Annotated in this window: 37 protein-coding genes and 1 pseudogene; 20 read left to right on the forward strand and 18 right to left on the reverse strand. The window is 70.2% G+C overall.

The window, feature by feature from the left end:
* The first annotated feature begins 388 nt into the window (after window positions 1-388).
* From DSY14_RS08820 to DSY14_RS08830, 3 genes are all read left to right on the forward strand, one after another.
* Window positions 389-2,575 (forward strand): hypothetical protein, encoded by a 2,187-nt coding sequence (locus tag DSY14_RS08820; RefSeq protein ID WP_211715998.1) that lies wholly within the window; start codon window positions 389-391, stop codon window positions 2,573-2,575.
* A gap of 86 nt (window positions 2,576-2,661) precedes the next feature.
* Window positions 2,662-3,918, forward strand: a complete 1,257-nt coding sequence (locus DSY14_RS08825) for a Mur ligase family protein (RefSeq protein WP_211715999.1) — start codon at window positions 2,662-2,664, stop codon at window positions 3,916-3,918.
* 10 nt (window positions 3,919-3,928) lie between these two features.
* Window positions 3,929-4,642, forward strand: coding sequence for a type 1 glutamine amidotransferase (locus tag DSY14_RS08830; protein ID WP_211716000.1), 714 nt, complete (start codon window positions 3,929-3,931; stop codon window positions 4,640-4,642).
* A 190-nt stretch (window positions 4,643-4,832) separates the two neighbouring features.
* Here the strand turns inward: DSY14_RS08830 and DSY14_RS08835 are convergent.
* Window positions 4,833-5,409: pseudogene (locus DSY14_RS08835) on the reverse strand (IS30 family transposase); the annotation flags it as partial.
* 227 nt (window positions 5,410-5,636) lie between these two features.
* Between DSY14_RS08835 and DSY14_RS08840 the strand changes: the two are divergent.
* Window positions 5,637-6,551 carry an NADP-dependent oxidoreductase gene (locus DSY14_RS08840; RefSeq protein WP_211716032.1) on the forward strand — a complete coding sequence of 305 codons (915 nt, stop codon included), beginning with the start codon at window positions 5,637-5,639 and terminating at the stop codon, window positions 6,549-6,551.
* A 76-nt stretch (window positions 6,552-6,627) separates the two neighbouring features.
* Here the strand turns inward: DSY14_RS08840 and DSY14_RS08845 are convergent, their stop codons facing one another.
* Complete coding sequence (locus tag DSY14_RS08845) at window positions 6,628-6,792, reverse strand: hypothetical protein (RefSeq protein ID WP_211716001.1); 165 nt, start codon at window positions 6,790-6,792, stop codon at window positions 6,628-6,630.
* Window positions 6,793-7,069: 277 nt separating this feature from the next.
* Here DSY14_RS08845 and DSY14_RS08850 point away from each other — a divergent pair, with 277 nt between their 5' ends.
* Window positions 7,070-7,726, forward strand: a complete 657-nt coding sequence (locus tag DSY14_RS08850; RefSeq protein ID WP_211716002.1) for a DUF4352 domain-containing protein — start codon at window positions 7,070-7,072, stop codon at window positions 7,724-7,726.
* A 4-nt stretch (window positions 7,727-7,730) separates the two neighbouring features.
* Here the strand turns inward: DSY14_RS08850 and DSY14_RS08855 are convergent, their stop codons facing one another.
* Both DSY14_RS08855 and DSY14_RS08860 read right to left on the reverse strand, forming a co-directional pair.
* A complete protein-coding gene (locus DSY14_RS08855; protein WP_211716003.1) occupies window positions 7,731-8,747 on the reverse strand; it encodes a folate-binding protein YgfZ in 1,017 nt (338 codons plus the stop codon).
* A gap of 346 nt (window positions 8,748-9,093) precedes the next feature.
* Entirely contained in the window at window positions 9,094-9,657 is a 564-nt protein-coding gene (locus DSY14_RS08860; protein ID WP_211716004.1) for an FABP family protein, read from the reverse strand.
* Window positions 9,658-9,855: 198 nt separating this feature from the next.
* Here DSY14_RS08860 and DSY14_RS08865 point away from each other — a divergent pair, with 198 nt between their 5' ends.
* Together DSY14_RS08865 and DSY14_RS08870 are read left to right on the forward strand one after the other, a co-directional pair.
* Window positions 9,856-10,638 carry a GIDE domain-containing protein gene (locus DSY14_RS08865; RefSeq protein ID WP_211716005.1) on the forward strand — a complete coding sequence of 261 codons (783 nt, stop codon included), beginning with the start codon at window positions 9,856-9,858 and terminating at the stop codon, window positions 10,636-10,638.
* A 5-nt stretch (window positions 10,639-10,643) separates the two neighbouring features.
* The gene (locus tag DSY14_RS08870; protein ID WP_211716006.1) at window positions 10,644-11,006 is read left to right on the forward strand and encodes a DsrE family protein; all 363 of its coding nucleotides are present in this window, start codon (window positions 10,644-10,646) and stop codon (window positions 11,004-11,006) included.
* 85 nt (window positions 11,007-11,091) lie between these two features.
* On the opposite strand, the gene DSY14_RS08875 is transcribed toward DSY14_RS08870, so the two are convergent.
* Window positions 11,092-11,838 (reverse strand): phosphoglyceromutase, encoded by a 747-nt coding sequence (locus DSY14_RS08875; RefSeq protein WP_211716007.1) that lies wholly within the window; start codon window positions 11,836-11,838, stop codon window positions 11,092-11,094.
* Between the two features lie 493 nt (window positions 11,839-12,331).
* Here DSY14_RS08875 and DSY14_RS08880 point away from each other — a divergent pair, with 493 nt between their 5' ends.
* Together DSY14_RS08880 and DSY14_RS08885 are read left to right on the forward strand one after the other, a co-directional pair.
* On the forward strand, window positions 12,332-12,490 hold the full coding sequence (locus tag DSY14_RS08880; RefSeq protein WP_307851171.1) for a hypothetical protein: 159 nt from the start codon (window positions 12,332-12,334) through the stop codon (window positions 12,488-12,490).
* Window positions 12,491-12,601: 111 nt separating this feature from the next.
* Window positions 12,602-12,796, forward strand: a complete 195-nt coding sequence (locus DSY14_RS08885) for a hypothetical protein (RefSeq protein WP_211716008.1) — start codon at window positions 12,602-12,604, stop codon at window positions 12,794-12,796.
* Window positions 12,797-12,851: 55 nt separating this feature from the next.
* On the opposite strand, the gene rfbA is transcribed toward DSY14_RS08885, so the two are convergent.
* Window positions 12,852-13,739 (reverse strand): glucose-1-phosphate thymidylyltransferase RfbA, encoded by an 888-nt coding sequence (rfbA, locus tag DSY14_RS08890; protein ID WP_211716009.1) that lies wholly within the window; start codon window positions 13,737-13,739, stop codon window positions 12,852-12,854.
* Window positions 13,740-14,374: 635 nt separating this feature from the next.
* On the opposite strand from rfbA, the gene DSY14_RS08895 reads away from it, so the two are divergent.
* Window positions 14,375-17,752, forward strand: a complete 3,378-nt coding sequence (locus DSY14_RS08895; protein ID WP_211716010.1) for a type 2 lanthipeptide synthetase LanM family protein — start codon at window positions 14,375-14,377, stop codon at window positions 17,750-17,752.
* A 31-nt stretch (window positions 17,753-17,783) separates the two neighbouring features.
* The gene (locus tag DSY14_RS08900; protein ID WP_211716011.1) at window positions 17,784-18,005 is read left to right on the forward strand and encodes a mersacidin/lichenicidin family type 2 lantibiotic; all 222 of its coding nucleotides are present in this window, start codon (window positions 17,784-17,786) and stop codon (window positions 18,003-18,005) included.
* Between the two features lie 251 nt (window positions 18,006-18,256).
* Here the strand turns inward: DSY14_RS08900 and DSY14_RS08905 are convergent, their stop codons facing one another.
* The 4 genes from DSY14_RS08905 to DSY14_RS08920 form a co-directional block, all read right to left on the reverse strand.
* The gene (locus DSY14_RS08905; RefSeq protein ID WP_211716012.1) at window positions 18,257-19,531 is read right to left on the reverse strand and encodes an activator-dependent family glycosyltransferase; all 1,275 of its coding nucleotides are present in this window, start codon (window positions 19,529-19,531) and stop codon (window positions 18,257-18,259) included.
* Between the two features lie 39 nt (window positions 19,532-19,570).
* Window positions 19,571-20,824: an LLM class flavin-dependent oxidoreductase gene (locus DSY14_RS08910; protein ID WP_211716013.1), complete on the reverse strand. Its 1,254-nt coding sequence runs from the start codon at window positions 20,822-20,824 to the stop codon at window positions 19,571-19,573.
* Window positions 20,821-21,534 (reverse strand): AfsR/SARP family transcriptional regulator, encoded by a 714-nt coding sequence (locus tag DSY14_RS08915; RefSeq protein ID WP_211716014.1) that lies wholly within the window; start codon window positions 21,532-21,534, stop codon window positions 20,821-20,823. Before DSY14_RS08915 ends, DSY14_RS08910 begins: the two co-directional genes overlap by 4 nt.
* Before the next feature lie 98 nt (window positions 21,535-21,632).
* A complete protein-coding gene (locus DSY14_RS08920) occupies window positions 21,633-23,450 on the reverse strand; it encodes an ABC transporter ATP-binding protein (RefSeq protein WP_211716015.1) in 1,818 nt (605 codons plus the stop codon).
* 1,390 nt (window positions 23,451-24,840) lie between these two features.
* Here DSY14_RS08920 and DSY14_RS08925 point away from each other — a divergent pair.
* The 5 genes from DSY14_RS08925 to DSY14_RS08945 all read left to right on the forward strand — a co-directional run bounded on the left by DSY14_RS08925 (window position 24,841) and on the right by DSY14_RS08945 (window position 32,674).
* Window positions 24,841-25,842, forward strand: coding sequence for an ABC transporter ATP-binding protein (locus tag DSY14_RS08925; RefSeq protein ID WP_211716016.1), 1,002 nt, complete (start codon window positions 24,841-24,843; stop codon window positions 25,840-25,842).
* Window positions 25,832-26,731: an ABC transporter permease gene (locus DSY14_RS08930; RefSeq protein WP_211716017.1), complete on the forward strand. Its 900-nt coding sequence runs from the start codon at window positions 25,832-25,834 to the stop codon at window positions 26,729-26,731. The genes DSY14_RS08925 and DSY14_RS08930 overlap by 11 nt, the downstream gene beginning before the upstream one ends.
* A 106-nt stretch (window positions 26,732-26,837) precedes the next feature.
* Window positions 26,838-29,003 carry a peptidase domain-containing ABC transporter gene (locus DSY14_RS08935; RefSeq protein ID WP_283091600.1) on the forward strand — a complete coding sequence of 722 codons (2,166 nt, stop codon included), beginning with the start codon at window positions 26,838-26,840 and terminating at the stop codon, window positions 29,001-29,003.
* A gap of 45 nt (window positions 29,004-29,048) precedes the next feature.
* On the forward strand, window positions 29,049-32,312 hold the full coding sequence (locus DSY14_RS08940) for a type 2 lanthipeptide synthetase LanM family protein (RefSeq protein WP_211716019.1): 3,264 nt from the start codon (window positions 29,049-29,051) through the stop codon (window positions 32,310-32,312).
* Window positions 32,313-32,437: 125 nt separating this feature from the next.
* A complete protein-coding gene (locus DSY14_RS08945; RefSeq protein WP_211716020.1) occupies window positions 32,438-32,674 on the forward strand; it encodes a mersacidin/lichenicidin family type 2 lantibiotic in 237 nt (78 codons plus the stop codon).
* Between the two features lie 551 nt (window positions 32,675-33,225).
* Here DSY14_RS08945 and DSY14_RS08950 read toward each other — a convergent pair.
* The 4 genes from DSY14_RS08950 to DSY14_RS08965 all read right to left on the reverse strand — a co-directional run bounded on the left by DSY14_RS08950 (window position 33,226) and on the right by DSY14_RS08965 (window position 37,343).
* Window positions 33,226-33,753 carry a YbjN domain-containing protein gene (locus DSY14_RS08950; protein WP_211716021.1) on the reverse strand — a complete coding sequence of 176 codons (528 nt, stop codon included), beginning with the start codon at window positions 33,751-33,753 and terminating at the stop codon, window positions 33,226-33,228.
* Between the two features lie 32 nt (window positions 33,754-33,785).
* Window positions 33,786-35,090: a D-inositol-3-phosphate glycosyltransferase gene (mshA, locus tag DSY14_RS08955; protein WP_211716022.1), complete on the reverse strand. Its 1,305-nt coding sequence runs from the start codon at window positions 35,088-35,090 to the stop codon at window positions 33,786-33,788.
* Between the two features lie 108 nt (window positions 35,091-35,198).
* Entirely contained in the window at window positions 35,199-36,188 is a 990-nt protein-coding gene (locus tag DSY14_RS08960; RefSeq protein ID WP_211716023.1) for an esterase family protein, read from the reverse strand.
* 186 nt (window positions 36,189-36,374) lie between these two features.
* Window positions 36,375-37,343, reverse strand: coding sequence for a DUF523 and DUF1722 domain-containing protein (locus DSY14_RS08965; protein ID WP_211716024.1), 969 nt, complete (start codon window positions 37,341-37,343; stop codon window positions 36,375-36,377).
* Between the two features lie 86 nt (window positions 37,344-37,429).
* Here DSY14_RS08965 and DSY14_RS08970 point away from each other — a divergent pair, with 86 nt between their 5' ends.
* Complete coding sequence (locus DSY14_RS08970) at window positions 37,430-38,749, forward strand: deoxyribodipyrimidine photo-lyase (protein ID WP_211716025.1); 1,320 nt, start codon at window positions 37,430-37,432, stop codon at window positions 38,747-38,749.
* Between the two features lie 196 nt (window positions 38,750-38,945).
* Here the strand turns inward: DSY14_RS08970 and DSY14_RS29585 are convergent, their stop codons facing one another.
* Genes DSY14_RS29585 through DSY14_RS08980 form a run of 3 tightly spaced genes read right to left on the reverse strand, consistent with a single transcriptional unit; the run spans window position 38,946 to window position 40,104 of the window.
* Window positions 38,946-39,053 (reverse strand): zinc-ribbon domain-containing protein, encoded by a 108-nt coding sequence (locus DSY14_RS29585; RefSeq protein WP_374223993.1) that lies wholly within the window; start codon window positions 39,051-39,053, stop codon window positions 38,946-38,948.
* Window positions 39,054-39,090: 37 nt separating this feature from the next.
* Window positions 39,091-39,522 (reverse strand): hypothetical protein, encoded by a 432-nt coding sequence (locus DSY14_RS08975; protein ID WP_211716026.1) that lies wholly within the window; start codon window positions 39,520-39,522, stop codon window positions 39,091-39,093.
* A 57-nt stretch (window positions 39,523-39,579) separates the two neighbouring features.
* Window positions 39,580-40,104, reverse strand: a complete 525-nt coding sequence (locus DSY14_RS08980; RefSeq protein WP_211716027.1) for an O-acetyl-ADP-ribose deacetylase — start codon at window positions 40,102-40,104, stop codon at window positions 39,580-39,582.
* A 191-nt stretch (window positions 40,105-40,295) separates the two neighbouring features.
* Here DSY14_RS08980 and DSY14_RS08985 point away from each other — a divergent pair, with 191 nt between their 5' ends.
* The 3 genes from DSY14_RS08985 (at window position 40,296) to DSY14_RS08995 (ending at window position 42,080) form a co-directional block, all read left to right on the forward strand.
* Window positions 40,296-40,658, forward strand: coding sequence for a BlaI/MecI/CopY family transcriptional regulator (locus tag DSY14_RS08985; protein ID WP_211716028.1), 363 nt, complete (start codon window positions 40,296-40,298; stop codon window positions 40,656-40,658).
* Between the two features lie 5 nt (window positions 40,659-40,663).
* Complete coding sequence (locus tag DSY14_RS08990) at window positions 40,664-41,608, forward strand: M56 family metallopeptidase (protein ID WP_211716029.1); 945 nt, start codon at window positions 40,664-40,666, stop codon at window positions 41,606-41,608.
* Between the two features lie 169 nt (window positions 41,609-41,777).
* On the forward strand, window positions 41,778-42,080 hold the full coding sequence (locus DSY14_RS08995; protein ID WP_211716030.1) for a DUF2516 family protein: 303 nt from the start codon (window positions 41,778-41,780) through the stop codon (window positions 42,078-42,080).
* Between the two features lie 107 nt (window positions 42,081-42,187).
* On the opposite strand, the gene DSY14_RS09000 is transcribed toward DSY14_RS08995, so the two are convergent.
* Window positions 42,188-44,586: hypothetical protein (locus tag DSY14_RS09000; RefSeq protein WP_249187557.1), on the reverse strand; the 2,399-nt coding region annotated here is incomplete at its 5' end.

The following is a 44,586-nucleotide window of genomic DNA, read 5'->3' on the forward strand; positions in this document are numbered from 1 at the left end:
GTTCGACTCGGTTTCGGGGGGTGACTCCTCGAAGTCGCAGGTGTACCGCTGTGTCACGGGTGGTCGCCATCGGCCATCACCCTTTCTCATGCCCTCAGGAGAGGGCCCAAACGTGGGCCTCACCGACGACGTGTGGCGGAGCCGGTTCTCCACAGGTGGGGAAGTGGGACTGGAAAGCGGTGGGCCGCCCTGCTTCACTGATGGTCACGGCCACACGACCGGAGGCCCTGCGCACTCTCCGTGTTCGACCACCGGGTATGGCCGCCCTTGGTACGTACACGGGGGCTCCGGTGCGCCGGAACCCGCGCTTCGACCGCTCTGTGGCCGAAGCCCCCACATGAACGATTCCCCGGCGGGCCCTCTCTACCGTCGGTCAGGAGGTGTTCGGATGGTGTCCACAGCACGGTCGTCGGCGAACGCGCCCCGCGGTGAGGCGGGACGCACCTACCTCGGGTGGCGGCACAGGATCCTCCTCCCGCCGCCCGGTCCCGCCCCCCGACGGCCCGCGCCCGCGGGCGCGCGGATCGTGTCCGAGGAGTGGATCGCCGGGCAGCGCGACAGCGAGGCGCAGACCAACCGTCCGCTCTACTTCGCCCTGGTCGGCCTCGGACTCGTGGCGGCGCTGTGCCCGCTGCTGTGGTGGGGTCGGGTCCTTCCGGGCAGCCTCGCCCTGGGCGGGGTGTTCGCCTGCATGGCCATCGCCGCCCCGGTCGCCGTCGCGCTCCTCCAGAGCCGCCAGGTGATCGCCCGGCGGCTGGAACGCGCCGAGGAGCGGCTCGCCACCGAGCGCGACGAGCGCGAGCGGGTCCTGCACGACCGGCAGCGTCGACACGCCGGACGGTACACCGAGTGGCAGGCGGCCGCCCGCGCCTACGAGGCCCAGCCGCGCTGGTACGGGATGACGGTGCCCGCGGGAACCTCCTCGGTGGTCGTGGTCGGCGGGACGGACACCGGCTGGTCCGCGCTGCTCACCACCATCGGCATCTCCCGGTTGCGGGAGGGCGGCGACCTCACCGTCGTCGACCTCACCGGCCACGCTGTGTCCCGGGAGCTCGTTCGACTCGCGCGTCGCTGCGCGGTGGAGCCACGACGGTGGGTGCTTCCGGCCGACCTCCCGCGGATGACCCTGGGAACCGGTCTCGACGCCGGCCAGCGCGCCCGCGTCCTGTCCGCCGTGGCCGCGGCCTCCGGCCGGGGCGAGGACGTCGACGCGGACGAGACGCTTCTGCTGCGTCTGCTGGAGGTCCTCGGCCGGGACGTGGACATCGCCCGACTCATCGGTGGCCTGCGGGCCCTGCTGACCCCCGCGGACGACGACGCCGAGGACGATCCGGCACTGGCCCGGCTCACGCAGAGAGAACGCGCACGGGTACGGGACCGCTGTGCGGGCGACCCCGAGGTCCGCGAACGGGCCTGGGCGCTGGAACAGCGGCTCAGCCCGTTCGAGGCGGTCGGCACGCGTGCCGACGACGCCGACTACGCCCAGGTCAAGATCATCTCCACGGACCGCGCGTCGGGGGCCGCGGCGGCTCGGGTGTACGGCACCTACGCGGTGGCCGCGCTCAGCGAACTCCTGGAGGCGCGCGAGGTCGCCCCCGCCGCCCGGGGGAGACGCAGACCTCCGCGGGTGCGTCCCGACCGAATCCGCACCGTGGTGATCTGTGGGGCCGAGGCCCTTCCCGAGGGAGAACTCGACCAGGTCCTGGAGTCCGCGGAGGACGGCGGGATCGAGGTGGTGCTGATGTTCCGCCACGCGGTACCCGACGCGCTCCGGTACCTCTCCTCCACCACCTGTCTGCCGGTGGTGATGCGCCAGCCCACGCGGGACGACGGACTCGCGAGTGTCATCGCCGAGGTGGTGGGCGGCGCCGAGGGCGAGAGGGAGGACCTGAGGATCCACCGGCTCACCGAGGTGATCGGTGCGGCCGTCGGCGACGCGGTCACCGCACCCGACGGCGACGGTGCGGACGGCTCCGACGACGAACTCCTCTTCCCCTCCCCGCACACCGAGTCGGGAGCGCTCATGCGCAACGCGGCCGCCTCGATCGCCCCGCTGGACCTGGTCCGACATGTGAGATCCACCACGACCTGGGGGAGGGCCACCGCCGAGGCGGCCGAACTCGACACACCGGTCTCGGTGGAGGGCGACGAGGAGACCATGGTGGGGATCTGCGGCATGGACGCGGAGTCGCTCCGCGAACTGCCGCCCACGGCCGCTCTCGTCCTGACCTCAGAGGGGCCTGTCCTCACGGACACCAACCCGGGTATCCTCACCCTGTCCACCGCCACCCTCGCCACGGCCGAAGACCACCGGAACTCCGGTGCCGGTGGGGGCGTCGGCCAGGACGGGAGAGCCGAGGCCGCCATCCCGACGGCGGCGCAGCGGCCCTCCCCGAACGGCGGGCCGCCGGTCGCACCTCCGACCGACGACGCGCGGAACGGCACATCGGTGGGGGGTACCGGGACACGGGACCTTCGGGAAACGACCGCACCGGTGGTCGACGAGCGGCCCGACCCGACTCGGGTCCCGCCCAACCTCGGGCCGCCGCCCGAGCGTTTGGACTGGCGGGTCTGAGCATCGGTGGACACTAGGCTTGGCCCGACACATCGCCCGCCGCCGGAGCGCGTGCACGCGGGTGATCTAGCGATCGTGGAGATTTGATGAGCGAGCTTCCCTTGCGCGCCCAGTTGGCCTCGGTACTGGGCAGGAGTGCGGCGAGCCTGTCCAGGGCCACCGGACGCGGAGACGGCTCCGTCATCGGCGGACGCGTCGCCCTCAAGGTGGAACCCGACCTGCTCGCCAAGCTCTCCCAGGGCCGTCGACTGGCCCTGGTCAGCGCCACCAACGGCAAGACGACCACGACCCGCCTCATCGCGCAGGCCCTGCGCGAGTTCGGCGACGTGGCCACCAACGAGTACGGCGCGAACATGCCCACCGGGCACATCACCGCGCTCTCCGACAACAAGTCGGCGGTCAACGGTGTGCTGGAGGTGGACGAGAAGTACCTGCCGCAGGTCCTCAAGGCCACCAACCCCTCCTTCGTCGTGCTGATGAACCTCAGCCGCGACCAGATGGACCGCGCCTCGGAGATCAACCTGCTCGCGAAGAAGTGGCGCACCGCCCTGGCGCAGAGCAACACCCACGTCATCGCCAACGCCGACGACCCGCTCGTCGCCTGGGCCGGCCTGGGCGCTCCCAACGCCACCTGGGTGTCGGCCGGTCAGCGCTGGAAGGAGGACTCCTGGTGCTGTCCCGAGTGCGGGGGTCACCTCAAGCGCGACGTGGACCCGTACTGGCAGTGCCCCGAGTGCGGCCTGGCCCGCCCGGAGACCACCTGGAGCGTGGACAACGAGACCGACACGCTGGTCGCCCCCGGCGGTCAGCAGATCAAGCTCCGTCTCAACCTGCCCGGTGACGCCAACCGCGCCAACGCCGCGATCGCCGCCGCCACCGTCGCCGGATACGGCATCCACCCCGAACGCACCGTCGAGCGCCTGCGCGAGATCACCTCGGTCGCCGGGCGCTACACCTCCGTGGTCACCATGGGCGTGGAGGTCCGGTTGCTGCTCGCCAAGAACCCGGCCGGTTGGCTGGAGTCCTTCGCGGTGCTCGACCCGCCCCGTGTGCCGGTGATCCTGGCGGTCAACGCCCAGATCCCCGACGGTAAGGACACCTCCTGGCTCTGGGACGTGGACTACCGGGTCCTGCGCGGGCGCCGGGTCTTCATCATGGGTGAGCGTCGCACCGACCTCGCCCTGCGTCTGGAGACCGACGAGGTCCCCTTCGAGGTCGCCGACCGGGTGGACGAGGTGCTGGCCAAGCTCAAGGCCGAGCGTCCCGACATCACCAAGGTCGACGTCATCGCCAACTACACCGCCTTCCAGCAGATCCGCACGGCGTACGGCCGCGTCCAGTAGGAGACTCCCCATGTCGAACACCAGCAGCGCACTGCGGATCGTGTGGATCTACCCCGACCTGCTCAGCACCTACGGGGACCAGGGCAACGTCCTCATCCTCAAGCGCCGCGCGGAACTGCGCGGCATCCCCACCGAGATCGTGCACGTCCACTCCAGTGACGCGGTGCCGGAGCAGGGTGACATCTACCTGCTCGGCGGCGGCGAGGACCGGCCGCAGATCCTGGCCGCGGACCGGCTGCGCGCCGACGGTGGTCTGGCCCGTGCCGCGGCGCGCGGCGCCTGTGTCTTCGCGGTCTGCGCGGGCTACCAGATCATCGGTGAGAGCTACGGCGACGACGAGGCCAACCCGCTCCCGGGCGTGGGCATCATCGACATTCGCAGTGGTCGCGGTCAGACCCGCGCGGTGGGCGAGATCGTCGCCGACGTGGACCCGACCCTGGGCGTGGGACGGATCACCGGCTTCGAGAACCACCAGGGCCGTACCGCGATCGGACCGCAGGCCCGGCCGCTGTCCACCACGGTCAAGGGCATCGGTAACGACGACCGCACCGAGGGCGCCTACCAGGGCCAGGTGCTCGGCACCTACCTGCACGGGCCGGCGCTGCCGCGCAACCCGCAGCTCGCCGACCTGCTGCTGCGTTGGCGTGTGGGCGCGTTGAACCCGCTTCCGCCGGCCTGGGGCGAGCGCCTGCACGAGGAGCGTCTGGCCGCCGCGTTGCGTTAGACGGCGCCCGTCCGGGGCCTCCACGGCGCTTCGGTCGGGTTCGGGGCCCCGAGGCCGAGCGGGAACCGTCGGTGTCCGCCGGCGCCCGAACACACCCCCGGTCGAACACGCAGGATCCAGGCCGCAACCGAAGGGCCCGGTGGGACATGGCGAATTCCAACGGTCGTCGCAACACGTGAAGTCGGTTGGTCGCCGTCAGGAGCCTAGCGAGACGCTCGGCTGGGGTATCCCAGCCGAGCGTTTTGCGTGGCCGGGAGTTGAGTTGGGCGGCGACCGCGTCCAGGTCCTGCCGTGTATGGACCGCCAGGTCCGTGCCCTTGGGGAAGTTGGCGGAGCAGCCCGTTGGTGTTCTCGTTGGAGCCGCGCTGCCAGGGGCTGGCCGGGTCGCAGAAGTAGACCGGGATGTCCGTGGCCAGCGTGAACTCCCGATGAGAGGCCATCTCGCTGCCCTGGTCCCAGGTCAGGGACCGCTTCAGCAGAGGCGGTAGGCCCCCCAGGGAACCCGTGAGGGCCTGGTGGAAGTGCTCGGCACGGTGCTGGCCCTCGGGCAGGTGAACGAGCATCACGAACCGGGTCGAGCGCTCCACCAGGGTGCCGATCGCGGACTTGTGGGCCTTGCCGATGATGAGATCCCCTTCCCAGTGTCCGGGGACGGCCCGGTCGGCGGCTTCGGCCGGCCGTTCGCTGATCATTACCATCGGCGCGGTGAACCGCGGCCGACGCGTGTTCGCCTGGCGGTGGGGGCGGCGTTGACCCCGACCAGTTCGCTGGCTCTTCTACTGCTCAGGCCCGTTTTCACGAGCCGCAAGTATTCCGCCCGCTCACGAGCGAGCTTCTTGCGGCCCTGGGGTTCCCGGTCCTTGCGGATCTCGAAGTCGTGCATCGCACCCCTCCAGAGGTGGGGTGTTGCAACGACCACTAGAACCCAAGCATCCCCACCGGGCCCTTCGGCCGTCCGGGAATGCCGTGCCTTCCTCGGGCCTTGTCACCCCATATGAAGGCGATGGCACTGGAGACCTACGGTTCCGACGACGATCTTCGAGCGAGGGAGCTTCCCGATCCCAAGGTGGCTCCCGGTGAGGTGCTGATCCGGGTGCGGGCCGCCGGCGTCAACCCGGTGGACTGGAAACTGGCCTCGGGCGGCCTGGACGGGATCATGGAGACCCAGTTCCCACTGATCCCCGGGTGGGACGTCGCGGGTGTGGTCGAGGCGGTCGGGCTCGACGCGGGTGAGTACTCCGTCGGGGACGAGGTCTACGGGTACGTCCGCAAGGACTGGGCCAAGAACGGGACCTACGCCGAGTTGGTCTCGGCCCACGTCCGCATGCTCGCGCCCAAGCCGGCCTCACTCGACTGGCGAGAGGCGGCGAGCGTTCCGCTCGCCGGTCTCACGGCGCTGCAGGCGCTGGACCGGGTCGAGGTGGGGGCCGGGGACACCGTGCTGGTGCACGCCGCCGCGGGTGGTGTGGGCTCGTTCGGCGTGCAGATCTCGGTCGCACGGGGCGCGCGGGTCATCGGTACGGCGAGTGAACACAACCACGAGCACCTTCGTGCCCTGGGCGCCGAGCCGGTGACCTACGGCGAGGGGCTGGTCGAGCGGGTCCGCGCCCTGGCCCCGGAGGGGGTGGACGCGGTCATGGACTTCGTGGGCGGAGGGGTGGCCGCTCTGCCGGTCACCGAGCACCGGGAACGTGTGGTCTCCATCGCCGACGCCGAGGTCACCGGGCGCGGCGGTCGCTACGTGTGGGTCCGCCCGGACGCGGACGGCCTCGTGGAGCTCTCCCGGCTGGCGGACGCGGGCGACCTGACGGTGCACGTGGACCGGGAGTTCCCGCTGGAGGAGGCGGGTGAGGCGTGGCGTCTCAGTCGGACCGGTCGCACACGCGGCAAGATCGTCCTCACCCTGTGAACATCGCGCCGTGATAGGCCGGGCCCGGTGGTCGGTCCCCCTTGTGCCTCGCGCGTTCGGGGCGGGCCCGACCCGTTCACGGGCGGTGGCGTTGGAACAGCGGGGACACGCGCCCCATGCCGAGCACGTGGGCGAACTCGTGGTCGGTGAGGCCGTTCTCCCCGTGGGGGAGTGTCCGGGCCCGCCAGTGGGGTTCGGGGTCGACGGTCCCTTGCCGGTCGTCCCGGTCGGATCGTGTCACTCTGGCCCAGAGGCCCGCCGTTCGGTGGCTTGCGCCCATTCTCGTTCCCCCGATGCGTCCGTGGCCGTCAGACTCCTTCGGGGAAGATAACGAGCGGGTCGTGCTCCACGGGTGATAACACAGAAAGAAATGGTGATGACTCTCCGTGGTGGGCGTCTTTTTCCGGGCGAGGGTGGGCAAACAGGGCACAATCGCGGAATGATCGTGATGTGTGCTGTGTCACAGGGGTATGCGTTCCACCGGTCCGACCCCAGGATCCTCCGGGCGCGGTGGGCGGATGGCCCGGCTGCTCCTGATCCCCGCTGCGGCGCTCCTCGCCGCCGGCATCCTCGTGACGGCGCTGATCACCGTGGGCGGGGTCCCGGTGCCCGAGGTGCGGATCGTGGTGGGTGAGCAGGAACCCGAGGGGGCCGGGGAGGCCCCGGCGGAGGAACCCGGACCCGCACCCGAAAGCACGCCCGAGCCCCCCGAAGAACCGTCCCGCGAACCCACCACCGAGCCGAGGAACCCCGGCGAGGGTGAGCGGACGGGTTCAGCGTCGGAGCCGTTGTCGTCCTTCAGCGGCTCCTCCACGTCGGTGGGACCGTTCCGGGTGGTGGTCGAGACCGCCTACGCCGACGCCACGGTCACCGACGGCAGGGGCTCCGACGCCGAGGCGCCGTCGGGCATGACCTACTACGTCTACCGGGTCGACGTCACCAACGAGGGATCCTCACCGGCGATCTTCGACAGTGCCGGGACCGAGGCCTTCGCGCCGGACGGCACCTCGTACACCAACGACGTCGAGGCCGAGGTGACCGTGGCCTGGGACTACTTCTGGGACGAGATCGACCCCGGTACCACGGTCACCACGCACCTGATGTTCCTGGTCCCCGAGGGCACCGAGTTCACCCATCTCCAGGTGTCCGGGCAGAGCGAACTGCGGCCCTCCTGACCTACTACCGGGGGCGGCGACGCAGGTCGATCTGGGCGTTGGCCCCGGTGTCCGGGTCGACGATGACCTCCTGGCCCGCGGCGATACCGTCCACGACCAGGTCGACGTCGCTCGGCACCGTGCGCTTGACCAGGCCGAGGGCGATCGGACCCAGTTCGTGGTGGCGGGCGGAGGTTCCCACGCGGCCGATCCGGCGCCCCTCCAGTTCGATGTCGGCACCCACCGCGGGAAGACGTTCGACCGTGCCGTCCAGGTGCAGCAGGACCAGGCGGCGCGGCGGACGACCCAGGTTGTGCACCCGCGCCACCGTCTCCTGACCCGGGTAGCAGCCCTTGTCCAGGTGCACCGCGGAGCCGATCCAGTCCATCTCGTGCGGGATGGCGCGGTCATCGGAGTCCAGGCCCGCCCGCGCCCGGTGCGAGGCGATCCTGTGCGCCTCGTACGCCCACATGCCGGCCGGACGGGTCCCCGCCTCCGTCAACCTCCCCGCGGTCGTCACAAGCTCCTCGGAGGGCACGAACAGGTCGGTCTCGTCCTCGGTGGCCCGAACGGCCGGGACCTCCACCGCGGCCACGGCCTTCTCCCGGTCCGGGCCCAGCACCGTCAACACCGACAGGGAGTCGGACAGGTCCGTCACCTCCACCCGCAGCATGAACACCATGGAGTCCAGGAAGCGGGCCAGTTCGGCGGCGTCACCGGGTTCGGTGTGGATCCACGTGGACTCACCGTCGTCCACGAGCGACAGGTGGTGCTTCAGCCGGCCGCGCGCGTCCATGATCAGCGCCTCGGTGCCCACCCCGGGCGCCAGGCCCCGGGTCAGCTGGCTGGTGAGGTCGTTGAGCCAGCCCAGACGGTCGGCTCCGGTCACCCGCACCACGCCCCGGTTGCTCCGGTCGACCCAGGCGCTGGAACGTTCGATCGCGCGGCCCTCATGGGAGGGGTCGCCGTAGTGCGCGGCGACGTCGGTGTCGGGGCTCTCGGCGCTCACGGCGCCCGGGGTGGTCAGCAACGGCGAAGTCATACCGCCGAGGGTATCCGCCCCGTCCAGGCCGTCACGGAGGCGTCGTTGACCTGGGGATACAGATCACAGAAAAACACTTGCCCCACCCGGGGGCGGGGACGTACCTTGACTGGCACGCAGGAAAGGAGGTGGTCCGAAAGATGGTTGATCTCAGGACTGGCGAGGTGGCCGTCCGCTAGGGCGACGCCGAGCATTCGCTCGACGTACGTCGTAGGCGAATCCCAGACGGACACCCGAACCCCGGGCTGTCGGACCTTGTCCGATCCGACCCTCACAGAGGAGACGGCCCGGGGTTCGTCCATGTGCGGGGCCCCCGTCGCGAGCGCGACGAGGGCCCCGGACATCCTTACTTGCCGTCGCCGGGCTCGAGCGTGGCCACCCGCTTGAGCTGGGCGGACATGTACGACTGGAGTCCCTGGCCGCGGGCGGCGAGGTCCCAGGCGTACCCCAGGGTCTCGCTTCCGTCGTTGAACAGGCCGTACAGGCGGTGCGAGCCCTGTACCTCCAGGCCCGTGATGGTCCGTACGATCCCCGCGCTGCGCATCTCCACACGGTTCGCGAACACGTTGCCCTCGTAGGACTCCAGGTAGCCCTCGTTGTGGGCCACCATCACCTCGATGTGGACGATGTTGTTCTCGTCGTCCCCGGCGTACTGCGCGGTGTCCCCCTCGGAGAGGGCACGCCAGTAGCCCGACTCCTCGGTGACCAGTTCACCGGTGGTCCCGTCCGGGTTCATGCGCCAGGCCTTGGCGGTATAGGCCAGGTAGGGCAGGCCCGCGCGCGGGGTGAACTCCAGTTCCTGACCGAACTGGAACTTTTCCTCTTCCACGTAGCCGGCGACACCGACGCCTTCCCAACGTCCGAACAGGAAGGCCAGTTTCGCCAGATCAGGGTGTACCGCAGCGTCCATAACCTCCGAGACTAGCGGCGTGTTCGGAGTGCCGGTGACGTCCCACGCACCGCCACCCTCGGGCCTTGGACTGGACATGCCCAATTGGCCCCGCTTTCCCGGAGAACTGGTAAAGATGGTGAACGGACACGGTGTGGTCGCGGGGCTCGGAACCCATCGGTGTCCCCACCTCCGACATGCTTTCCAAAGGGGCTGCCTGTGTTACTGGTGATCGGTCTGGCGCTGCTCGCCATCGCGGTGGTCCTCCTGCCACTGGCCCTCATGGGCCTGCGACGGTGGCACCGGCAGCGCGGCTTCGCCCTCCTTCTCCCCTCCGCCCTCATCGAACACGAGGGGAGCCGTGTGACCCTGACCGGGGTGACGGCCCCCGGCCCCGCCGGACCCCTCGCCTCCGGACTGGCCGGCGTCGAGTGCGTCTGGCACGGCCACGAGGTGCTGCGCCACTACCGCCCCCTGGCCCGTGACCAGGTCGAGGGCCAGGTCAGTGACCGCACCTGTGACTCCATCGCCGACTACGGCTCCGAGGACCTGTTCGGTCTGGTGGGCGAGGGACGTGCGGCGGACGGTCAACGGATCTTCGTCGACCCCGCGGGCACCGCGCCGCAGGAGGCGGAACTGTGCCTCAAGCGCAAGGTCGGCCGCCCCCAGCCCGGGGTCGCGGCGGCCGCGGACGAGCTCCTGCCCCGGGTGCGCGGACGGATCTCCGGGATCTTCCGGGGCGAGACCATCGAGTTCGAGTACCGCGAGTGGGTCATCCGCCCGGGCGCCCCCGTGCGCGTCACCGGGCGCGTGCGGACCCGGGACGGGCGGATGGTGCTGGTCGGTTCGGAGGAGGACCCGCTCATCATCGAACACGGTGTGCGGGAGGGTCCCGCCCGCGTCGCGCCCCGACGGACCGAGGCCCTGTCCCTCACCGTCGCCTGCGGGCTCTGCGCCGTGGTGGGCGTGGTGCTCACCCTGGTCGCCCTCTCGGTAGGCTGACGCACATGTCTCGTTCCCTGGTGGTCAAGGTCACGGCCGGCGACGACGCCCCCGAACGCTGCAACCAGGCCTTCACGGTCGCGGCCGCCGCCGTGGCCAGTGGCGTCGACGTCTCCCTCTGGCTGACCGGTGAGTCGGCCTGGTTCGCCGTCCCCGGGCGGGCCGAGACCTTCGCACTCCCGCACGCCGCCCCGCTCCACGACCTGCTGGCGGTGGTGCTCGCCTCCGGACGCGTGACGGTGTGCACCCAGTGCGCGGCCCGGCGCGACCTGACCGGCGACGACCTGATCGACGGGGTGCGCATCGCGGGGGCGCCGACCTTCGTGGAGGAGACCCTCCGGGACGGGGCCCAGGCCCTGGTCTACTGACCGCGCCGTACCCGCCGCGTCGGCCCCCGACACGAACGTGCCCGTACCACCGACGGTGGTACGGGCACGGCTGTTCCCGCCGGGGTTACTTCTTGCCCTGGTTGGCGACGGCCTCGATGGCGGCCTTCGCGGCCTCCGGGTCGAGGTAGGTGCCACCGGGGACGGTGGGTCGGAGGTTCTCGTCCAGCTCGTAGACCAGCGGAATACCGGTGGGGATGTTCAGCCCCGCGATGTCGGCGTCGCCGATCCCGTCCAGGTGCTTGACCAGGGCGCGCAGCGAGTTGCCGTGCGCGGCGACCAGCACGGTCCTGCCCGCGGCCAGGTCCGGGACGATGTTGTCGTACCAGTACGGCAGCGCGCGGTCGAGCACGTCCTTGAGGCACTCGGTGCGCGGCAGCAGTTCCGGCGGCAGCAGCCCGTAGCGGGCGTCGCCCGCCTGTGAGTAGGGGTCGTCGTCGGCGATGGGCGGCGGGGGCGTGTCGTAGGAACGGCGCCAGGTCATGAACTGCTCGTCGCCGTACTCGTCACGGGTCTGAGCCTTGTCCTTGCCCTGAAGGGCGCCGTAGTGACGCTCGTTGAGGCGCCAGGTGCGCTCGACCGGCAGCCAGTGCAGGTCGGCGGTCTCCAGCGCGAGGTTCGCGGTGCGGATGGCGCGCTTGAGCAGTGAGGTGTGCAGGACGTCGGGGGTCACCCCGGCGGACTTGAGCAGTTCCCCGCCTCGGCGGGCCTCGTCCTCGCCCTGCGCGGACAGGTCCACGTCCACCCAGCCGGTGAACAGGCCCTTCGCGTTCCAGACGCTCTCACCGTGTCGCAGCAGTACCAGAGTTCCCATGAGGACCAGCCTAGTACTCCGGCCGCGGAGCCGTTCGACCGAGTTCGCCCGCCCGCGCCGGGGCGGGCCGACACCGTCCCGGCGCGGGCGGGTCAGCGTCGGCGAGACCAGGCTTGATCACCCCTTGATCGACCTAGGGGTGCATGTTGTCACTTCTCGCCCGGAAAGCCGCCGATACTCCCGATTCACACGAGAACGGAAGAGCGGTACGTCCGCTTCCTCACTGGACGACGGCGGTCCCGCGTTTTCGCCGCGTGACGCAGGCGTCGGCGCCAGGACCCACTCCCGAGGAACGGTGGAGCCATCCGGAGAGACGGACACGACACGCCCACGAATGTTCTGGTGCCCGGCGGTGCGGGCTTCATCGTCTCCCACTACGTCGGTGAGCTCCTTTCGGGCACCGAGGACGTCACGGTGACCGTGCTGGGCGCGCTCACCTACGCCGGTCACCGGGCCAACCCGGCCCCGGTCGCCGACGATCCCCGGCTCACACATACCGGTCCGACCGGCGGAGGAGTTCGGCGACGACCACCCCGACCACACCCTGCTGTTCGCGTGGAACCACGCGGAGGAGATCACGGACAAGGAGGGGGCGCACCGGGCCGCCGGCGGAAAGTGGATCGTGTACGTCTTCGACGTCCGCGTGGTCTGACCCCGCCCCGGCGGCGGTCGGAAGGCCCCGGAACACCGAGCCGCCGGACCCCGCACCATGCCCGGCCGTGCCCTTTCGAGGGTCTCCCACTCGGTCGTCCAGGGGCGGTGCGTGGAGACCACCGTCCACTACCTGCATGCGGAGTCCGACAGCGGCATCCGGCACTGCACCGATGCCCACCCGATGCACCTGTTCACCCGCGAGGACTGCACGCGGGCGTTCGAGCGCGCCGGACTCGGGGTCGAATTCCTCCCCGTGGAGCAGGGGGGCGTCTTCGGCACGGGCCTCTATGTCGGCACGCGCTGACGGCGCTCCGGTTGCGCATGACCGGGAGCGGCCGGGTCCCGGCGGTCGGTCGCGGTCAGGTGCGACCGGCCTCGGCAAGGTCGTCGGCGATGCTCATCACGTAGGCGCCGTAGTCGGAGTTGGTCATGCGCGCCCCGAGTTCCCAGCAGTCTTGGGCCGAGATCAGGCCCATGCGCGCCGCGACCTCCTCGACGCAGGCCACGCGCACACCCTGGAGGCTGGCCAGGAACTCGACGTACTGTCCCGCTTGCAGCAGGGAGCTGGGCGTCCCGGCGTCGATCCACATGTAGCCGCGTCCCAGGTGTTCGATCCTGGCCTGTCCCTGAGCCAGGTAGGCCCGGTTGACGTCGGTGATCTCCAGTTCCCCCCGGGCCGAGGGGCGCGTCTGGCGGGCGATCTCGACGACGTCCCGGTCGTAGAGGTACAGACCGGTGACCGCGTTGTTCGACCTGGGGCCGAGCGGTTTCTCCTCGATCGACACGAGGTTTCCTCGGTCGTCCGTCTCACCGATGGCGAAGCGTTCGGGGTCGGAGACCGGGTAGCCGAACAGGGTGCATCCCGGTTGGCGTTCGGCGGCTGATCGCAGGAGCTCCTGGAAACCGGACCCGTGAAAGATGTTGTCCCCGAGGATCAGGGCGGAGTCCTCATCTTCGACGTGGTCGGCGCCGATGAGGTAGGCGTCCGCGATTCCCCGTGGTTCGGGCTGCTCGGCGTAGGAGATGTTCAGGCCCAGATGGGCGCCGTCCTCCAAGAGCCGCTGAGCCGGAACCAGCGAGTCGGGTGCGCAGATGACGAGGATGTCCCGGACCCCGGCCAGCATGAGGACGGAGAGCGGGTAGTAGATCAGCGGCTTGTCGTAGACCGGGAGCATCTGCTTGGACGTACACCGCGTCACCGGATACAGGCGGCTGCCGCTGCCGCCGGCGAGAAGGATGCCCTTCATGCCGAACGCCTCTCTATCGGGGGGGAGAACGGGGGGTGCGACGCCCTTCGGTGAGCGGGCGCGGTCCTGCTCCGCGGGGCGCTCGGCCGTCCGGTTCCGGTGGGTTGCGCGGCGCGGGGGAGGGGTTCGGTGTGGGCGAGGGGTTCGAGGTGGGGTGGAATACTCCGCTGCCCTGCGCGCGGATTCGAGGGCGTCACACGCGGACGTGGTGACCGTCGGCTCGCTCGCCACAGAAAACGGAACGCCACTGTACTGTTCCCCGAGCCATATGGCCAGAGGGCGATTAATGGCGTCCGATCCCGCTCTCGCCCAGCACGGATGGGCGGCGGAAAAATCCGCACGGTTGGTGCGTGGAACGGTCGTAAAACCCTGATTGACGAACTGGAATGCCCACTGCCGTCCGCTTGAAACATCTGCTTATTCGTCCGGTGGTCGACCTCGGCGGGGAGAAGGTCGGGGCGGTTCGGGTTCGCTGCCCGGAGACAGAAACCGGGTCCGTCAAGGGGTCGATAAAGTTTCCGCACAATTGCACTCCATTCAGATTCCATCATGAAGTGACACTGATTCCAGCGGCGCTGGCTAGCCTCCAATTCAGCACCTGTCACCGACGGATAGAGCCACCTCCGAGGAGTACCGTGTCGAGGACGAATCAGCGGGATGCGGAACACGTTCAGGGTGCGCCGCCGCCCAGTGGCGGGGCGTCGCCCTGGTGGTCGGCCCTGACCCTCGAAGAACGGGGAGCGGGCCCCGAAGCCCCGCTCCGGTCGGGGGCGCCCGACTCCGGCGGCGGATCCGCCTCCGAGCGTGCGCTGCGCAAGTACGACAAGTGGCGCGCGCAGTGGCCCTTCAAGGAGGACGAGGGCCTGCTCGCCGAGCGCCTGAAGCCGCTCGGTCTGACCCCGGGCGCCCTGCCGCGCCTGATCGACGAAACGGCGCGCGACCTCCGGGACCGCTCCGATCGGACCCCGTGGTGGGTCGCGGAGCTGACGGAGCGCCTGTCCTCCGCGGACCAGGCTCGGCCCGCCGCGAAGTCCTCGCCCGCGGACACCGAACCACACGGGTTCCTCATACCGGCCGCCCCCCTGCTGCGCCACGGCCTGGAGCGGCTGCGCGAGGGCATGGCCGCGCTGGCCCCCGACTTCCCGCTTCGGATCGACATCGAAGCCGTGGAGAGCAGTCTGCTGGAGTCCCTGCACAGGGAACTGGTCCAGATCATCGCCCGGACGGCGGTTCTGGAGCTCAACGTCGCCCGTCTGGAGGGCCGCCTCACCTCGGGCAGCCCCGAGGAACGCTACGAGGAGTTCGTCGGCCAACTGGCACGTCCCGAGCGTATGCGTGAGTTTTGGAGTGAGTACCCGGTCCTCGCCAGGATCACGGCCGAAAGGGTGGACCAGTGGGTCCGCCACAACCTCGCGCTGCTGGCCGACCTGGCACAGGACTGGCCTGCGATCCGCGAACGCCTCCGGGTTCCCGAGGGGACCCGTACCCTCACTGAGGCCTCCCTCGGGCTCGGTGACCGGCACGCCGGCGGGCGCAGCGTCAGCTCGCTGCGGTTCGACTCCGGCTTCCGCCTCATCTACAAGCCCCGGCCGCTCTCCGTGGACGCGCATTTCCAGGAGCTGCTGGAGTGGACCAACGACAACGGCCAACCCACGCCCTTCCGTGTCCTCGACGTGGTGGACGCGGGCGACCACGGCTGGGTGGAGTTCGTGGAGGGCGCTCCCTGCGAGTCCGCGGAGGAGCTGCGCGACTTCTACCGACGGCAGGGCGGGCTGCTGGCGCTTCTGCACATGCTCCATGCCGTCGACTTCCATTTCGAGAACCTCATCGCCTCCGGTCCGCACCCCGTCCTGGTCGACCTGGAGACCCTGTTCCACCCCAACCACTGGATGCTCGGCACGGGCAACGCGGCCCCCGCGAACGTCGCGATGGGCGACTCGGTCACGCAGACCGGCCTCCTGCCCCGTCGGAAGTACTTCGCCGGCGACGACCAGGACGCCGGAACCGAGACCAGCGGTCTCGGCGGTCCCTCCGGTCAGTTGACCCCCTACGCGATGCCCTACTGGGAGGACTACGGCTCCGACGAGATGCGTCTGGACCGCAAGCGGCAGGTCATCGAGGATCCCGGTGCCAACCGTCCCACGCTGTCCGGCGGCCGGGTGAGCGCCGTCGACCACGTCGAGGACATCGTCGAAGGGTTCGACTCGACCTACCGCCTCCTGTGGCGCCACCGCGACGCACTCCTGGCTCCGGGCGGCCGCGTCTCGAACTTCTCCGAGGACCGCGTGCGCTTCATCGCGCGTCCGACCGCCACCTACGCCCTGTCTCTCGTCGAGAGCTACCACCCCGACGTGCTGCGGGACGCGCTGGACCGTGACCGCCTGCTGGACCACCTCTGGATCCCCCGGGACCGGGACCCCGTCCGATCCGCCCTGTGCACCTCCGAACGCCGCGACCTCGAACACAACGACGTCCCGCTGTTCCACATGCGCCCCTCCCAGCGGCACGTCTGGGACTCCGCGGAGCGGATCCACCCGGACCTGCTCGACCGCCCGATCATGGAGTCCGTGCGTGAACGCTTCCAGGAGATGGGGGAGGCGTCGCTCGCCCACCAGCTCTGGTTCATCCGCGCCTCGTTCACCACGCTGTCGGACGACGCGACGCCCGAGACCAGCCGTCGGCTGCACGCCGAACGGCCGGCGACCGAGCGGGAGCTGGTCTCGACGGCGTCGGCCATCGGCGACCGACTGGCCCAGCTGGCCCTCGGTGACGACGACACCGTGGACTGGGTCAGTGTCAACCTCGTCAACCAGCGTTCCTGGACGCTCGGCCCGGCCGGCAACGACCTGTACTTCGGTCAGTGGGGCGTGGCGCTCGCCCTCGGCTACCTCGGTTCCCTGACCGGCGAACGGCGCCACTCCGACCTCGCGCGGCGCGTGGTCGACCACATGACGCAGCACGTGCTCGGCGATGGGGACCACGACGCCCACGACCACGGTTCGGTGCTGGCGGAGAACATCGGCGCGTTCCACGCGGGACCCGCCGCCATCTACGTCCTCTCCCACCTGGGCGTCCTGTGGGACGACCCGAAGCTGCTCGCGCGAGCGGGAGAGGTCGCGCGGATCGTGGTTCCGGGCATCGACACCGACGATCGCCACGACATCCTGGGCGGGTCGGCGGGGCTGCTGTGCGTACTGCTGAGCCTGTACCAGACCACCGGCGACCAGGACGTACTCCGCCACGCCATGCGCTGCGGGGACCGCCTGATCGACCAGGCCACGCCGATGCCCGACGGCCTGGCGTGGCACACGCCCCGCTTCGGTCCCGCGCCGCTGGCGGGGTTCTCCCACGGAGCCAGTGGCGTGGCCCACGCTCTGCTGAAGCTGTTCGAGGCCACGGGAAGGCCCGAGTACGCGGAGACCGCCGAACGCGCCATGGCCTACGAGCGGGGTCTCTTCTCGCCATGGCTCGGTAACTGGCCGGACCTGCGGGAGGCGCAGCAGCCCGAGGAGGTCCTGGCCCAGGACGGCCCCCCCTTCATGATCGCCTGGTGCCACGGGGCTCCCGGCGTGGGCCTGGCCCGTCTCAGCGCGCTGAGCGCGCGCGTGGACGAGGAGAACGCGCGAGGCGAACTGGACACGGCCGTGGAGACGACGCTGCGACAGGTCGACCTGCGCGACGACTCCCTGTGCCACGGTTCGCTCGGCAATTTGGACTTTCTGACCGCCTCCGCCGTCGCACTCGGTCGCACGGACCTCCGCGAGCAGGTGCTCCGGTTCGCGTCCGGCCTGCTCAGCGACGCCGACGAGGACGGTTGGAAGTGCGGTATTCCCGGTGCTGTGGAAACGCCGGGGCTCATGACTGGACTCTCGGGGATCTGTCTCGGTCTCCTGCGTGTGGCCTCACCCGACCGTGTGCCTTCCGTGCTCACACTCGCACCTCCCGGGCCGGTCGCGCGCGAGGTTCCGGCGACCCCGAGATCCGAGAGCGGGACGACGATCGTCGTCCCGTGAACCCCCACAGAGACGAGAGGAAGAGGCTCAGATGACGAAGATCGACATCATCCGTGCTTGGAAAGACCCGGAGTACAGGGACGGACTGACCAGTGCCCCCGCGCACCCGGCGGGCGTCATCGAGTTGCCCGACGAGGCGCTCAACGAGTCCGGCGGCGCGCAGGTCATGGAGACGGAGACCGGTTGGTCCTTCGGCTGCTGTGACTCCGTGACCCTGGACCCGGTCAGCGGCGCCTGCTTCTGGTACTGCTGATCCACCGACTCCCTTCCATCGATCGTGACGTCACCCCTCTTGCCCGGCCCCGCGCGTGAGTGACGGCACAGGCCCAATGCCTTGACAGCGGAGGGTCCCCCAAGCCCAGGGTGACCCTCCGAGCGGGTGGCCGCGACCGTGTCGCGGCCACCCGCTCTTCGAGTTCGGGGGCCGAACCCCGTACGCGCCGGACTGGACGCCCAATGGCGGCAAGGGGTGGACGTCGACCGGGGCGTCCCGGCGGGAACCGCTCAACCGACGCGTTCGCGCACACGCCGTTCGAGCTCGCGCACCACCTCGCTCGGGGCGGGCATCTCCGTGACGTCGCGCCGCAGCTGGTCCGCGCCCTTCGCGTACGCCGGATCCTCGAGAACCCGGCGCACAGCGTCGCGCACACCGTTGACCAGTTCCTCCTGCGGTTCGACGGAGACCCCCGCGCCCGCTGCCTCGAGTCGTGCGGCCCGGGCCAGGGTGTCGTAGATCTCCGGGTGGACCACCTGCGGCACCCCGGCCGCCATGGCCGTGCAGAAGGTGCCCATGCCCCCGTGGTGTACGACGGCCGAACAGGTCGGCAGTAGGGAGCTGAACGGGACGAAGTCGACCAGGCGCACGTTGTCCGGGACGCGCGTGATCGCCCCTCGCCGTTCGTCCCCGTGGAAGGTCGCCACGATCTCCGCGTCGATGTCACCGAGTGCCTCGACGAGTCCCGGGACGTCGACGAGGTCGACGCCCAGGCGTTCGCGGACCGAGGCGCCGAGCGTGACGCAGACCCGGGGCCGCTCGGGCGGGTGCCGCAGCCACTCGGGCACGTCGGCGGCTCCGTTGAACGGCACGAACCGCATGGGCACCCTCTCGATGTCCAGGTCGTACCGGAAATGCTCCGGGAGCTGGTCCACCGTGAAGGAGCCGGTCACCAGGTCCTCGTGGAAGTCGACGCCGAACCGGGCCGCGCGTTGGGCCACCCATGCGCCGAGGGCGTCGGGACGGTCCTCGGCGGGCTTGTGGGCCAACAGCTCCAGGTACCGCCGCCTGAACCTTCCCTTGAAGTCCATGGCCCACGTCAGGCGTCCGTGCGCGGCGCCGCAGGCCTCCGCGGCGATCGCCCCGGCGATGGACGAGGACTCCCACAGGACCAGGTCGGGCCGCCAGCGCTCGCAGTGCTCCACGAGACGGTGCAGGATCGGATCGTTGATGAGCCTGAACTCGAACCCGACCATCGAGTCGTAGTGGCCCTTGAGGTAGTCCCAGGTGAGCTCCTCGTCCGGGGCGTCACCCTTGAGGTAGAGCTGGGGTCCGTCGGAGCGCTGTCTGGCCTCCATCAGGTGCGGGCGGCGGTTGTAGTAGTCCCACAGGACGTGATCCCGCCCGACCGGGACGGCCGTCAGACCGGCCGCCCGCACGAACTCCGCCGATTCGGGGTGCCCCGCCACCTGGACCTCGTGTCCGGCGGCGATGAAGGCCCACGCGAGCGGGGTGATGAGCTTGACGTTGCTGTTCTCCGGATAGGTGACGAAAAGGACTCGCACGGGTTCTCAGACCTTCCAGACGGGGGACGCGCGCCCGATTCACCCCAGTCCCGGGTGGGCGCTGAGGATGTGTTCGGTGAGGTCGTGGCTGGTGCCGCCCTTGAAGTAGGCCATGTGCTCGGCCAGCACGACGTCGAGTTCCTTTTCCAGGTGGACGGCGAGTTGGAACCCCGCGAAGGGGTCCATGAAGTCCAGCGGGAGCGGGTCGGGCTCGTGTTCGTCGAGCCCGACGATCATGTCCTTCATCGCCAGGCAGTGCCGCCGTACGAGGGCGTGCAGTCGCCTCTTCCCCAACGGGCTCGGGCCCCAGTGCTCCGCCAGGGCTCCGACCACGTCCTCGACGTCCCGCAGCGCGGCGTCGGTTCCCTCGGACAGCAGGACACCGCACGGGTTGAGGACGATCTCGTCCACCCCTGCCTCGTAGTAGCGCGCGATCTCCCGCGCGATCTCCTTCGGCGTTCCGGTGGCGAACACGTCGAAGTTGACCAGTGCCCGCGCACCGGAGACGGGGTCGGCCGGATCGATCGCCAGCCCCGCTGACCGGAGCATGGCCGCGTAGTGCGGCTGAGACAGGTGCAGTCCCGCGCCCCGGTAGGCGATCTCGTAGGGGTCCCGGCCCTCGCGTGCCACCGCGAAGTGCTTGACGGTGACCAGGCGCGGGCGCTCCGGGCGTCCGGCCCGCTCCGCACCCTGGTCGAGGGCGGGGACGATGGTCTCCTGAAGGTAGTTCGACGGGGTCATCCAAGTGATGGCGCTGTCGGCCACCTCACCGGCGACCTGTGCCATTGCCTTCCTGAGCACTCCCGCGCCCACCTCGACCGGGGGATGCTCCATCTTCTGCAAGGCCGTGGGGCCCATCGAGAGGTAGCGCCCGTCCACGGACACCCTCTCGCCGTCGAGCAGGCCGCGGACCGCGCCGAGGTACTCGCGGATCGCCGTCAGCGGACTCGCGTACGGCTCGCCCCGCGACATGGCCACGAACTCGGGCGCGCCCAGTCCGTACCCGGCGACGTAGGGACGTCCGGTCAGGACCGCCGCGCCCCTGGCCTGGAGGGCCGCTTCCAGAGGGCTCCGCAGCGGGGTCAGTGTGACCGAGGTCCCGCCGTGGACCCCGTGGCCGGCGGCGGCCAGGGACACGTGGATCTGGTGCGGGTCCAGCGCGAGGGTCTGCCCCAGCCACAGGCGGCGCAGGCCCAGCTTCCGCACGCTGGCGGCGAAAGTGAGCGGCTCCTCCAGTGATGGCGCGCTCGTGGGGAGGATGAGGGATACTCCCCGGTCCCGGATCGTCGTCAATTCCCCGTCTCCGTCCTGGACATCGCCGCCACCGGGAACTGCGGCACGGGCTCCGAGCGCAGGATCGCCTCGTAGATCTGCTGGAGATTGCCCCCCGGCCCGGTACCGGTCTCCTCGGCCAACCGCGTCCGCAGTCCGTGGAAGACCGCGAGGGCCTCGGCCTGCCGGTTGCATTCGTACAAGGCGGTCATCAGCAGTTCGGCCATGGGCTCACTGAGCGGGTTCAGCTCGACGTACTGCCGCAGTTCCGGGATCACGTCGCGGTGGCGGCCCAGCAGGAAGTCGAGTTCGATGCGCCGCTCGATCGCCATCAGCCGCTGCTCGACCAGGTTCAGGCGCATGGACTGCGCCAGGGGGCCGACCAGGCCCACGAGCGGCTCCTCCCCCCACATTCCCAGCGCCTCGCTGACGAGTTTGTGCGCCAGCTCGAGCTCACCCGACGCCTTGGCCTCCTGGCTCCGGCGGATCAGGCTGTTGCACCTGTTGCGGTCGAGGGAGTCGGGGTCGATCTGAAGGACGTACCCCTCCCTTTTCCGAGCGATGGGCAGTCCGACCCAGTCGGGCTCCCCGCAGGGCGCCAGTTTGCGCAGTCGATAGACGTAGGGCGGAATGATGCGGCTTCCGCTCTTGGGAGGGTCGTCTCCCCACACCTCCCGCAGCAGGCGGTCCACCGAAACCGTCTGGTTATAACTGCGTAGCAGGGAAAGCATCACGGATTGTTGCCGAAGGGGTCCCAGGGGCAGTTGAGAGGACCCGACTTGAACGCGGAAGGCACCAAGGATTGAGAAGTACAGCTCGCCTTCTCCAGTCACTCCACACTCCGATCCAATCCCATTGTGGACAGGGAACCCATTTGATATTTCACCTTGGGTGGTGAATCATCCTCAGCGGGTTCCGGGTCTCCAATGTTCATGATCTGCCGATTCACCAGATCGCGGTACTGGTGGTTTGATGCCACCAGCTCACGGTGAGTTCCCCTCCCGATGACCCGTCCCTCCTCCAGAATCAGGATCTGGTCCGCGTGTATCACCGTGGACAGGCGGTGGGCGACCACGATGAGGGTGCGGCGCTCCGCGGCCGTGAAGACCGCCTGACGCATCGCGGCCTCGTTGGCCGCGTCCAGCTGGCTCGTGGGCTCGTCCAGGATGAGCACGGGCGCGTCGGCGAGCAGGCCTCGGGCGATCGCCAGCCTCTGGCGCTGGCCGCCGGACAGGCGTACGCCGTCGTCCCCCACCTCCGCATCCAAGCCGTCCGGCGTGCGCTGGAGGATCTCACTGAGGTTCACGTCCTCCAGAACTTCGAGCAGGCGCGCGTCCGTGGCGCCGGGCGCCGCGACGAGCAGGTTCTCCCTGATGGTTCCGGACATGACCGGAGCCTCCTGCTCGACGTAGGCGAACTTCTCCCGGACCTGGGCGTGCGTGAGGTCTCCGATGTCGGTCGAGTCGACCCTGATACTGCCGGAGTCGGGGTCGTAGAAGCGTTCCACCAGGGCCAGGATCGTGGACTTGCCCGCTCCGGACGGCCCCACGAGCGCGGTCAGGGTCCCCTTCTCCACGGTGAAGCTCACCTCGTTCAGAACCGGACCGTCGCCGTAGTCGAACGTCACCGCGTCGAATTCGAGCGCCGCCGAGGAGGGCGTCCGATCCGGCCCGGGTGCGGGGGGCGTCTTTGATCGAACCGCCGTGCCGCCCTCGGGCGGGATGCGGAGGATCTCTCGGATGCGGTCCCACGCGCCGAGTCCGGCCATGATCTGCGTGTAGGCCCCGATCGCCTGCACCAGCGGGTTCACCAGCAGGAACAGGTAGAGGACGAACGCCACGAGGTCACTCACGGAGATCGCGCCGGAAGCGACCCGGGCGCCGCCGACCCCGAGGACCAGGAGGAAGGCGGTCTGGGTGCCGAGCGCGCTCAGGGGCGCGATGAGCGCCCGCCACCGGGCCAGCCGGAGCCCCGCCTCGTAGGCGCGGAGCGTACGCTGCCCGACCTCCGCGGTCTCCCGGGCCTCCGCCCGGGCCGCCCGAATCGTGCGCACGGCGGAGAACGCGCGCTCGACCGACGCGGTGATCTCACCGACACGGGCCTGGGCCTGCTCGGAGAGGGGGCGCATCTTTCGCGCGGCCAGGACCGCGGTCGACAGCCCGAACGCGAGACCGACCAACGTGGCCAGGAACAGCGTGGGGTCGACCAGGAGCATGGCCGTGGCCGCTCCCAGGGCCATCAGCGCCCCCGCCACGAGCTCGAAGACACCCGAGGTCACGAGCGCGCGCAACATGCTCGTGTCGGCACTGACCCGGGAGAGCAGGTCGCCGGTCCGACGCCGGTCGAACTCCGCGATGGGCAGGTGCATCAGTCGGTGGGTCAGGGCGTCGCGCAGCCGACGGACGACGGACTCGCCGGTCCGTTGCAGCAGGTAGTCACGTACCCCGTTGCCGATCGACGCGCTCAGCAGCACGATGACCAGGACCGTGACCAGGAGACCCACCGGCCTCGATTCGGTGATCGCGTCGATGACCCCGGAGACCAGGAGCGGCTGCGCCAGGGAGAGTCCGGTCGCGACCAGGGACAGCGAGCCCGCCGCCACGAGTACCCCGGTGTGGCCTTTCAGGTAGGAGAGTAGGTGACTCACCCGCGAGCCGTCGGCGTCCCCGCCCTCCGGTACACCTCTTTCCGCTGAATTTTCTGAGTACATTCGTGGGGGATCACCTAACGCCTTATCAGGACAACGGTTTGCATGATTTATCAGGAATGCGGGCTTGCTCAAAACCACGGCAAACCTAGGACATCAAACCTCCTGGCACAACCCCTTATCGTGCCCCGACTCCTGTGTGCGCGGCACCTCCCCGATGTGGAAAATGGAATTCCGATGACCGCGGGATGACTTTTCGCTGACCGGCCGGGCGGACCGCAGAGGCGTTCGGCTCTGACCCAGGTCCCCGCCTGCGCGAACCCAGGGATGGCCGACCGGCGCGGCGGTTGCGGCACCTCCGGATCGCCGGCGTGGAGAAGTGTCGCGCGCACTCGGCGGATCAACCGCATCCGGTTCCGGCTCTTCTGGGCGTACGGAGACGAGAGCGAGGTCTTCACGGCCGCCCGTGGCCGCAACCGGCCATCCTCGAAACCGTCGAACAGTGGACCCCGGACAACGGAATGACCGCGTGCCCCCGCGCCCGGAACGCGTGCCGGATGGACACACTCCGTGCACTTACTCTGCCGCGAGGAACGTCATCCCCCATGGCGCCCCTCCGTATGCGTGCTCTCCGGGCGCCGACCGTTCGCGATGATATGTCGACTCCCTCCCCTGCCTGGTGAGAGCTCCTTCCACATACGGGAGCAGCGATCATGCGATCATCGATCGCCGCCCCGGCGGAGAATCGTGCCGGCGGCGCCGAGACCACCGTTCGGGTGACCCTTCGCTGGTCACGCGATTTGGGCCTTCTCACCGTCGGTGATCGAGCGGGTAATGGGCGGCGTGGTTTTCTTCGCCCGCACCCCACCCGGAGCCTCTGCTTGCGTCCGCATTCGACCCGATAAAGACTGATTTTCGGGACGGGACTCCATTCGCAACGGGGGGTGGCGGATGGCGTGGCCTCCGGAGCGCCGTGCCGTCCGCGTGCCGACCGGGTGGGCGCCGCGGGGCATCCGTCCACCCGACGGGCCGCTCTCCATGTCGAGGATCATGGCCTTGAACTGCGGATATATGGCCCTTCGAGGGCAGAGGCTGATCGCGGCCCGCGCTGAGTCGGCGCCCGCGTCCGGCCCGACCGCGGGCCGCGCGGGAAGGGCGGAGCAGCGGATCCGAGACCGGGGTCATCCCTGCTCAGACATGATGACGGGCCGCCGGGTGAGTGGCGGGGGTTCGCACGGGCGGACCTTTGGCGCAGCCGTCCGGAATAGCTTTTCTCGTCCGAGCGTATGGTCCAGTCGGGTCGCGGCCGTTATCGTGGTGCGGCGCGAGTCCGTGCTGTAGTAACTGCGGCTCCCGCATTTTTGTCGTCCGCCGGAGACGGAGGTATTTAGTGGAAACGTCTGTAGGAGTAAAGAATAGCGAAGAGATATCTCCCGCGGTCGAAGTCCGGGACCTGGTTTGCCGTTACGGGGACTTCGAGGCGGTGTCCGGACTGTCCTTCGACGTCAAGCCGGGTGAGCTGTTCTCCTTGCTGGGGACCAACGGCGCGGGGAAGACCACCACCATCGAGGTGCTCGAGGGTTTCAGCCGCCCCAGCTCAGGGAGCGTCTCGGTCCTCGGGGAGGACCCCTACGGCCGGCCGCCCCGCCTACGCGCGCTGACCAACGCCGTGCTCCAACACAGCGGCACCTTCCCTGAGTTGACCGTGCGGGAGACGGTCGAGCTCGGGAGGGGACTGTGCAAGCGCCCCAGGGGCAGGGACGAACTGCTGGAGCGGGTCGGACTCGCCCACCGCTCCCGGGTCTGGGTCCGTGACCTCTCCGGCGGTGAACAGCGCCGCCTCGACCTCTGCCTCGCCCTGGTCAACCGCCCCCGCGTCCTCTTCCTGGACGAGCCGACCACGGGGATGGACCCTGAGGGGCGCCAGGACGTGTGGCAGGTGCTCACCGACGTACTGGCGGAGGGCACGACCGTCCTGCTCACGACCCACTACCTGGAAGAGGCCGAGCGGTTGTCCGACCGCCTGGCCATCATGCACGCCGGTGAGCGCAGGATCGCGGGGACGGTCGACGAAGTCGTCTCACAGTGGGGCGACCGCGTCGAGTTCGCGCTGACGGACGACGTGCGGGAGGAGGACCTCCCCCGCGTCCCGGGGGCGTCCTTCGCGGACGAGCGGATCAAGAACCAGCGGCGCGCCGTGTACACGCTCGGCGACGGGACCGGGCCCGAGCGGTTGGCGGGCTCGCGCCGGCAATGGGCGCACACGGCCACGAAACACCTTTTGGACTGGGCGGAAGGTCAGGGTGTGCGGCTGAGTGACCTGCGTGTGCGCAGCGCCTCGCTGGAGGACGTGTTTCTGGAGATCGCGAAGGAGGGATCGCATGGTGAGTGAAGACAAGGTGAGCGCGGGTGAGACGGGTACGGGTGAAGCGCCGCCGACGGACGGGGCCGCGGATCAGGACACCGCCAATCAGAGCTGGATCAAGCAGGTCCTGCACCTGTCCCGGGTCGAGCTCCTCCAGCTGCGCAGGGCGCGTATCACCCTGCTCTACCTGTGCGGGCTCCCCGTGCTCTTCGCGTTCATCTCGTTCAGCACCCAGGGTCTGTACTCGGACTCCGGCGACCACGTGGACGCCGGGGCGGCGAGCCTCTTCAGCATGATCGCTCCGTTGGCGGCCGCCATGGGGTTCCTGCACGTGGCCAACCTCTTCGCCGTCCGGCGTGACCGGCACATCCTCAAACGGCTCCGCGTCGGCGGAGTGACGCCCTCGGCGGTCTACGCGGCCGCCACTGTGCCGGTCCTCGCCTTCGTCCTCGTCCTGACCCTGGTCCTGAGCGGTATCGGCTTCGCCGCCGCCGGCCAGCTCCCGGCGGCGCCGGGCATGCTCTTGGTCGCCGTCGTGCTTTCGTCGGTGAACATGACCCTGCTCGGCATCTGGTTCACACGTTTCACGCGCAGTGCCGAGGCGGTCCAGCTGGTCGCCCTGATCCCGCTCATGCTCCTGCTCTTCGGTAGCGGCTCCACCCTGCCGCTGGAGTTCCTCTCCGACACCGTGGCCCGGTTGGCGTGGTTCACGCCGCTGGCCCCGCTCGTGGACCTGTTCCGCTCCGCCTACTTCGGCTCGGACTTCTTCGGTGGCCAGGTCAGCCAGGTCGAGCAGCTCGGGACCGCGGACTTGTGGATGGCCTCCCTCCCGGCGGTCGGTCTGTCGCTCCTGTGGCTCGCCGTGAGCTGCTACCTGCTGCGCGGGCTCTCGTGGTCGTCCCGGAGCTCGGAGTGAACCGACGTACCGTCATCGGTACTCCACCGCCGTGCCATCGGCTTTCCACGGCGTCCTTCTAGCGTCTGGGACGTCCTACGAGACAGCCGACGCGATTGTGGGGGCCATGGCTCGACAGCGAGGTCCCGCCAGGGTAAGAGCCGTACAGCAGTCGGGCATGTCCGAGTGCGGGGCCGCCTGCCTCGCCATGGTGCTGACCGCGCATGGCAGGCACACCGCCCTGACCGAGAGCCGGGACCTGCTGGGTATCGGGCGGGACGGCTCCAGCATGCGCAGTATCGCCAGGATTGCCCGAAGCCTCGGCATGGAGGTCCGGGCACTGCGGCTGGGCGTGGAGCACCTGGGCCAGATCCGGCTCCCGGCCATCGCGCACTGGGGCAACGCGCACTACACGGTGGTCGAACGGGTGAGCCACGGCCGGGTCCACCTGGTCGACCCCGTCTCGGGTCGGCAGAGACTCACCTTGGAAGAGGCCGGGGAGGTGTTCTCCGGCGTCGTCCTGGAGATGGTGCCGGGGCCCGGGTTCCAGAAGGTCCGGCGCCGTTCCGGCGACGGGGCGTTGGGCGCCGTCCTGGACGGTGGCCGGGGACTCCTGGGCGCGGCGGTGGGCGCCTCGCTCCTGCTGCACCTCATGGTGTTCGGGGCGCTGTGGATCGCACTCGGGTCGCTCCCCGCACTGCTGGAGGGCGCCTTTCCCGCGGCCGCGTTCCTGTCCGGGCTGCTGGCCCTGGGCGCCCTGGTCAGCGGTGTGGTCCGGCGCCGACTCCTCATCGCCTTCTGTATACGCGTGCAGACCCACCTGTCGGAACGGTTGCTCCGGCGCGTGTTTCGCCTCCCGCTGACCTATTTCGAGGCGAACTCCGTCACGGAGGTCCTGGGCCGGGTCTCCGCCGGTGTGACCCTGCGTCAGGTCCTGCCTCCACGCGGGATCACTACGGTGCTGGACTGCGGACTCGGCGCGGTCTACCTCGTCGTTCTGTCGGTCGTGGCCCCGCTGTTCATCCTGCCCGCCGTGGCGGTGCTCCTCCTCGGCTGGGCCTTCTTCATGGTCACCAAGCGGGTGCTTCAGGAGAACGCCAAACGCGCCCTCGGCGACCAGGCGGGGATCCAGGGAAGGGTGCACCACGCCCTGTTGGGCGTCGAGACGCTCAAGGGTATGGGCCGGGAGGAGGGTCTGCTGTCGGACCTGGACGACCTCCTGGCACGGCAGGAGGTCACCGCGGAACGGCAGCTCCGCGGGGAGGGGTTCGTCGAGGCCGGGTTCTCCCTGCTCCGGGGCCTGGGCGCCCTGGGCACGGTGCTCGTCGCGTCGGCGTCGGTGCTCTTCGGGGGCGTCGCCCCCGAGGCGGCCGGGGTCTACTGCGCGGTTGCCCTGCTGGTGACGGAGGCAGCGGGTCGTCTGACCACGTACCTGCGCCAGTTCCAGATGGTGGACCGCTGTCTCGCACAGATCCGCGGAGTACTCGCCGAGCTCCCGGAGCAGCCGGAGCTCCCCCCGGACACGGGCGGCGCGGTCTCCGGGCGACCGGGTCCCGGGGAGGTCGAGTTCGAGGACGTCTCCTTCCGGTACTCGGACAACAGCTCCTGGAGCGTCCGGAACGTGAGCGTTCGCGTCCCCGCGGGGGCCAAGGTCGGCCTGGTGGGCGCGACGGGATCGGGAAAGAGCACGTTCGCCAGGCTGCTCCTCGGCCTGCACCGGCCCACACAGGGGACGGTTCGTTTCGACGGCCGCTCCCTCGCGGAGCTGGACCTTCGCGAGGCACGGCTCAACTTCGGGTTCGTGCCACAGGAATCCAGGATCTTCAGCGGGAACATCAGCGGCAATATCGCTCTGGGCCGCCCGGAGGCCTCCGCGAGCTCGATCGAGGAGGCCGCCCGCCGGGCGCAGATCCACGAGGACATCGTCGCCATGCCGCTGGGTTACGACACCCCGGTGTCCGAGGAGGGGCTGGGGCTGTCCGGCGGGCAGCTCCAGCGCCTGGCGCTCGCCCGGGCCCTGCTCGGGGACCCTTCCCTGCTCGTGCTCGACGAGGCCACCAGCCACCTGGACACGTTGACCGAGCAGCGCGTCGAACGGGAACTGGCCACGCTGTCGTGCACCCGCCTGGTCATCGCCCACCGCATGAACACCGTGCGAGACGCGGACCTCATCATCGTCCTGGACACGGGGAGGGTCGTGGAGATCGGCACGCACCACGAACTCCTCGCCCTGGACGGCGTCTACGCCGCGCTCGCGGGACCGGTTCCCGAACCGGTACGGAACACGCTATGACACACGCCCGTCACTGGGGCAGAGAGCAGAAATGAGCGATGCTTCGTGAGCAATGAAGAGTTCGACCCGACCGACCCGCGGTGGTTCCTGGCCCACTCTCTCCAGGAACGGATCTCCGCGTCGAGCCCTCCGGCCGAGACGGACGTCGCGACCGGGAAGGCACGGATCGACCTGTGGCGCCAGGAACGGCTGAGCTTTCTTCGCGACGAGGGGAACTTCGCCGACTACGCCGCCCGCAAGGGCACGGACGCGGACGGCTTGGCGGCCGTGCTGGGGGAGAGCCCGGTCAGTGTGCGCGAGCGGCTCCCGCACGTCCCCGACTTCGTCGAGTACGTTCGGCGGGCGCTCGACTATTCCGGCGGGCACGACGGCGGGGAGCGCTTCGGTATGCGCTTCTGTTCCGTCTTCACGCCCTTCATCGACCAGGCGGTGGACGACGTCCGGAAACGGATCCTGGCGTTGGACGCCGGCGACTCGGGTCTGGACACCGAGCGGCTCGCCGCGTGTCTGACCGATCCGCCGCTCGCTGGGGTCGACATGTTGGTCGGCCGAGCCCTGGTGCTGGAGGTCAACATCGCCCGGGTCGAGGGGCGCCTGAAGCGGGACTCACCGCACGAGCGCTTCCACGAGTTCATGGAGGCGCTGTCGACGAGGGAGGGGCTTCTCCCCTTCCTCCTCGACTACCCCGTGCTCACCAAGGACCTGGTGCTCCTGCTCGACAACTGGACTCGCGCGCGCGTGGAGATCGCCGAACGGTTGATCGCCGACCTCCCGCGCCTGCGTGAACGCCTGGGCGCCCCCGACGATCTGGGGCAGGTCCGCGAGATCAGCTCCGGGGAGGGGGATTCCCACGGCGGTGGGCGCTCCGTGGCGCGTGTGACCTTTGAGAACGGTCAGCACGTCATGTACAAGCCCCGTTCCCTCGGTACGGACGTGCACTTCCAGGACGTGCTGCGCTGGTTCAACGAACGCGGGCTCGAACCCTCCCTGCGCACACTCTGGGTCGAGGACCGGGGCGAGTACGGATGGAGCGAGTACGCGCCCTCCGAGGCGTGCGAGGACCGGGCGGCCCTGGAGCGCTTCTACACCCGGTTGGGGTCGTACCTGGCGATCCTGCACGTGCTGGTCGCCTCCGACATGCACTTCGAGAACATGATCGCCTCCGGTGAGCACCCGGTCATGGTCGATCTGGAGGCGCTGTTCCACGTCACCATCAGGGACGCCTCGGTGAGCACCCTCAACGCCACCTTGGGCGCGTCCGATCTCATGCACTCCTCCGTCCTCGGCGTCGGACTGCTTCCCCAGCCGAGCATCCAGGTGGACGACGGCGAGGTCGTGTGGAGCGACTTCGGAGGTGTCTCGGATACCAGCGCGCAGATGACCTCGAAGAAGGTGGCCGGCTGGGACCGTTGGGGCACCGACGAGATCCGCATTGAGCGCCGGCGGATCGCGCAGAGCCCGGCACAGAACGTGCCGACGGTGGAGACCGAGAAGGCGAACGCCTTCGAGAGCCGCGACTCGATCCTGGCCGGTTACCGTAGCGCCTACCGGACCCTCCAGGACCACCGCGATGCCTTCCTCTCCGAGGGTGGCCCGCTCCGTGCCTTCGCCGACGACGACATCCGGCTGATCCTGCGCCCGACGCAGCTCTACTACACGCTCCTGACCGAGAGCCGGCACCCGGACTACCAACAGGACGCGGCGGACCAGGACAACTTCCTGGACGCTCTGTGGGCGGGCCATCCCGACCTCGACCAGCGTGAGGCCGTGATCGCCTCGGAGGTCGCCCAGATGGGGCAGGGTGACATCCCGATCTTCCACACCACGCCGGGGCAGAGGGACGTTTTCGCGCAGGGCGGTCGGATCGCCCGCGACATGCTCGAGTCCAGTGGACTCGATCGGGCCACGGCCCGGATCGAGAACATGTCCGAGGCGCACATGGAGCAGCAGAGCTGGTTCATCGACGCCGCGCTGGCCGCCCAGGTCATGGGTGATGCCAGCCACTCCTCTTCTCACCGGCTCGACTCGGTTCCGTTCCCGCACCGGCCCGCGGACGGAGGCGAGCTGCTGGAGCAGGCCGCGAGGATCGGTGACCGCCTGGTGGAGAGCGCGATCCAGCAGGACGGGCGCATCACCTGGTTGGGGCTCAACCTGGTCAGGGAAGAGGTGTGGCAGGTCAACCCCGCCCAGACCGACCTCTTCAACGGGTTGAGCGGTATCGGCCTCTTCCTCGGCTACCTCGGCGCGGCCACGGGTGAGGACAGGTTCCGTTCGGCGGCCGAGAGAACCGCCGAGATGATCACCAGCGAAATCGAGAGCCTGAGCGACAAGGGCGATATGGCCGACTACTACGCGGCCGTGAGCGGTATCGGTGCCTTCGGAGTCCTAGGTGGTTCGGTCTACGCCCTGAGCCACCTCGGTCACCTCTGGAAGGAAGGCGCACTACTCGACCACGCCGCCTCCGTCGTGCCCTACATGGCCGAGCGCGTCGCGGAGGACACCGCGCTCGACGTGATCAGCGGCAGCGCCGGCGGGCTCTTCTCTCTGTTGTCGCTGCACGCGGCGGCGCCGGACCCGGCGGTCTTGGACGTGGCCGAGCGCATGGCGGCGCGCCTGTCGGAGACCGCGGTGCCGTCACAGAGCGGTCAGAGCTGGGTGAGCTCGATCAGCGCCCGGCCCCTGGCCGGTTTCTCCCACGGGGCGTCGGGCATCGCGACGGCTCTGGCGCGGCTCGACCGCGCACGGGGAACGTCCGAGCACCGGGACCTGGTGCACGCGGCCTTCGACTTCGAGCGGGCGTTGTTCGACGAGGACACCGGGAATTGGCCCGACCTCCGGGACGACACCCCGCGCAACAGCGCGATGGTGGCCTGGTGTCACGGCGCCACGGGGGTGGGGCTGGCCCGGGCGGACGTCCTGGACGGTGGGGGATCGTCGGACCCGAACGTCCGTCAGGATCTGGAGAAGGCGTTGCGACGCGTCCGCCGGACCGCGCTGGGAGGTGAGTCCAAGCATCGCGGGGTGGGCAACCACAGCATCTGCCACGGGGACCTGGGCAACCTGGAACTCCTGCAGCTGGCCGCGACCACCGAGGAGGAGCGGGAAGGCGTGCGCCTGCTGGCCGCGGACGTGCTGGCTCAGCGGGAGGGCCTCGGCTGGCAGTGCGGGGTTCCTCTCGGAATCGAGACCCCCGGTCTGATGCCGGGCCTGTCCGGTATCGGCTACACGCTCCTGAAGCTCGCCGATCCGGCGTCGGTGCCCTCCGTCCTCCTGCTGGGGGCGCCGCTCCGCGACGCCTCCGGGAAGTGATCCCGGTGTTCCATCGTGATGTCATCGGCCTTCCACAAGGAGACAATAAGCGTGGGATAAAATCGGAGATGTTAAGGCAATTGGGCTCCGGAAAAACAGATAGTGACAACCGAGGAGACCGTGCAATGGACATCGCCAAGGCTTGGAAGAACCCCCTTTACAGGGCCTCGCTGAGTGAGAAGCAGCGTGACTCCCTCCCCGAGCACCCCGCGGGTGGAATCGTGGTCTCCGACGAGGAGATGGACTCCGTTAACGGCGGTACCACCGTTCCGTGCAGTGCTGTGACCGCAGCTGTCTGCAACACCTTCACTGACACGGTGTGCCACGGTTCGTGCGGTTCCTGGTCCGTGGGCTGCTGCTGACCGTTCCAACCCGCGGGTAAACGACTGCCCCGTGGTTGAGGACACCGGCCCGGGGTTCCCCCACCCGAGGGGAGCCCCGGGCCTTTTCGCGTCTGTGGTCGACCATCCATCACTGATAGCGAGAAATTCCTGGCCGCGGTCATTATCAATGCAGTTCGCGGGTACGGATAAGAAAGGAAACCGAACGAGGAGGTTGTTTTGGCTTCGAAGAGCGTCGCTCGATGGGGGCCCGTTCCCCTGGGATTTATTTTCGGTGCCGCTGTGGGTATCGCGATGGACCAGGTCTTCTACGGGATCGCTATCGGTCTCGTCGTCGGACTGGTGCTCTCGCTCTTCATCGGCAGCGGGAGCAAAGCCAAGTCGTGAGGATCCGCGCGGTGCGTCCGGGGCGGACGAGGCTCGTGTCGGGTACACCGTGTTCCGCGCGTGCCTCAGGCGCGACGTGTCCTTGTGAGGAAGCTGATCGGGACCCCGCCGTCTCCGGGAACGGACACCGATCCGTGTCAGAGTCGGCGGGGCCGCGCCCGTGCCTCGGGGCCGGGCGGCCGGACCTAGGAGCCGTTCCGCGGTAGGTCGTGTCCGGGTTCGGTCAGGTGCGCGAAGGCCCGGAGGTTGCGGGTGTCGTGGCCGCGCGAGACGCGCCACTTCCACTCCTTGCGGATGGCAGAGGCGAAACCCAGCTCCAGCGCGGTGTTGAAGTTCTCGTCGGAGTAGGTGAGCACGCATCCCAACAGCCGGTCGACCTCCTGCGCGGTGATGCCGGACAGCGGCAGACGGCCCCGGATGTAGACGTCGCCGACCTCGTCGGAGGTGAACGCCATCCCGTACATGTCGGAGCCGCGTCGGGTCAGCCACTGGTAGAACGCCGCGTGGTTCTCGTCCGGCCGTCGGCAGAAGAACGAGGTCAGGGTGAGGCTGTGGGGGCCGGCCTCCAACCACACCAGGGTCCTGAGCCTGGCGGTCCCGGGGAGCGAGACCAGGAAGGACTCGGGCCGGGGCCGTTCGACCTCCAGCCCCGCCTCGGTCACGGCCTCGTGGATCGCCTCGATCGCGTTCTCGCGCGCCGTCGTGTCCGCCACGTGTGTTCCCCTCTCCTCGTCGGTCGACCCCGTCACCGGCACGCGGCCGCGGCCAGCGAGAGCTCGCGCGGGACGAGCGCCGACCGGTACGCGTCCATCAACTCGTCCACGGTCCGCGACCACCCCAGGGTGGCGGCGTGCCGGGGTGCGGCCTCCGCCAGCTTGGCATGCAGGCCCGGTTCGTGGATCAGCCGGAGAAGTTCGGCCGCGTAGTGGCGCGGGTCGTGCCCGTCCACCAGAACGCCCGACACCCGGTCCGACACCGCGGTGGTCAGCCCGCCGACCCGGGCCGCCACGACCGGGGTGCCGCACGCCTGCGACTCGACGGCGACGAGCCCGAAGGATTCGGAGTAGGACGGCACCACCGTCACGGTCGCGGCCCGGTAGTAGTCGGCCAGCCGCCGGCGGTCCTGGGGAGGTTCCAACCGCAGGACGTCGGCGACCCCCAGCGACCGGGCCAGGTCGGTGAGCAGGCGCGGTTCGCGCATCCCCCCGCCGGACAGACCTCCGACCACGCCCACCACGAGCCGGTCGCGCAGTGAGGGGTCCCGCTCCAGGAGCTCGGCGGCGGCGCGGATGAGCACGTCCGGTGCCTTCAGGCGCTGCACACGGCCGACGAACAGCAGCAGATGGGCATCGCGAGGGAGTCCGATGCGCTCCAGGGCCTCGTCCCGGGGGCCGGGCGTGAAGGTCTCCAGGTCCACACCGGGAGGGATCGTGTGCAGCTGCTCGGGGCGCGCCCCGTAGAAGTCGGTGAGCTGTCGGGCCTCGTCCTCGGTGTTGGCGATGAGCCGGTCGGCCTGGCGGACGAGCTGGTCCTCCCCGCGCACCCGGTCCTCGGGTTCGGGGTTGTCGCCCGCGGCCAGGGCGGCGTTCTTCACCCGGGCCATGGTGTGCATCGACTGCACCATCGGCACGCCCCAACGGCGGGCGGCCATCACACCGGCCTTGCCGGAGAGCCAGTAGTGGCCGTGCACCAGGTCGTAGTGGCCCGGTTCGCCCTGGGCCTCGGCCCGCAGCATCCCGAAGACGAACGGACACAGGTGTTCGGCGAGGGTGTTCTTGTCCAGGCGGCCGTAGGGTCCGGCGGGAACGTGACGCACGTTCACCCCGGGGACGAGCTCCACCACCGGCGGCTGCGACGGGCTGGTGGCCCTGGTGAACACGTCCACCGCCACCCCGCGCTCGGCCATGCGACGGGCCACTTCGACGACGTAGACGTTCAGTCCACCGGCGTCACCGGTGCCGGGTTGGTCGAGCGGGGAGGTGTGCAGGCTGACCGTCGCGATCCTCGACGGAACCGACGCCTGATCTCCCAACGGAACGGATCCGGACACCGGTGGTCCCTCCAGGTCGTGTGTGCGGGCAGTAGTCGTCAACAGCGACGAAGGTACACACTGTTCCCGACCGGACCGTCCCAGGGGGCGGGGTCGACCGCCCCGAGGTCAGGGTGTACCCGCCCAGCCGGAGACGAGGAACTCCGCCACCTCGGGGAAGGTGCGCTTCCATGTGTGCAGGTCGTGGCCGCCGCTCGGCCGCAGGGTGGTGACCGTCATACCGTGCTCGGCGAGCAGGTCGGCGAAGCGCTCGGCCTCCCCCTGGATCCGGCCCTCCCGCAGCGGGGTGTGGTCCTCCCGCCCCTCGACCAGCATGAAGCGCAGGTCGCGCACCTCATCGGGTTCCAGCAGGAGATCGGGGGCGTGCGGATCGGTGTCCTCGCCCAGGACACCGTGGGGGTCGTCGACCCGGAAGTACCCGGCCCAGCTCACCACCTGCGCGTACAGGCCGGGGTTGCGCAGGGCCAGGGTCGCCGCCCCGTACCCGCCCATGGAGAAGCCGCCGACCGCGCGCAGGGAGCGGTGGCGGGGATGCTCGCCCTCCACGGCCGCCACGGCGTCGTCGGTGACGAAACTCTCCAGGGCGAAGCGTCCGTCGTGGGCGTCGGCCCACTCGGTGGTGGTGCCGTCCTCGGTCTGACCGTGCGGCGCGGCGAGCACGAACTCGATCCCGGTGCGGCACATCTGGCGGTCCAGGAGCGTGCCCAGGTCCGCGTCCATGAGTGTGCGGTGGGTGGAGGAGGAACCGTGCAACAGGTAGAGCACGGGCAGGTCGGCGCTGTCCGGTCCGGGCGGGCGCCGCACCCACACGGGGCGTTCCTCCCCGTCCGGGCCACCCGGGTCGGGCAGCGTGATCACCTCGTCGCGTCCGGGCTCGTCACAGACCGCGACGCCGCCGGGGCGCGGGAGCGGCGCGGCCGTGGACGTGCCCTCGACCGGGACGCGCACGTGCCCGGTGGCGAGCTCGGGCTCGGACACGTGGGGTCCGAGCCGTTCGAGCCACCGCTCCGGGGGAGCGGTGGCCAGGGACGCGGCGACGACGGCCACGGTGCAGGAGGAGAGGAGCACGGTGGCGCGTCGGGAGAAGGAGACGAACACGTCGAGGCCTCAGGGGTTCGGGGCGACCGGCGACCGTGCGTGAGACGGCCCGGGAATATGACCCACTGTAGTCGAGCGTGCTCAACGTGTGTGTGGATGGCGGAAACCCGCCGGAGGCACCCGGGCTCCGCCCGTCGCGCCGCCTCGTCCTCTCTCCGTCGACCCGCCTCTGGCGGGTCGGTCGGGTCAGACCGCCACCGGGTGCCGCAGGCGCAGCGCGTCGGGGTAGGGGCGCAGGTAGGTCTGCTCACTCGCCCAGGTGACGTCCTCGGCCGCGCAGTGGTGCCGCAACAGGGCCACGGGCAGGCTCAGCGGCGCGTCCCCCCGACGGTAGTCCTCGATCCCGGCCAGCAGGTCGTGCCTGCGGGAGTCGTCCAACAGCGTGCTGATCATGCCGAAGACGTGCTGGAGCGCGTTGGCGTGCTTGCCGCGGCTCGACCGGACCGCCAGGGCCCGGTGGAACGCCTCGGTGTACGCGGAGACCGTCTCCTCCCGCTCGGCCGACCCGACCCGGGCCACGATCCGCCCGGTCTCCCGGTACCCCTCCGGCGAATGCGCCATCAGCTGGAGCTTGTGCCGGGTGTGGAACTCCACCAGGTCGCGCGCGGCCCAGTCCGACTCCCAGAGACCGCGCAGGCGGGCGTGCGCGAACACCCGCTCCACGAAGTGCTCGCGCAGGGCGGCGTCGGACAGGCGACCCTGCTCCTCCACCGGCAGCGAGGGCAGCAGCGTGGTGAGCCGGTCGGCGAAGGCGCCCCGGCCGGTGCCGCGCAGTCGATTGCCGCTCGCGTCGTAGACCGGCAGGGCGTACAGGCCGCAGCTCGGCGACTTGTTCTTGAGCACGTACCCGTCCAGCCGGCGCAACTGCTTCAGGTGCAGGTCGGCGGTGTTCGCCAGGTCGTCGGAGTGATCGGCGCCGTCGGCGCTGGAGATCACCCGATCGCCGTCTTCGGAGTCCTGGAGCCGCAGGGTCGGGCGCGGCACGCCCAGCCCGATCTCCGCCTCCGGGCAGATCGGCAGCCAGTCCACGTGCCGGTCCAGCTCGTCGGTGAGGAAGCGATGGCGGGAGTGGCCGCCGTTGTAGCGCACCGGTGCGCCGATGAGACAGCTGGAGACCCCGACGACGGGACGGACGGGGAGATCGGACGCGTTCATGCCCGGGCCTTACCCGATCACAGCGGCCGTAACCACAGGTCATCTCAGTGCGTAGTGTGGGAACTCCTCATCGTGAAGGAGCTCCGTTGGCCGCCCCTGTCCTCGTCCTCTTCACCCAGGACCTCCGTCTGCACGACCACCCCGCGCTGACCACGGCCCTGCGGGCCGCAGGCCCGGTCGTACCGCTCTTCGTGCTGGACCCCGCGCTGGTGCGCCGCGCCGCCCGCAACCGCCTCGCCCACCTCGCCGAAGCCCTCGCCGACCTGCGTTCGGGCCTGCGCGAAGTCGGAGGCGACCTGGTGGTGCGCCGGGGTGACACGGTCACCGAGACGCTCGCCGTCGCCCGGGAGACCGGCGCGCACATCGTGCACCTGAGCGAGGGGGTGAGCCGCACGGCCGCGCGACGTCTCGACCGACTGCGCGCGGCCGGGCTGGACGCGCGCACCCATCCCGGACTCACCGTGGTGCCGCCGGGGGACATCACCCCCGTCTCCGGTGACCACTACAAGGTGTTCACCCCTTACTGGCGGGCCTGGGAGTCGTCCCGTTGGCGTGAGGTGCTGCCCGCCCCGGAGCGGGTCGACCTGCCCGCAGGGATCGACCCCGGGGAAACGCCCACCGCCGAGGACCTCACGCGCGACGGCGTCGGCACGCTCGCCGAGGAGCGGCGCGCCGGTGGGTGGACCCTCGCCCGCGAACGCCTGCGGGCCTGGCTGGACCTGGGGCTCGCCGACTACGGTGACCGGCACGACGACCTGCCCGGCGCGGCCACCTCGCACCTGTCCGCCGACCTGCGGTTCGGCTGCCTGTCGCCGTTGGAGGTGGCCCGGGTCGCCCGCGACCTGCCCGGAGGTGCCGAGTACGTTCGCCAGCTCGCCTGGCGCGACTTCCACCACCAGGTCACCGCCGCCTTCCCCGACATCACCGTCCGCGACTACCGGCCCCGCGACCGGGAGTGGCGGCAGGACCCGGAGGCCCTCGCCGCCTGGAAGGAGGGACGCACCGGGGTGCCGGTCGTGGACGCCGGCATGCGTCAGCTGCTCCGCGAGGGGTTCATGCACAACCGGACGCGCATGATCACCGCGGCCTTCCTCACCAAGACCCTGCTGGTGCACTGGCGCGAGGGGGCCGCGCACTTCGACGCGCACCTGGTCGACGGTGACGTGGCCAACGACTTCGGGAACTGGCAGTGGGTGGCGGGCACCGGCAACGACACCCGGCCCAACCGCTCGTTCAACCCCTCGCGCCAGGCCAAGCGGTTCGACCCCGAGGGGGTCTACGTGCGCCGGTACGTGCCCGAGCTGGCCGAACTGTCCGGAGCCCGCGCCCACAGTCCGTGGGTGGAGGGGTTCGGAGAGGGTGTCGAGGGTTACCCGGCGCCGATCGCCGACCCCGGAAAGCTGTGAGGGGACCGGTCCCGGTCCTGTGGCCGGAGCCGACGGGCGCCCGAGCGCCCGCGCGGTGAACCACGAGGGGTGTCGCGTTCGGGCGCCGTCGGGCGGTGCCTCCCACGATCAGGGGAGGTGCCGAGGGTTCCCCACCGTCCGGGCGCCCGAACACGGGCGAAGCGAGGCGGAGGCCCCGGCGAGGACACGTCCCCCTCTAGGAGTTGTAGTGACCGCAGTGGGGGCAGGTGCGGACGCCCGCGTTGAGGTACTCACCGCACCTTGCGCACAGGCCCACGATGGGCTTGTCGTGTTTGGGGGACATGTGCGGGGTCCCTTGGGGAACGGGACTCAAGTGTCGGTCATCCTTCCGTCTCGGCCAGCCCGTCGATGATGTCGGCCAGGACCAGGGAGCGGTCCGCGTTCGACATCAGGCGCAGTTCCCGGAGCGCGGGAACGGTGTCGACACCTTCGGGCCCGGTCACCGTGCACACGCGCATGCAGTGTTGGGTGGGGGCCCACCAGAAGTCCCTTTCGTCGATGGGGGCGATGCGGTACACCGTCGCCGGATACTGGGACGGTCTGCTGGGTGAATGCCATTGTTGGACACGGGCGAGGACGAAACCCGTGATCAGGGAATCGAAGACGCCCTCCGACGCGAGGTCGGACACCGCGTGCTCATCGCCCTCGGCACGGCAGGCGTCGCACCCGGCGAGTTCGGCGCGCAACAACCAGCGCGCACGCGCGTGATCCACCTCTGGGTTCTTGAGCTTGCTCGGATGCCGGTGTCCCATACACGGGAGGGTACGACGCGGCCCGCGTGTCCGGAGCGGTCGGGACCCCCGGGCGGTTCAGCGGGCCTCGAAAGCCGCCTGGAAGGCCGCCAGGGCGGTCGCGTCGAACAACACGAGTTCCACCCTCGGCACACGGACCGGAGCGGTGCGCAGCGCCCGGGCCGCGATCCGGGCGGCGTCGTCCAGCGGCCACCGGTAGATCCCGGTGGAGATGGCGGGGAAGGCGACCGACTCCGCGCCCAGTTCGTCGGCGACCGCCAGCGACGCGGTGAAGCAGGAGGCCAGCACCTCCGAACGGTCCTCCGTGGTGCTGTACACCGGGCCCACGGTGTGGATCACCCAGCGGGCCGGCAGGTCGCCCGCGGTCGTGGCCACGGCCCGACCGGCCGGGAGCCCGTCGCGGTACCGGGAGGCCCGCAGCGCCCGGCACTCCGCCAGGACGGCCTCGCCGCCCCTGCGGTGGATGGCCCCGTCCACGCCGCCACCGCCCATCAACGAGCCGTTGGCGGCGTTGACGATCGCGTCCACACGCTGCTCGGTGATGTCCCCTCGCGAGAGCCGCACGCGCATGTGCTCGGTCATGGGTGCACTCCCGGTGCTGTGGCCCGGCGTCGAGGGCCGGGGAGAAGGATCACTTCGACTTGACGGGGATCCGGGGAACAAGCGCCCTTCGGGCCCTGTCCGCAGGGTCTCAATGCCCTTGCCCATCGGTCATGCCGAATTAACCTGGGGGTGCCACAGGGAGTAGTACTACCCATCGTAGACTCGTATCCATGAATCGGCTTGGCGAACTTGAACGCGCGGTGATGGATGTACTGTGGGCACGCAACGAACCGATGACGGTTCGTGAGGTCGGCAAAGCGCTCGCGGAGCGCGACCTGGCGCACACGACCGTCATGACCGTGCTCGACCGACTCGCCAAGAAGAAGGTCGTCGACCGGGCACGTGAGGGTCGTGCATGGCGGTACCGTCCGGCAGCCAGCCGCGAGAACTACGTGTCCGAGCTGATGTTCGACGCACTCGGGCAGACGGTGGACCGTGACGCGGCCCTGGCCGCCTTCGTCCAGTCCATGGACGGCCAGGAGGCTGAAGCGCTTCGGCGCGCACTCGCTGAAAACGAGCAGCCAAGGAACTAGTCCGTATGGTCAGTGCCGCCCTCCTCACACTCGTCGCGGTCAGCTGCCTCGTCGCGATGGAAGCACTCCACCGGGCGAAGTGGCCTTCCCGTGGCCCCTACACAGCGGTCATCGCCTGGCAGGCGCTCGGCCTGGCCTGGGGTGTGTCCACCATCGGCGCCCTGCTGGCCTACGGTCTGTCCTCCTACGAGCTCGGCGCCGCCGGCGGCACCATGGCCATGTTCACCGACCTGGTCACGGGTGAGTTCCTGCTCGCCGAGTTCTCCCAGGGACTCGAGGGCATCGGACACCTGGCCGCCGTCGCCCTGGCCCTGACGCTCACCCTGGTGCTCTTCTCGGGTCTGGTCGCCTCCTTCGTGCAGGTGGTCCGGGTCCGCAGGCGCCACCACGACCTCCTCGAACTGGTCGCCAGCGACCACCCCGACGTTCCCGGTGCCCGCGTGGTCGACCACCCGGCCGCCGCCGCGTACTGCCTGCCGGGCGTCCTGCGCTCGCAGGTCGTGATCAGCGCCGGTGCGCTGGAGGTCCTCGACAACCGCGAACTCGCCGCGGTCCTCGCCCACGAACACGCCCACCTGCGGCAGCGCCACGACCTCGTGCTGTTGCCCTTCTCCTCGCTCAAGCGCGCCTTCCCACGCGTGCGCCTCGTGCGCACCTACTACGAGAGCGTCGCGCTGCTCATCGAGATGTGCGCCGACGACCAGGCGCGCCGCAAGAGCACCTCGCGTGAGCTGGCCATGGCCCTGCTCCGCTTCGGAGCGGCCGGTCCGGCCCCCGTCCCGGCGGGTGCGATGGCCGCCGTCCACCAGGCCGAGCCCGCGGTGATGCGCCGGGTCAACCGCCTCCTGCGTCCCGACGACGAACTTCCGTACCACGCCGGCGCGATCATCATGGGGGCCTCGGCCTTTCTCCTGGCCACGGTCACCTGCCTCTGGCACATCCCGGTCTGACCTGCGCGATCCCGCCTGGGCGACGGCGGCCCGCGGCCCCCACGGGCACCGACCCCGGTGCCGACACCTGTGATTCCGACCTCCGTCGGGCACGATTGTCGGCGCCGATCCGTTTACCGTGGAGAGCGGGCGGACCCCCGCTCGATCACGTGTAGCTCTGGAGAGTGTCTTGTTTTACTGGATCTGGCAGCTCATCTACCTGGTGACCTTCGTGGCCAGCCTCTACGCGTTGATCGAGGCTGTGCGGACACCGGCGCAGGCCTTCGAGGTCATGGACAAGCAGACCAAGAAGCTCTGGGTGATCCTGACGAGTGTGGCGACCGGTCTGTCCCTGCTCGCGGTCCTCAGCGGAACGGGCATGTTCGTCATCCTCGGTCTGGTGGCCACGCTCATCTTCCTGCTGGACGTGCGCCCCGCGGTCAAGGGCGTCGGCGGCGGGAACCAGAACAACGGCCCCTACGGACCCTGGTAGGCGCCGCACGCGGAAGTCGGGGCCGTCGCTCGGAGGACGAGCGGCGGCCCCGACGTGCGCCCGCGTTCCGGGCGGTCGCGGCGGGGCCGCCGAGCGGGGCGTGCGCCTCACGCTCCGTCGAGGTCGGACCCCGTGACCTCGGCGCCCCGGGGTGGCGCGGGGCGATCGACCGGCAGTGCCTGCCACAGGGCCTCCGCGTAGGCGGGGTCGCTCGTGTAGTACGAGTGGCCCAGGATCTCCGGGCGACGGGCCTCCCCCGGTGGAGCGTCGTAGGAGCGCGGGTCCGGTAGCGGGTCGACCGTCGGCACGACCACCTCTTCCCCGTCGGGTGCGGAGCGGCGCACCGGTCCGGCGATGGCGTCGGTGACCCGCCACAGGTTGCGCCAGGACGCCACCCGCGTGTTCAGGTCGGTGAAGGCCACCGGGCCGAAATAGGCGGGGAAGTACCGGGCGTACAGACGGTCCAACGGCGAGCCGTGCGTGATGAGCGAGACCCGGTCGGCGTACTCCTCGGGCAGTTGCCAGACCGTGGCCGCGGCCAGGACCGACCCCTGTGAGTGGCCGGACAGCACCACCTCGGTGCCCTCCCCGGCCATACGGCGTACCCGGGCGGCGAGCTGTGGGACCGCGCGTTCGGCGTAGGACGGCGGGGCCAACGGGTGCGCCGCCCGGGGCCAGAACGTGCCCACGTCCCAGACCGCGCCCACGGCCTGCCGGGTCGGCCGGTCCCGGTAGGCGCTGCGCCCGATCCACGCCAGTGCCACCAGCGCGACCCCGCCCAGAAGCGAGCCCACGGCCACCATCGCGTCCAGGGCGTCCTGGAGGGCGCCGTGCACCCCGCCGGCGACCGCCAGGGTGGCGTCCATCGGTCCGGCCTCCAGTTCGCCGGTGACGATCGAGTACAGGGCCAGACCCACCAGGGGCACCACCGGCAGCAGCAGGGCGCCCAGGATCCGCGGTAGCGCCTCGGTCATCCGTCCCAGTGCCCGGGCGTGCGCGATGTCCCAGGTCCGTCGGTCCCGGACGCTGCGCGAGTACAGTGCGGTGACCTTCGGCAGTTGCGCCCGGACCGCACCCCGCAGCCACAGGGCCAGGACCGCCACCACGATCAGGACGATGACCGCCTGGAAGGCGAACGCCAACTGGAGCCACGAATAGGCGGTGGGCGGGGCGAGCGTCAGGCAGTCGGGCCCCGTGGCGTTCAGGGAGCCGCAGCCGCTCAACCAGAGTGCCCCCTGGTAGACCAGGGCCGCGGAGAAGGCGCCGCCCAGCAGCGTGCCCAGGGCGGCGGTGGAGGGACCGGCCAACCCGCGCATGGCGGTGTGCCGGTGAGGGCGGTCCACGACGAACAGCACCAGCGCCGCGGCCAACAGCACCATGACCAGGGCACCCTGCACGGCGAACAGGGTGTTGAGCAGGGTGCCGCTGCCCGGCAACCGGCCCTCGGCGACCCACCCCGGCCGCGGCAGGACGGTGTACGCCGCCACGGCCGTGGTCAGGCCCAGGGTGGTGTCCCGCAGGACTCTGCACAGCCGGTCGGCGCGCGCGTTCCACCGCGGGTCCTTGCCGGGGACGAGAACGCTCACCGTGCTCACCGCCATCACGACCGCCAGCAGGGCCGCCAGGCCGGTGCCCACCGTCCACCACCCCGGGTCGGTCGGTGGCCAGGGGGCCCGCCCGTCCAGGTCGTGGGCGAGCGGGGGCAGGAGCAGCAGAGCGGCCACGGTCCCCACGGCGATGGCGATGTGCGCCGAACGCAGTCGGGCCATGATCTCGCTGTTGCGCCAGAAGTCCGGGTGGCTGAGCGGGGCGTCCTCCGTGTGCCGGGGCGGCAGCGGCCCCGCCACCACCTCGTAGTCGGCCGCGGTCCGTCGCGACAGCCGCCACAGCACCACCACGACCACGGCGGGCAGCGCCGCCCCCACCAGCAGGGACGGTCCGGGCGCCGAGAGCGGTGAGGAGGCCGACGCCAGGAAGGCCAGCCAGGGCCGGGCGCGCACGCACTCCTCACCCTGGCCACCGCACTGCCAGGCCACCAGGTCCATGCCGAGCCCGGCGGCGGCCAGCACGATGAGCATCGTCAGGGAGAGCGCCAGCAGCCGGACCCCCGCCCCGTAGGCGATGTTGGCCACCCGTCGGGTGCCCCGTTGCCCGTCGTCCATCCGGCCCGGACGCATCCAGTAGGCCAGGTTGAGCATCATGAACGGCAGGAGCAGCAGCCAGAAGGCACGGGAGGACGCACCCGACGTCAGGTTGCCCCAGGCGAAGATCTCCCGGCGCACCCCGGGCAGGGTCTCGGTGTCCGGTTCCCGACGCCATCGGAAGAACCCGGCCAGCCGGTCACCGCCCACACGCATGGCGGGCTCCACGTCGAGGAGTTCCTCCGCCTGGCCACCGCTCACCCCGTGGACGCGCAACTCCACACGGTCGGCGGTGTGGGCGGTGACCGGCTGGCCGGGTTCTTCCGATGGCGTCGGGAACCGGACACCGAGACCCTGCCCGGGGT

Origin of the sequence: Nocardiopsis sp. MG754419, from assembly GCF_018207095.1 — a bacterium.
Lineage (GTDB): Bacteria > Actinomycetota > Actinomycetes > Streptosporangiales > Streptosporangiaceae > Nocardiopsis.

Excerpts from the sequence above, each read along its gene's own strand:
- DSY14_RS08820 (WP_211715998.1), top strand. The coding sequence starts at position 389 with ATGGTGTCCACAGCACGGTCGTCGGCGAACGCGCCCCGCGGTGAGGCG.
- DSY14_RS08825 (WP_211715999.1), top strand. The coding sequence starts at position 2,662 with ATGAGCGAGCTTCCCTTGCGCGCCCAGTTGGCCTCGGTACTGGGCAGG.
- DSY14_RS08830 (WP_211716000.1), top strand. The coding sequence starts at position 3,929 with ATGTCGAACACCAGCAGCGCACTGCGGATCGTGTGGATCTACCCCGAC.
- DSY14_RS08840 (WP_211716032.1), top strand. The coding sequence starts at position 5,637 with ATGAAGGCGATGGCACTGGAGACCTACGGTTCCGACGACGATCTTCGA.
- DSY14_RS08850 (WP_211716002.1), top strand. The coding sequence starts at position 7,070 with ATGGCCCGGCTGCTCCTGATCCCCGCTGCGGCGCTCCTCGCCGCCGGC.
- DSY14_RS08855 (WP_211716003.1), bottom strand. The coding sequence starts at position 8,747 with ATGACTTCGCCGTTGCTGACCACCCCGGGCGCCGTGAGCGCCGAGAGC.
- DSY14_RS08860 (WP_211716004.1), bottom strand. The coding sequence starts at position 9,657 with ATGGACGCTGCGGTACACCCTGATCTGGCGAAACTGGCCTTCCTGTTC.
- DSY14_RS08870 (WP_211716006.1), top strand. The coding sequence starts at position 10,644 with ATGTCTCGTTCCCTGGTGGTCAAGGTCACGGCCGGCGACGACGCCCCC.
- DSY14_RS08875 (WP_211716007.1), bottom strand. The coding sequence starts at position 11,838 with ATGGGAACTCTGGTACTGCTGCGACACGGTGAGAGCGTCTGGAACGCG.
- rfbA (WP_211716009.1), bottom strand. The coding sequence starts at position 13,739 with ATGAAGGGCATCCTTCTCGCCGGCGGCAGCGGCAGCCGCCTGTATCCG.
- DSY14_RS08900 (WP_211716011.1), top strand. The coding sequence starts at position 17,784 with ATGACGAAGATCGACATCATCCGTGCTTGGAAAGACCCGGAGTACAGG.
- DSY14_RS08915 (WP_211716014.1), bottom strand. The coding sequence starts at position 21,534 with ATGCTTTCCCTGCTACGCAGTTATAACCAGACGGTTTCGGTGGACCGC.
- DSY14_RS08930 (WP_211716017.1), top strand. The coding sequence starts at position 25,832 with ATGGTGAGTGAAGACAAGGTGAGCGCGGGTGAGACGGGTACGGGTGAA.
- DSY14_RS08935 (WP_283091600.1), top strand. The coding sequence starts at position 26,838 with ATGGCTCGACAGCGAGGTCCCGCCAGGGTAAGAGCCGTACAGCAGTCG.
- DSY14_RS08945 (WP_211716020.1), top strand. The coding sequence starts at position 32,438 with ATGGACATCGCCAAGGCTTGGAAGAACCCCCTTTACAGGGCCTCGCTG.
- DSY14_RS08965 (WP_211716024.1), bottom strand. The coding sequence starts at position 37,343 with ATGAACGCGTCCGATCTCCCCGTCCGTCCCGTCGTCGGGGTCTCCAGC.
- DSY14_RS29585 (WP_374223993.1), bottom strand. The coding sequence starts at position 39,053 with ATGTCCCCCAAACACGACAAGCCCATCGTGGGCCTGTGCGCAAGGTGC.
- DSY14_RS08975 (WP_211716026.1), bottom strand. The coding sequence starts at position 39,522 with ATGGGACACCGGCATCCGAGCAAGCTCAAGAACCCAGAGGTGGATCAC.
- DSY14_RS08980 (WP_211716027.1), bottom strand. The coding sequence starts at position 40,104 with ATGACCGAGCACATGCGCGTGCGGCTCTCGCGAGGGGACATCACCGAG.
- DSY14_RS08985 (WP_211716028.1), top strand. The coding sequence starts at position 40,296 with ATGAATCGGCTTGGCGAACTTGAACGCGCGGTGATGGATGTACTGTGG.
- DSY14_RS08990 (WP_211716029.1), top strand. The coding sequence starts at position 40,664 with ATGGTCAGTGCCGCCCTCCTCACACTCGTCGCGGTCAGCTGCCTCGTC.